This is a genomic window from Pseudoalteromonas sp. GutCa3 (assembly GCF_002836155.1).
Classification (GTDB): domain Bacteria; phylum Pseudomonadota; class Gammaproteobacteria; order Enterobacterales; family Alteromonadaceae; genus Pseudoalteromonas; species Pseudoalteromonas arctica.
Window position 1 is genome coordinate 1 of record NZ_PJBK01000068.1, and the last position, 57,671, is coordinate 57,671.

The window sequence follows — 57,671 nt, forward strand, 5'->3', positions numbered from 1 at the left end:
TAGTGACTATGTACATTTTGAAAAAATAAGGGCATTAAAAGCCTTAGATTATAAAAATAAAGCAGAACAAGAAACTAATATTGCAAAAACGTTATATCCTCAAAACAAATCTTGGGATAGCGCTATTTGGACTCCATCGAAATATTAATTTAAGAGTTATTTATGGCAAAAAAACAAAATAAGAAAGGGTCTGACATATTTCAATGGGTTGGAGTTAGTGCCAGAGGGAAAAAGTTAGAAGGTGAATTAAGTGGAGATAGTATTGCACTTGTTAAAGCACAGCTTCGTAAGCAAGGCATTACTCCCTCGAAGGTAAAGCGCAAAGCAAAACCTTTATTTGGTTTGCAAAGTGTTCAAAAAATTACACCAAAAGATATTGCGCTTATTACTCGCCAAATCGCGACAATGCTGATGGCTGGAGTGCCACTAATACAATCAATAGAAATGATTGGATCAGGCTCTACCAATAAAAGTATTGGTAAATTAATGGAAACAATTGGTGATGAAGTTAAGGCAGGCCAACCCTTATCTTCATCACTTAGAAAACACACCCGTTATTTTGACGATTTATATTGTGATTTAGTTGCATCAGGCGAGCAGTCAGGTGCGCTTGATAGAATATTTGATCGTGTCGCTATTTATAAAGAAAAATCTGAAGCATTAAAATCAAAAATCAAAAAAGCGATGTTTTACCCTATAGCTGTACTTGTTATTGCTCTTATAGTTACTTCTATTTTATTAATATTTGTAGTTCCACAATTTCAAGATATTTTTAATGGCTTCGGCGCTGAACTCCCTGCTTTTACTCTATTTGTAATTGGCATATCTGAATTTATGCAAGAATATTGGTGGATGATGCTGATAGCAATTGTTAGTGCAGGTTGGCTTTTTAAAGAAGCTAAACTAAAAAGCTTAAAGCTCAGAGATGCTACAGACAGAGCCATACTAAAACTCCCTGTTATTGGCATGATTTTAAATAAAGCGGCTGTTGCTCGCTATGCGCGAACTCTTTCGACTACGTTTGCCGCAGGTGTACCGCTTGTTGATGCACTTGATTCTGCTGCTGGTGCTTCAGGTAATGCTGTTTATCGTTATGCCATTTTAGACATAAAAGCTGAGGTTAGCTCTGGTAATCAGATGAACTGGGCAATGCGTAACTCAAAAATATTCCCTGATATGGTAATACAAATGGTCGCAATTGGTGAGGAGTCTGGCTCACTAGATGGCATGCTTGCTAAAGTAGCGACTATTTACGAGCAAGAAGTTGATGATGCAGTAGACGGCCTTTCAAGCCTACTTGAGCCACTTATTATGGCCGTACTAGGTGTACTTGTTGGTGGCTTAATTGTTGCTATGTACTTACCTATTTTCCAACTTGGTGCTGTTGTTTAATTACCAAAAATAACAATTTACAAGAAATAAAAGAGAGGCTTACTTTTTTGTTAAGGTATAGCTATTAATGTCTTCTCATTTACTCTCTTTTATTTCTCTTTGTGATAATAATTTCACTTAATTTTTAGAACAATTTTCAGGTAATATGATGCAAAGTATTATTGAAGTAATGCAAAGCCAAATGTGGTTTTATTTAATCACAGTTGGCTTAGTAAGTTTATGTATCGGTAGTTTTTTAAATGTGGTTATTTATCGCTTACCATTGATGATGCAGCGTGAGTGGCAAAGCGAATGCAGACTACTGTTAGAAGATGAACTTACAGGGAATAAATCTAAACAAGCCAATATCAATGAGCCTTTTAACTTAGTAAAACCCAATTCTACCTGCCCTAAATGTAAAACAGCCATAAAGCCTTGGCAGAATATTCCTATTATTAGTTGGTTAGCACTCAAAGGTAAATGCGCAAGTTGCAGTAACCCTATTTCGGCCCGTTATCCTGCTGTAGAGCTAATTACTGCCCTATTAAGTTTAATTGTTGCCTATAGCTTTGGTGCGACCGAGCAAGCTTTATTATATATTTTTGTAACGTGGATTTTAGTAGCACTGACCTTTATTGATATTGACCACATGCTGCTGCCAGATCAACTTACACTTCCGCTGGTATGGCTTGCACTTATTGCCTCTGTTATGGGTTACACAATTACACCAACCGATGCCATTATTGGTGCTGCTTGCGGTTATTTAAGCTTATGGAGTGTGTTTTGGCTATTTAAGTTATTAACCGGTAAAGAAGGCATGGGTTATGGCGACTTTAAACTACTCGCTGTATTTGGGGCATTACTTGGCTGGCAGTCATTACTCACTATTATTCTGCTTTCGAGCGTAGTGGGTGCCATTATAGGTATTGCGCTGTTGAGCATACAAGGTAAAGACAAAGCGACCCCTATCCCTTTTGGGCCTTATTTAGCGATAGCTGGCTGGATCACAATGCTTTGGGGCAACCAAATTCAAGGCGCTTATTTTAATTTAATTGGTTATTAAAATGAGTGAACAAATAACTAAAGTAAATAGCTGGGTATTAGGTTTAACAGGTGGTATTGGCTGTGGTAAAACAGCCGTAAGCAATATGTTTGAAGAGCTTGGTATTACAATAGTTGATGCCGATATAATTGCGCGTGAAGTGGTACTCCCAAATAGCAAAGGGCTAAGAGCGATTACCCAACACTTTGGTGAGGATATTTTATTGCCTGATGGCACATTAAATAGAGCAGAGCTGCGTGCAAAAATATTTACTAATAACAATGACAAAGAATGGCTTAATGCGTTGCTACACCCTCTTATACGGATAAAAATACTAAACGATTTAAATAATGCAACTAGCCCTTATGTTGTTTTAGTAGCGCCTTTATTATTTGAAAACAACCTTGATAAATATTGCGACCATACCCTACTTATTGACGTACCAACCTCAGTACAAATAGCGCGTACGGCAAAACGTGACAACACAAGTAGTGAGCAAGTTAAAAGTATTATTGCCTCGCAAATGTCACGCGCCGATAAACAGCAAAAAGCGGATGATATTTTAAATAATGACCGAAGTTTAAACCTAGTGCATATAGAACTTGTTGATCTTCATAAAAAGTACCTACAATATGTATTACACAACAAAACTAACTCACATTAACACTGTCCTAACTCACACAAACTCGTATTTTAGTTAGTAAAATCACAACAAAGAATGAAAGGTGATGTAATCACCTTCTTTTTTCTGATAAATTGCTTACTATTGAAGGAATAAAACAGGTGCGCAATGAATATTAACTCACCGTTATTGAGAAAATTTATAACCCTTGGCCGCATTGATGCCGACACGGTTAAAAACAAACAAAATGAATTTGCCTCAACAGCTGAGCTTATTTCTAAATGTGGAAAAATCGATAGTAAAGATTTAGCTGAACAATGTATTGATCTGTTTCGCGTACCTTATTTTGATTTAAAAGATTTTGACCCTACAAAAATCCCAGCCGATCTCGTAAAAGAAAAACTCATACGTAAACATCACATTTTGCCGCTTGTTCAAAAAGATCGAAAAGTTTATATAGCAGCATCAGACCCAACAGATTACGGCGCATTCGAAAACTTTGAGTTTAGTACCGGTCTTTCATGCGAAATTGTTGTTGTTGATTATATTCAACTCGATACCAAAATTGAGCAGTTGCTAGATGCCACTGGCAGCTTAAATCTAACTGATGACGAGTTTCAGGAATTTGCTGATTTAGACTCAGAAAGCCAAAGAGATACAGCACCACAAGATGACGATAAAGATGATGCGCCTATCATCGTATACATCAACAAAATTTTAATGGATGCCATTAAAAAAGGCGCCTCTGATTTACACTTTGAACCGTATGAACACAAGTACCGTATTCGCTTTCGTATTGATGGCATATTGCATGAAGTGGCAAGCCCACCTAATACATTAGCAACCAAGCTTTCTGCACGTATTAAAGTAATGTCGCGACTTGATATTGCCGAAAAACGTAAACCACAAGATGGTCGTATAAAACTAAAAATCACTGAACGCAAAAGTATCGACTTTCGTGTAAGTACCATGCCTACCTTGTGGGGCGAAAAAATAGTAATGCGTATCCTTGATTCATCAAGCGCTATGTTAGGCATTGATGTATTAGGCTATGAGCCTGAGCAGAAAAAGCTCTATATGGATGCACTTGCCCAACCTCAAGGGATGATACTAGTAACAGGGCCAACGGGTTCTGGTAAAACAGTATCGCTATACACAGGTTTAAATATATTAAATCAGCCAGAGCGAAATATTAGTACTGCGGAGGATCCGGTTGAGATTAACCTTGAAGGTGTAAACCAAGTACAAATTAACATTAAAGCCGATATGACTTTTGCCAATGCACTGCGTGCTTTTTTACGTCAAGATCCTGATGTAGTTATGGTAGGTGAAATACGTGACCTAGAAACCGCAGAAATATCAATAAAAGCGGCGCAAACAGGTCACTTGGTTTTATCAACATTGCATACAAACTCAGCACCGGAAACAATCACCCGTTTATTAAATATGGGTGTGCCGGCTTATAACGTAGCAAGTTCGATCAGCTTAATAATAGCCCAGCGTTTAGCTCGTCGTTTATGCCCTAAATGTAAAACGCCAGAACAACTTCCGAGTGAAGAACTGGCTCGCCAAGGATTTAGCGCCAAGCAAATTGAAGAAATGACGTTATATACGCCTAAAGGGTGTGATAGCTGTACCGATGGTTATAAAGGCCGAGTGGGTATTTACGAAGTAATGCAAATTACCCCTGAAATTGCCCAAATTATTATGCGCGGTGGTAACTCGCTTGAAATAGCTGACGTTTCACTTAAAGCCGGATTTAATAATTTACGTTTATCTGGTTTACGCAAAGCAGCCGATGGCCTTACATCCCTTGGTGAAATTAATCGTGTGACTAATTTTTAAAGGTCCATAGTAAAAGCTACAAGGTTCTGAACACTAAATTCAGAGCCTTACTTATACCTAGAGACTCATATCTAAGTAATGTAAAATGCAGAAAAAGATTGTAAAGAGTAAATTATGCCTACTATTGTAAACTGCCCAACCTGTAAAACTAAAGTTGAATGGTCAGAGCAAAGCCCATTTCGTCCTTTTTGCTCAAAACGCTGTCAGCTAATTGATTTAGGTGAATGGTCGTTTGAAAATAACAGAATTTCTGCACCAATCACGTCCGCAGAAGAGTTTAGCCAAGACATGATTGAAGATATTGAAGCTATGCTGGCTAAAAATGAAGATGACTTTTTTAAGTAATTTATCTTCATTATGCCCTAAATACGAAAACCAGCATTAAGCTGGTTTTTTAGTATTTACAAAAAGTATAATTAACTTTTTTGTTTACGGTGCTTTTTATTCATACGCTTTTGCATTTTAGCAAATTTCTCTTTTTGCTCAGCGTTAAGTACTTGCATTACTTGATGCTGCGTTTTTAGTTTAATTAAACCAAATTGCTCACCTTTTTCATGACGTTCATTTAATAGCTCTTTTGCTGCATTTTCGTCAAATGTTGCCGCCGAAAGTAACGCATCCATTTTAGCTTTGTGCGCTTCACGCATCGCTTTACGGGCTTCTTTATCGTCGCCACGCAACGCTTTCATCTGTGTTTTTTGCGCTTCAAAAATAGCTTTTAGCTTAGTTTGCTGCTCATCTGTTAAGCTTAATTTTTCAACGCCGCGCTCAGAAAGTAAAAAGCGAGCTTGAGAATGGCCTTGTTTATGTCCGTCGCCTTTAGCTAATACGCTACCAGCACCAAGCGTTGCTGTTGCTAAGCCACAGATAAGTACTAATTTTGAAAGTGTATTTAATTTAGTCATAATCATTACCTTAATATTGGGTTGGTTGTGGCTGCTAAGCCAGTGAGTTAACTATACCTAACTCAATGCAAAGTAACGCAAAGCAGTGTAAAGGTTGTGTAAAGATTCACCTTTGCACTATTTAGCGGGTAAAATAACGCTATAAACAACTCTAAGGGTTTGTAAATGAAACTATTAATGATTGATGACGACACTGGCCTTTGCGAGCTATTAAGTGAATATTTAACTGCCCAAGGTTTTGAAATACAAAGTGTACACGACGGTGAGCAGGGCCTTAAACTAGCACAAGCAAACGACTACGCCCTTATATTGCTAGATGTAATGCTACCAACGCTTGATGGTTTTGAAGTACTCAAACAACTTAGGCAAACAAAGCTCACCCCTGTAATAATGCTTACTGCAAAAGGTGAAGACTTTGACCGTATTTTTGGTTTAGAGCTAGGCGCTGACGATTATATTCCAAAGCCTTTTAATCATCGTGAATTACTAGCCCGCGTAAAAGCTATAACACGCCGTATAGAGCACATTAATAGCTTAAATGCAGCTACAACGAGTAAGTTACTCGTTAATGGTATTACTGTAAACCTTGCAGCTCGAGAGGCCTCAATAGACAGCTCTACACTAACCCTTACCGGTACAGAGTACGAAATACTCACGCTATTGTGTAAAAATGCAGGAGAAGTGGTCAGCAAAGAGCAAATTAGCGAAGAAGTGCTAGGCAGGCGCTTAGCTTCTTTTGATCGCTCTATCGATATGCATGTAAGTAATATCCGTAAAAAAATTGCGGAGCATATTCCAGGGGAGCGAATTAAAACAATGCGAGGTACAGGCTATGTCTTTATCCAAGGCGAATAAAAGCACTTACTTTGCTTGGTTAAAGCACCCTGGACACTACCTATTTTTTAAAATATTTATTTGGTTTTGGTTAACTATAATCGGCACCGTAGCAGCCCTTATATTTTTAAGTAATATTACCGCTATTAATGCGGTATCTAACGAGCCACTTTATGGGCCGATGAAAAAAAATCTGATATATACCGCTAAAAGCATTGAGCGCTCTGCAGTTAAACATAAACGCAGCCTAAGCGAAGTATTAGTACACCCTCGCCTATCAAAGCGAAAACTTTTATATTTAAGCGCAGCCCAAAGCGAGGACTCCCTAAGTAATAAAGAAGTGCCAGAGAGCATCGACTTAAGTTTGTTAAACTTTACTCAAAATATGTCACCGCAAATTATTTTCACTGAAAAATATCAAGCCTTTGGCCCTGTTAATATTAACGTGCCTGAAGGAAGCTTTTATCTTTATGAAATAGATATTAACCATCAACCCCCGCTAATAATGCGCTTTAAGCTTATGCCTAATTGGATGAAAATAGTCATCGCAATTGTTGCATCTCTTATTTTAAGCTTTGTATTTAGCCGTAATTTAATAGCCCCTATAAATAGCCTTAAAAAAGCGGCAATTAAACTATCATCGGGTAACCTAAGCGCAAGAGCCGACATTTCTGTAAACCGAAAAGATGAGCTAGGAATACTAGGGCGAGATTTTAACAGCATGGCTAATCAGTTAGAGCTTTTAATTAGTTCACAAAAACGCTTGTTAGCCGACATATCACATGAGTTACGATCGCCTCTTACACGTTTAAAAATGGCTACCGGGCTTGCACAAATGCAAGCTAACGACGCTAGCCAATCGTATTTATTACGCATAGAAAAAGAAGCAAACCAGCTTGATAAAATGATTGCCGACGTGCTGCAAGTTTCTCGCTTAGAAGCAAAAAGCCAAGCACTTTCACTGCAAAAGCAATCATTACAAATAATTGTAGATCACGTTATTAACGATGCGCAGTTTGAAGCAAAACAAAATAATAAGCAGCTAAATATAATGGGCGCTGTAGACGTAAATATTAATTGCGACGAAGGCCTTATTGCCAGCGCACTTGAAAACCTACTTCGCAACGCTATCAAATACGCAAATAAGACGATTAGCATTGCCCTAAAGCATACAGATGCCATTTATATAGAAATATGTGATGATGGCTCTGGTGTGCCCGATGACCAACTGGGCAAGCTTTGCGAGCCTTTTTTTAGGCAATCTGATGCGCGGGATCGCGTAAGTGGTGGCACGGGTTTAGGTCTTGCGATTGCTAAAAATGCTATTACTGCGCATGGCGGCAGTTTAGTATTATCAAATAAAGAACTAGGTGGCTTGTGTGCTAATATAACCTTGCCATTAATAAAAGAGTAAAGCATGTTTTATAGTAGTGAGCGTGAGCTTAAGAGTAATCAAATAACAATTAATAACTTTTATAAAAACACGCTAATTAAAGCTTATTTAGATACACCTAACGGGCAATTATTTTATGCTTATGCCATACCAGATAAAGCCAAAAATGCCATTGTAATAAGCTCTGGGCGCCTTGAAGGGTTAGATAAATATAAAGAGTTGTTATGGGAGCTGTATAACAATAATTTTGCCATATTCATAGCCGATCACCAAGGACAAGGCCGCTCTTATCGCCACCTACTAAATAAGCACAAAGGCCATGTTAATCAATTTAAAGATTACAGCGCAGACCTAAACTTATTTAATACACAAATAGTGGATACTCATTGGCAAGGTAAAAAGGTGTTAGTGAGTCATTCAATGGGCGGCGCCATAGCATTTGACTATCTTGCGCATTTTGAACACAACTTTAGTGGCGCGTTTTTATCAGCGCCTATGCTTGATATTTATACAAAAAACACACCAAAGCCTTTAGCTAAATTAATAGCAAGTACTGCAACCCTTTTGGGTCAAAAAGACAATTACGCACTAGGGCAAACCGATTACATACCCGATGAGTTTGCTACAAATGTATTAACCAGCAGCCCAGTGCGTTACGAGCTATTTAGGCAAACATATCAAGAAGAGCCATTACTACAGCTCGGCGGTGTTACTTACGGCTGGCTAAATGCGACGTTTGCATTTATAACTTCTGTGGATAACTTGAGCGTGACTATTCCACTTTATATTGCCAGTGCGCAAAACGACGAAGTGGTTGATAACAATGCCCAATATAAATTAGCAAACAGGCACGTAAACACGGTACTTAAAAGCTTTGAAGGCGCTAAACACGAGCTGTTTTTTGAACGTGATGAAATACGCCAGCCATTGCTTAAGAGCTTGTATCAGTTTTGTGAGTCGGTGACGGCTTAACAAGTACCGACAAAGGGTCGAGGTGGATCAGTATATCTACCTCAGACTCAAAGCGTTCTTTAAGCATTGCCTCTACTTCATCAGCTACGTTATGTGCGCGAATCAAACTTAAATGATCATCAAGCTCTAAGTGCATTTGGATAAACTTAACTTTTCCGCCTTGGCGCGTACGAATATCATGCACACCATGTACATCAGCATGGGCTCTGGCTATATCAAATATGCTTTGCTTTTCATCATCTGGCAGTTCTTTATCCATTAAATGATCGGCACTATCTCGTGCTATATCCCAGCTGTTATAAAGTAAGTAGCCCGCTACACCTATCGCAAAAACAGGATCGGCATACAACACACCATAATAAGCTAACAAAATAGCTAATAGCACAGCGGCATTTAATATTAAATCGCCTTTGTAATGTACTGAGTCGGCTTTTATAGCAATTGAATCGGTGTATTTAACTACTTTATTTTGCACAAATACAATGACGAGCGTACACGCAATAGCAAAAATACTTACCCACACACCTAATAAAGAATGGCTTAACTGTATAGGATTAAATAACCGCTCAATACCATGAAAAGCAAGTAGGCAACCTGAGCCTGCAATAAACGCAGCTTGCCCAAGTCCAGCTAGTGCTTCAGCTTTTCCGTGCCCAAACCTATGGTCATCATCTGCTGGGCGCAGTGCGTAACCCAAAACTAAAAAGCTCATAGCAGTGGCTGTTATATCCATTAACGAATCAGTTAACGAGCCAAGCATTGAGGCAGAGCCCGAAGCAAGCCACGCCCATGTTTTTGCGCCAATCATTAAACTAACCATTACCATGGTAACAATGCTTGAAGTTTTAACCCAAAATTCGTAGCTACGGTTATGCACGTTTTAATCCGATAATTAGGAGTACTCAATAGTGTGAGTATATCATTTTTTTAAAAGGTTTCGTGTATACTGCCCTTCGTCAAACTACAGATTATTTTATAAGGCTCATTATGCTGGATATTGTTTTATACCAACCTGAAATACCGCCTAACACTGGTAATATTATTCGCCTATGTGCCAATACCGGCTATGCATTACATTTAATTGAGCCGCTAGGTTTTGAGTGGGACGATAAGCGCGTGAAACGTGCAGGACTTGATTATCATGAATTTAGTCATGTTCAACGCCATGCCTCATTTGAAGATTACCTTGAGAAGTGCAAGCCTAAAAAAGTATATGCATGTACAACCAAAGGTAGTCAGTTTCACCATGAAGCAAGTTACGAAGCGGGTGACTGCTTGGTATTTGGCCCAGAGACTCGCGGCCTACCTGATGATATGATCCAAGCATTACCAAAAGAGCAGCGTGTGCGTATTCCTATGCAAGCCAATAGCCGCAGCATGAACTTATCAAACGCAGTAGCCGTGTTTGTTTACGAGTCGTGGCGCCAGTTGGGTTTTCCTAACGCGCAATAAACACCTTGTACCAAACAAAAAAAAACCGACATAACGTCGGTTTTTTAGTTTTAGTAACGCTTATAAAACTACTCAGAACGTTGCTCTCGGCCTAATAGCGCCATTGCAGCTTCTTTCATATCTTTATTTTCATAAAGCACTTTATAAATTTGCTCGGTAATCGGCATTTCTACACCGCTACGTTGTGCTAATAAATACACTTCTTTGGTATTTCTAAAGCCTTCCACTACTTGACCAATTGACTCAATAGCAGCATCGACGCTTTCACCTTTACCTAGTGCTAAACCAAATCGACGATTACGTGATTGGTTATCTGTACACGTTAGTATTAAATCGCCAAGGCCAGCCATTCCCATGAAGGTTTCTGGCTTAGCACCAAGAGCGCAACCTAAACGAGTAAGCTCTGCAAGGCCTCGGGTGATAAGTGCGGTACGCGCATTAGCGCCAAAACCAACACCGTCCGAAATACCGGCACCAATGGCAATTACATTCTTAACCGCACCACCGAGCTGTATACCAATAAAATCATCATTGTTATACACACGGAATGAGCGGCCACAGTGAAGTAAATCAGCGAGCTGCTGAGCAAATTCAGGCGACGTAGAAGACACTGAAATAGCTGTAGGTGAACCCATCGCCATTTCTTTTGCAAACGTAGGACCCGACAGTACCGCAAGTGGAATGTCATCACCCAATTCTTGCAAAGCCACTTCTTGTAACAAACGTCCAGTATTAGGCTCAAGTCCTTTAGTTGCCCACGCTACTTTAGCACCGTCTTGCAATGCAGGTTTGATCTGCGCAAGTGTGTCGCCAAAAGCATGGCTTGGCACAACAACAAGTACAATAGCGCTGCTAGCAACGGCATGTTGTAAGTTAGCTTCAAGAGTAAGAGTATCTGGAAAAGGAGCATCAGGTAAGTAACGTTGATTTTTCCGCTCAGCTGCAAGCGTGGCAACGTCGTCGCTATTTCTTCCCCAAAGTGTCACGTGGTGACCATTTCGGGCTAAACAAATAGCAAGGGCGGTGCCGTAAGACCCCGCCCCTAATACAGTAACAGCTGTAGTTGCTGTACTCATAAGTTATGCGTCTGCTGAAGCCTGGTCAGCTTGCGCAGTACGTTGTTGCATGTATTGTGCAAATAACGCATCAAAATTAACTGGCGCAAGGTTAAGCTGTGGGAAAGTACCACGGTTAACAAGGTTTGAAACAGCTTCACGTGCATATGGGAACAACACGTTAGGACAAAATGCACCTAGCATGTGCGCAAGTTGCACTTCTTCAACTTCAGCAATAGTAAAAATACCTGCTTGTTGAATTTCACATAAGAACGCAGTTTCTTCACCAAGAGAAGCGGTTACAGTCAGCGCTAAAACAACTTCAAATACACCTTCGTCTAGTTTATTAGAGCGTGTATCTAGGTCTAGCTTAACTTCTGGCGTCCATTCTTTTTGAAAAATGGCCGGAGAGTTTGGCGTTTCAAACGATACATCTTTAGTGTAAATACGTTGAATAGTAAATTGTGCGCCGGCTTCTGCAGCTGCTACGTTTTGATTTTCTTCGTTCATTGTTATTCCTAACTTGTTCGTTATTATAATTAAATTAAGCGTTTAGCTTAGCGTCAAGTTTACCTTGCGCTTCAATAGCCATCATGTCGTCGCAGCCACCGATATGTTCATCATTAATAAAAATTTGCGGTACTGTGCTTGCACCACCTGCTTTGGCAATCATTTCATCGCGTAGCTCAGGCTGTACACCAATATCATAATTTGTGTATTCAACGCCTTTGCTGTTTAAAAGCGAAAGAGCACGCTGACAAAATGGACAATACGCCTTGGTGTATAAAACAACATTACTCATAATAAATCCTCTATCGGCCTAGCTAAACTGATTAGCGACCTGTTGTAGTTGGTAAGCTGGCAGATTGCCACGCACCCATGCCACCTGCTAATAAGTAAACTCGTTCAAAACCAGCTTTACTCATAGCGGCTGCAGTACCTTGGGCAGTCATACCTGTAGTACATACAACTATAATGGGTTTAGTCTTGTACTTTTCAAGGCTTGAAAAGTCAGATTTTTTCGCATTCTCTGGGCTTAAGTGCTCAGCACCAGAAATACGCCCTGCATTAAACTCTTTTTGCGCACGTATATCGATTACTTGACCGTCATCACGGTTAATAAGTAACGTAAGCTGCTGAGGATTTATTTGACGAACAGCTGAAAACTTACTCTTTATCCAGCCACTAACAATAAGGAAAACAATACCAACCCAAGCAAGGCTTAAAATGGGATGATTTGTAATAAATTCAATATATTGATCCATTCTACTTCCACTATGAAATTATGTTTTAAACCTAGGGCGTGTTGGCCTTTGTGGATTGAAATTTGTTCAATCTAGGGGCGATTAAATCGCGGCGCGAGATTTGTAACCTAGTGGGCTAAGTAAAAACCGAGCAACAAAGAGGTAATAGTCCCTAGAAAGAACCCAACGGGCAGCGTATGTTTGGTATTTATGCTACGTTATCGCCTATTTATGGGGAGTAACCACACTTCATAGGCTCTGCCTTGCCTAAAAACCAAACATACTGCTGCAAATTCAACCACCAAAGTGCAACACGCCCTAATATTTTAAGGATTTTGTACTTTAGTCACGCAAGTATACCCAAACCAACCTAAAATGCGAGTTTAGGAGCACTTAGAGACGTTTAAAAAACGATAAAGCCCCCCATATATAGTTAACAAGAACTCTGGATAATAAATCTATCTCAAGCAGAGTTCAGGTTAGTCAATGAGGTATAAGTGAAAAAATTTAATATCTTGTTTTCAATGCTGATCCTAGCTTAAAAACACGGTATGCTAAAACCACGCTAATAAACCTTTTAGGTGCACAGTATCCATCAACAGATACTAATTTTCAGGAGCTATTATGACAGAGCATAAAAAACCACTGGTATTAATGATTTTAGACGGTTGGGGATACCGCGAAGATACGCAAAGTAATGCTATTCTTGCAGCTAACACACCGGTATTAGACAATTTATGGGCCACACGGCCACACACATTAATATCAGCTTCGGGTTTAGATGTTGGTCTTCCTGATGGTCAAATGGGTAACTCAGAAGTTGGCCATGTGAACTTAGGTGCTGGTCGCATTGTTTATCAAGATTTTACCCGTATCACTAAAGCAATTAACGATGGCGAATTTGATTCAACCCCAGCCTTAGTTGAAAACATAGATAAAGCGGTAAGTGCAGGAAAAGCAGTTCACATAATGGGTCTTTTAAGCCCAGGTGGTGTGCATAGCCATGAAGACCACATAGTTGCTAGCATAAAACTTGCTGCAAAACGTGGCGCTAAAGAAGTTTACTTTCATGGCTTTTTAGATGGCCGCGATACACCTCCACGTAGTGCTAAAGCGTCAATCGAACGTATTGAAGCGTTATTTAGCGAACTTAAATGCGGTCGTTTGGCGTCACTTATTGGCCGCTACTACGCAATGGACAGAGACAACCGTTGGAACCGCGTAGAAAAAGCTTACAACGTAATTGCATTAGCTGAAGGTGACTTTAATTTTGATAACGGCTTAGAGGCACTTAATGCAGCGTACGAGCGCGACGAAAACGACGAATTTGTGGCCGCTACAACCATTACACCAACAGGCGCCGCTCCTGCTTCAATAAACGATGGCGACACTCTAATTTTTGCCAACTTTAGAGCAGATAGAGCCCGCGAAATTACTCGCGCTTTTGTTGAGCCTGATTTTGATGGATTCGCAAGAAAAAGAACGCCAGAGCTTAGTGCATTTGTAATGATGACAGAGTATGCAGCCGATATAGATGCACCTATTGCCTTTGGTTCAACACCGTTAGTAAACGTACTTGGTGAGTGGTTTGAAAAAAATAACAAAACACAGCTTCGCATTTCAGAAACCGAAAAGTACGCACACGTTACGTTTTTCTTTAGTGGCGGGCGCGAAAGTGAATTTAAAGGCGAAACACGCGAGCTAATTCCTTCGCCGCAAGTTGCAACCTACGACTTACAACCTGAAATGAACTCAGAAATGCTAACCGACAAACTAGTAGCAGCAATTAAAAGCGGTAAATACGATGCTATTATTTGTAACTACCCTAACGGCGATATGGTTGGTCACTCTGGTGTATTTGAAGCTGCTGTTAAAGCTTGTGAAGCTGTAGATAGCTGTATCGGACGTGTTGTTGATGCACTTGAAGAGTTTGGTGGTGAAGCACTAATAACAGCTGATCATGGTAATGCCGAGCAAATGGCTGATCTTAAAACAGGCCAAGCGCATACTGCCCACACTAGTGAACCTGTACATTTTATTTATGTTGGTCGCGATGCAGAGCCTATGCAAGGTAAGGCATTAAGCGATGTAGCCCCTACAATGCTTCACTTAATGGGCATGGAGCAACCAAGCGAAATGACTGGTACGCCTATCATGATGTTGAAATAACACATGAATAGACGTATTAACCGGTTAATTAAGTGCGGTTTAATACTAACTTCATTAGTGACTGCATCTGCAGTTGCTAATGAAGATCGTACTAAAAAAGACTTATCAGAAGTTCAAAATGCACTTGATCAAAGCCAGGCTGAATATAACGCGCAAAGAAAAAAAATAGCGTCACTACAAAAAAACCTCAAAAGCCATGAACTCGATATAGCTAAAAATGCGAAAGCACTTAACATGGCAGAGCAATCAGTAAAAGAAACTAAAACACAGCAAAAAGAGTTGCAAAATAAAGCCGATGAGCTCGATAGAAAGCATACTCAATTTCAGAAAGTCTTAGCCGCGCAGCTCAAAAGTGCCTATATGGCCGGTGGCGACGATTACTCTAAAATGTTATTAAATCAAGAAGACACTGCTAAATTTGAGCGCACACTTAGTTATTACAACTACTTAAATAAAGCTCGTATTGAACAAATCGAAGATCTAAAAGATCTTCAACAGCAAATAGTACAAAACCAAAAAGAGCTTGTTAAAACACAAGAAAAACTAGAACTTTTATTTGATGAGCAAAAAAGACGCCAAACCGCTTTAGTTAATGCACAAAGTGAACGCCAAGCAAATCTTAAAAACTTACAAGCTCAGCTCAACAGTACTAAAAGCTCAATAAATTATTTAAAAGAAAACCAACAAACTTTGGTAGCAACGATTGAAGAACTAGAAAAAGAAAAAACACAAAAAATTGAATTACTGGGCCTAAATAAAAATAAAGGTAAATTAGACTGGCCGAGCAAAGGCAAGTTAGAGCACACTTTTGGCCAACGTAAACATGGTGGTATTGATTGGAAAGGCGTATTAATTGGTGCAAAAGAAGGCACTAATATTAATAGCGTACATAATGGTCAAGTTGTATTTGCCGATTGGCTAAAAGGCTATGGTTGGGTAATTGTTGTAGACCATGGTGAAGGTTTTATGAGCCTATATGGTCATGCCCAAACATTGCTAAGAGATGTAGGCGACATGGTACGCGAAGGCGAAACACTTGCTTTAGTTGGCCAAAGCGGCGGACAAGCTAGTTCTGGTCTATACTTTGAAATACGCCACAAAGGACGCGCAGTAAATCCTATCAAATGGTGCAAACGCATTTAATTAAATTAATCGCTGCACCGCTCTGGAGCAGCTGATGACAACTAAAAAAACTGTAGTAACTACCATTGTTCAAAAAAATACAGGCTTTTATATAAGTCTGTATTTACTCGTATTACTAACCTTAATTGCCTTTACTAGTAATGTACTAGCAAGCTCGATTAAAGATCTTAAAAGACAACAAATAGACGAAATACTCTTTAACATTCATGCCTACTACGTTGAAGATCTCACCTTACAAAATAGCCACCACATTAAATATAATAACCAGCAATTTGAGCGTTTATATTCAAAGCTCGACTCTTACTCTAAGTACTTAAATGAGCACGAACTAACCTCATTATTTGATAACACAAATGGCCGCTACACAGGTATTGGTATTGAGGTTAAAAATATCGACGAGAATATGACTATTGTTAATGTGGTCAATAACTCTCCCGCAAAAGCAGCGGGGATTTTACCAGACGATATTATTGTAAGTGTAAACAACCACGCAGTCCAAAATCGTACAATCGATGAAGTAGCAACACTAATAAGAGACAGTAAATTTTCAAATATAGACCTAATTATAAGTCGTGATAACAATAAAAACCCACTCACGTTTCATGTAGCACGCCGCCAAATAAACCTCGAAAGCGTAACAAGCGAACTTCTAGATTTTGGCACTGGTTATATAGCTATCAATAACTTCTCTAACCACACATTACATGAGGTTGCTCTGCAAGTTGCTGCCCTGCAAAGCCACTTTGGTTACCCACTTAAAGGCTTAGTAATTGATTTACGTGATAACCCAGGGGGTACATTACAAAGCGCAGTAGCGGTATCAGACCTATTTTTACAAAGTGGTACTATAGTGACGACCAAAGGACGCTTTTACGATGCAAACCAAGCTTTTTACGCTAAACGTGGCGACATTCTAAAAAATGCCCCCATTGTTGTACTTATAAATGAAAACTCAGCCTCTGCAGCCGAAATACTTGCAGCAGCACTTAAAGATAATAAACGAGCAACCGTTGTTGGCAGTCAGTCTTTTGGGAAGGGTTCTGTACAATCGCTCATTCCGCTAGGTGACGGCAGCACTGCATTAAAGCTCACCACAGCTAAATACTTTACGCCTCTAGGTAAATCGATTGATGGAATAGGAATAACCCCAGATGTGGCGGTTAATCAAACAAACCTTTCACAAAGTAATAAAGCCGTTATAATAAAAAATGAACACACTAACAGTAACGCGCAATTACTTACTGGTAACTTAGCCGACTTACAGTTAGTTAAAGCCAAACAATTACTCAGCATGCAGTAGCTTGTATAAGCTGTTAAACAAAGCTAAAAAGATAATAAAAACTATAAACGTGAAAATAACAAAATGGCTAATATTAGCTATTTGTTTTAGCTCAGCAACAATTAGCGCTAAACAAATAGCAATAGTGATAGACGATATAGGCTATCATCAACGGGACTTAGAGTTCCTTTCCTTACCAGGGCAATTGTCGTATTCAATTTTGCCCCATACTCCTTATTCGCAAATTTTTGCAACGCTTGCTAGTCAATCAAATAAAGAGTTATTACTTCATGTACCTATGCAGGCACTTAACGGTAAAGAACTCGGACCTGGCGCGCTTACTTTAAATATGAATAAAGAGCAGCTTCAGCAAACTCTAGGAACAGCTCTCGCTAGTTTACCGCAAGTTAAAGGCGTTAATAACCACATGGGCTCAGCGCTTACGCAGCAAAGCCAAGCTATGAAGTGGACAATGGAAGTGCTTAAAAAGCGCCATTTATATTTTTTAGATAGCCGCACAACCGATTTAAGCCAAGCACAAAATGCTGCTAACTTTTTAGGTGTTGCCAATATTAGTCGCCAAGTGTTCTTAGACAATATAACTACACCAGAACAACTACAGCTAAGGCTGGAAGAATTAAAACAACTAGCCATCACTCACAATTCCGCTATTGCAATTGCTCATCCCTACCCAGAAACCATCGAGTTTTTACGCCGTGCCTTACCCGAGTTAACTAAGCAAGGTTTTGAGCTTGTGCCGGTTTCGCAGCTGGTTGAGCGTAAATACATTCAGTTGGCGCAGGCTGAGGGTAAAGGGATTAGTGCTAGATGATATAAGCTTTAAATAATGCTATATCCGAATGATAAACTAATACCAATTCGCTTAATTAAGTGGTCTATTTTGAGGGCGGAAAAACGTGTTGATAGCTAGGCAAAAAATTCGCTATTTAGTTGTTCTAAATGAGAATCTTTTAACGCAGGTAGCGACACGTTTAGCCCCGCAAAATGATTAAGTATTATTGCGGATTGGTATAGCCATTCAATAATGCAGAGTATCGGTATTACTTGATTGGATATTTTATCGTTGGGTTTCGCTTCTCTCAAACCAACCTACGCGAAAGCAAAAAGCCCCGCATTTTAATGCAGGGCTTTTAAATTTGCTGCTTGAGCAATATTAGCTCATAGCACTTTGTAATTTTTTCATCGCTGTTTTTTCAAGCTGGCGAACACGTTCAGCAGATACACTGTACTTTTGTGCAAGCTCTTGAAGAGTCGCTTTATCATCCGACAACCAACGTGCGCTAACAATATCTTGTGAACGTTCGTCTAGTGTTTTAAGTGCGCTAAATAAACGAGTATGCGCTTGCTCTTTCCACTGCTCTTGTTCAACGTCGTCAGCTAAATCAGCTGCGCCATCTGTTAAATATTGTACTGGAGAGTACGTGCTTGTTGGTGCGTCGTCGTTATCGTCGCCCGTTAGGTCAAAGCCCATGTCTTGTCCGCTCATGCGCGATTCCATTTCACGTACTTCTTTTTCACTCACACCTAGCTCGCTAGCAACGGTACTAACCTCAGCTTGATTAAACCAACCTAAACGCTTTTTGTTTTTACGAAGATTAAAAAACAATTTACGTTGCGCTTTAGTGGTTGCAACTTTAACTATGCGCCAATTTTTAAGCACAAACTCGTGAATTTCGGCTTTAATCCAATGCACTGCAAACGATACTAAACGTACACCCACTGTAGGGTCAAAACGTTTAACCGCTTTCATCAGGCCTATATTACCTTCTTGAATAAGGTCAGCTTGTGGTAAGCCGTATCCCGAGTAGCCTTTAGCAATATGTGCTACAAAGCGTAAATGCGACATAATGAGTTGCTTGGCAGCACTAAGATCACCTTCTTCCTGAAGCTTTTTAGCAAGTTCTTGCTCTTGTTCAACTTTAAGCATAGGAATAGTGCTTACCGCTTGAAGGTAACCGTCCATGCTTGCGCTTTGTTGTCCGACTGTAAGTGCCATTGCGTATAAATCTTTACTCATTTTTCACCTCGGTGATAAACATTTGAAACTATCTTAGCACTCTTTCTTTAAGAGTGCTAACCCCAATTTAAAACTTTTTTAAAGTATAAATCAAGCAGTTTTTAGTATGTGTTTAGTCTACTACAAGCGACTGAATAAGTGATGAATTGAGGGGCTGCAGCAGGTTAACCTCGCTGCATCACCTTATTTACAACTCATTACTTCATGGGAGGATAGTACATAAATATGACAGTTTTAATAACAGGAGGTACAACCCAGTTCGGTACGATACGCATATCAAGCTGGGTTGGTTCACTTATAGTTTGCAGGATTGTTTATACTTTATCGGGTTCTATTTCTTTAATATATCGATTTACAGAAAGGTACGAGCCTACAAATCCTAAGCTTGTTGCAAGTAACACTAAAAAGCCGAGCTCATTAAGCGATAATCCAATTAACGAGAAGCTTGTTTGATACACCCCCGCTACACTGCTCACAGCGCTTGAAAGCCACCACATCATTAGTCCTACGCATATAAAGGCAAATAAACCACCTATTACACCATACCAAATACCGGTCCACAAAAATGGGGCATGTATAAAGGTGTTAGTTGCGCCGACTAGCTTCATTACTTGTATTTCTTCTTTTTTATCCATGATCGACAAACGGATGGTGTTACCAATAATAAGCGTCACTGAGGTAAGCAGTAATAATGCGATGGTTATTACACTTTCTTTCAGTAAATCTAGTAATGCATTTAAACGCTCTAGCCACGCTATATCGAGCTTACCAAAATCAACTTCACGTTCACTTTCTAATTTAGTTAGCAGTACTTTAGCGGCATTTGGGTGTCTATGACGTTTTGTAGGAGTAACAAGTACCACATCAGGTAATGGGTTTTTATCTAAGTACTCTAAAGCTTGCCCAAAGCCAGATACGTCTTTAAATTCTGTTAGTGCTTTTTGCTTTGATATAAATTCAACGCTTTCCACTTCTGGATAAAGTGCTAAACGCTTTACTAATGTTTGCGTTTCTTGCTCGTTCATACTTTCTTTTACAAACAACGATATTTCACTCGCTTCTTCAAAACCACTACTTACTTGCTGTACGTTTTTAACAACAAGATAAAGTGTTGCAGGTAACGTTAGGCTCAAACCAAGTACAGCAATAGTCATCATAGATGCAAGCGGCGTACGCCACATTTCACCTAAGCTATGAACACCTTGGCGGAAAATATTAATAATGAAAAAATAACCGCCAGCTAATACTGATTTTTTTTGCTTGTCGTTACTATTTTGACGACTTTTAAAAAGTAAACTCATAGTGCTCCCTCAGCGAGCGGATCTTGAAGCATGCGGCCATCTTTTAAGGTTAGACTGCGGTACTTCATACGTGCAACCAAACCTAAGTCATGCGTCGCTATAAGAACAGTGGTGCCGTGTTTATTAAAGTCCTCAAACAGCTTTAGGATTTCCATTGAAAGCTCAGGGTCTAGGTTACCTGTAGGCTCATCGGCTAACAGGATTGGCGGGGAGTTTACAATTGCTCTGGCAATACCAACACGTTGCTGCTCGCCTCCAGAGAGCATAGACGGATGACATTTTATTTTGTCTATCAGGCCTACTTTATCAAGCGCACCATGAACACGTTTAGCTATTTGCTTATGGTGAGTACCCTCAATAATAAGAGGCAGTGCCACGTTATCAAAAATAGTATAGCGCTCTAGTAAACGGTGGTTTTGAAAAATAATACCTATATCACGGCGAGCATAAGGAATTTGACGCGAGTTTACTTTATTTAAATCAACACCGTTGATAAATACACTGCCTGCCGATGGACGTTCCATTAAGCTAATTAACTTAAGCAACGTACTTTTACCCGCACCACTGTGGCCGGTTAAAAAGGCAAGTTCACCCGGTTTAACATGAAAATTAACTTTTTCGAGGGCGCGGTGCCCTCCAGGATAAGTCTTACTTACTTGCTGAAAATTTATCATCTTTTTATTATGCCAATTCAATTAGTTTACTAATAAAATTGGTATTCCTCGCAATTAAAAAGGGAGCAAGCTCCCTCTTTTGGTAAATTAAACGTCGTCCTCATCTTGGCTAAATAACGCATCAATAAAGTCATCGCTTTTAAAAGCGCGTAAATCATCAATACCTTCACCAACACCAATGTAACGAATTGGAATATTAAACTTATCTGCAACCGCAAAAATAACACCACCCTTTGCAGTTCCATCAAGTTTTGAAAGCGTAATACCAGTTAAACCAACGCATTGATTAAATAAGTTCACTTGGCTAATTGCATTTTGACCTGTGCCAGCATCAATGGTTAGCATCACTTCGTGCGGCGCATCAGGATCAATTTTTTTCATAACACGAGCTATTTTTTCAAGCTCCTGCATTAAGTTATCTTTATTTTGCAAGCGACCCGCTGTATCTGCAATTAACACATCTATATTACGTGCTTTTGCAGCTTGGAATGCATCAAAAACAACCGATGCACTATCTGCACCCGTATGCTGTGCAATAACAGGAATGCTGTTACGTTCACCCCAAACCTGAAGTTGCTCAACAGCAGCCGCTCTAAACGTATCACCAGCAGCCAGCATAACCGACTTACCTTCGCTTTGAAATTGCTTAGCCATCTTACCAATAGTCGTTGTTTTACCAACGCCATTTACGCCCACCATTAAAATAACAAATGGCTTTTTATCTTTGGTAATTACTAAAGGCTGTTCAGCCGTTTTTAGCATCGCCGCCATTTCTTGTTTCATTAACTCATAAAGCGCATCACCATCTTTTAACTGCTTACGGTTTGCAGCATCAGTTAAGCTATCAATCAACTTCATGGTGGTATCAACGCCTAAATCGGCGGTGAGCAGCTGTGTTTCAAGATCTTCAAATAATTCGTCATCTATTTTTTTACCACTAAAAATAGATGCAAAACCAGAACCTATATTAATGCGAGTTTTTAACAAGCCCTTTTTAAGACGAGAGAAAAACCCTTCTTTTTTCGGCTTTTCTGCTTTTTTAGCTTCTTCAATTGCAAGTTCTTCAGCAATGCGTTCTTGCTCTAAACGCTCATTTTCTGCTTTTTCAGCAGTAATGCGCTCTTGCTCTAAACGCTCGTTTTCTGCTTTTTCCGCTGCAATACGCTCTTGCTCTAAACGTTCATTTTCTGCTTTTTCAGCCGCAATGCGTTCTTGATCTAAACGCTCGTTCTGAGCTTTTTCAGCAGTAATGCGTTCTTGCTCTAAGCGCTCGTTTTCTGCTTTTTCAGCTGCAATGCATTCTTGCTCTAAACGCTCGTTTTCTGCTTTTTCAGCCGCAATGCGCTCTTGCTCTAAACGCTCGCTTTCTGCTTTTTCAGCAGCAATGCGCTCTTGCTCTAAACGTTCATTTTCTGCTTTTTCAGCCGCAATACGTTCTTGTTCTAAACGTTCATTTTCAACTTTGTCAGCAGCAATACGTTCTTGCTCTAAACGCATTTGCGCTTCTTGTTCTGCTAAACGTTTTGCTTGATCTTGTCTTTGTGCTTCAGCATCTACTTGTTCTTTTGCTAATAACTCAGCATTCGCTTGCTCTATTGCAAGCTTTTCAGCCTTTACAGCTTCATCCTTTTTTTCAAGGCGTATTTGCTCTAGTCGCTCAGCCTCTATTTTTTCTGCAGCCAATCGCTCTTGCTCTAACAGCATCTGCGTTTCTTGATCGGCTAAACGTTGTGCATATTCTTGTCTTTGCGCTTCTGCATCAGCTTGTTGTTTTGCAAGTAATTCAGCATTGGCCTGCTCAATGGCAATCTTTTCTGCGTTTTCAGCACGCTCTTGCTCTAAACGTTTTGCTTCAATTTGTTCAGAAGCAATACGCTCCAGCTCTAAGCGCTCTGTTTCGGCCTCTGCTTTTAAACGTTCAGCTTCAGCTTGCTCCTGTGCTAGCTTTTCTTGCTCTGAACGTTTAGCTTCAATTTTTTCAGCAGCAATACGCTCCTGCTCTAAGCGCTCTGTTTCGGCTTCTGCTTTTAAACGTTCAGCTTCAATTTGTTCAGCAGCAATACGCTCCTGCTCTAAGCGCTCTGCTTCGGCTTCTGCTTGTAAGCGTTCAGTTTCAGCCTGCTGTGCAAGTTTTTCTTGCTCTAGCTTCTGCGCTTCTTCTTGCGCTAATGCTTGTTGTTTATCAGCGGCTGCTTTTTGCTCTGCTTCTTTTTTATCTGACTTGCCAAAACCGAGCCACGACATGAATTTACTTTTTTTTGTCATACTTGCTAATAACCACTTATAAAAATCTGATAAACTAAAATTTGAAATAGCTTGGCAATGCCCAGCAATAGTTGCTAATAAATACAACCATTCAAAACGTAAGTGTTCAATAGTAACACTTTTAATACGGTTGAAAAATGAAGCTACACGTAATCACCCATAATATTATCTGAGCTAGATACCATATACCATTTTTTAGTGAGCTAAATGAGAAAAAAAACAACGCAAAATAAAGCTACTAACAAGCCCAGTGATGGCTTTATTAGAGTGATTAGTGGCCAATTTCGAGGCCGAAAACTCCCTGTTAAAAATGTAGAAGGCTTAAGACCTACTACCGATCGAATTAAAGAAACTGTATTTAATTGGCTAATGCAAGATACGCGTGACACAAATGTACTTGATTGTTTTGCAGGTTCTGGTGGGTTAGGATTTGAAGCGCTATCTCGATTTGCAAAAAACGCCACATTTATCGAGCTCGACTCGTCAGCTGCCAAGCAATTAGAACAAAACATTAGCACTTTAAAGCTCGACAACGCATACGTTAAACATACTAATTCACTCTCCTTTTTAGAGCAAAAAAACACAAACGAAGCGTTTAATCTTGTATTTGTTGACCCACCATTTCGTAAAGATTTAGCGCAAACAACCTGCGATTTATTAGAAAAAAACCAATGGTTAAGCGATGATGCATTAATTTATGTTGAAGTAGAAACAGAGTTAACCACCTTCAAGAACCCGAGCAACTGGTTGTTAATTAAAGAAAAAAAGGCAGGCCAAGTATTTTGCAAACTCTACCAGCGCCAAGCAAATTAATACTGTTTTACATGATGCGTTTCTGTTAATATTGTCCTTTACATGTGGTGTTGCTTCGGATTACAATACCGCACCATTTTTGAACCACTTGATCAATGTTTGATCAACTTGAGCAACGCTCATAATTTAGGTAGGTGAATTTTTAATGCCAGTAATTAAAGTAAGAGAGAACGAACCGTTTGACGTAGCACTTCGTCGCTTCAAGCGTTCATGTGAAAAAGCAGGAATCCTTTCAGAAGTTCGTCGTCGCGAGCACTATGAAAAACCAACAGCTGAGCGTAAGCGTAAAAAAGCTGCTGCAGTAAAACGTCACATGAAAAAACTTTCTCGTGATAACGCACGTCGCGTTAAATTATACTAATATATTAGGTCTTGTATAAATGAGCCTTTTAATAACGCTAAAAGATGCGCAAAAAGATGCGATGAGAGCTAAAGACAAATTACGTCTTAACCCTATTCGTATGGTACTTGCTGCAATCAAGCAACGTGAAATTGACGAGCGTATAGAACTAGACGACGCAGGTATTACCTCCGTTATAGTGAAGCTTGTTAAACAACGTCGTGACTCTTACACTCAGTACAAAGATGCTGGGCGTGATGATTTAGCTGATATTGAAGCCAATGAAATAGTGGCACTTGAAACTTTCTTACCTCAAAAATTGAGTGAAGACGAAATCATTGCTCTCATTGATGCGGCTATTGCTGATACTAACGCAGCAGGTATGCAAGACATGGGTAAAGTAATGGGTATAATCAAAAGCAAAGCCGAAGGTCGTGCCGATATGGGCAAAATCTCTGGTTTAATTAAGCAACGATTAACTGCCTAATACTCCCACATACATTAAAGTATGATTGAAGTGAACCGAGCCTTGCGCTCGGTTTCTTTGTTTTTAACTTTAATAAAAAGTACACCTACTAGGTTACTTTAAAATGAAATTTTTTATAGCTTCCCTATTTATTTTGTTATCATTTTGGTAAGTTAAAGCACGCTATACTTTGCATCAAGCTAGTATAAAAAAGTAAATTTCATATTCGTTATTCTTCTTATTATTTCAGGACTGTATTTTACTAATGGCTGGAAAGATCCCACGTAACTTTATAGACGATTTACTTGCCAGAACCGATATTGTCGACCTGATAGACTCAAAAGTAGGTCTAAAAAAAGCAGGTAAGGATTATCAAGCTTGTTGCCCATTCCATAACGAAAAATCGCCCTCATTTACCGTATCGCAAGACAAACAGTTCTATCATTGCTTTGGTTGTGGCGCTAATGGTAATGCTATTTCGTTTGTAATGGAGTATGAAAAGCTTGAGTTTGTAGATGCTATTGAAGAAATAGCAAGCATGCTTAACTTAGAAGTACCTCGAGAACAAGGCACAAACTCAGCACCAGAACGTACTGCTGCGCAAAAGCGCTCTGATTACGATTTAATGCTTCATACTGCGCGCTTTTATCAGCACCAATTAAAACACCACAGTAATTCTGCCGCCGTTATTGAATATGTAAAAGGCCGTGGTTTAAGTGGTGAAACAGTTAAAAAGTTTATGATTGGCTACGCCCCCAGCGAATGGGATGGATTATGTCTTCAGCTTGGCCGTAATAAAGAACAAAAAGAGCAATTAGTTGAATTAAAGCTAGCTTCAGAAAAAACACCAGGCAGACAATTTGATTTTTTCCGCGACCGATTAATGTTCCCTATTCGCGATAAACGCGGACGCGTTATTGCATTTGGTGGGCGTGTAATGCAAGCCGACCAAGGGCCAAAATATTTAAACTCGCCAGAGACCCGAATTTTTCATAAAGGCTTTGAGCTTTACGGACTTTATGAAGCAAAGCAAGCCCATAAAAAACTTGAGCATGTAATGGTTGTGGAAGGTTACATGGATGTTGTTGCCTTAGCCGAGCAAGGGATTGAATATGCCGTTGCATCACTAGGTACCGCAACAACAAGCGAGCACATGCATACGCTGTTTAGAACAACAGATAAAGTAATCTGTTGTTACGATGGCGACAGAGCTGGCCGTGATGCAGCTTGGAGGGCGCTTGAAAACGCACTTCCTTATTTAAATGATGGTAAAGCACTGCAATTTACTTTTTTACCCGATGGCGAAGACCCTGACTCTCTTGTACAAAAAGAAGGTAAGGAGCAATTCGAATTGCGCCTAAGCCAAGCAGATGACTTTACCAAAGTATTGTTTAATAAATTAAGCCAAGAAGTTGATTTAACACTCGACTCAGGAAAAGCTAAATTACTCAGTGCAGCACTTCCACTCATTGAAAAAATCCCAAGTGAATTTTATCAAGAAAACATTCTTGAACAGTTAGGGCGTTTAATCGGAAGAACACGTGAGCAATTAAATAACCGTTTAAAAACGCCAAAGCAACAGCATTCGATTGAACGTAAGTTTAAAATAACACCAATGCGTCAAGCGATTGGTATTTTAATTCAACATCCTAATTTGGCTAAAAATGTGCCATATTTGCCTGAACTCGCACAAATGAATATTGCTGGTATAGGGCTATTATTACGCTTACAAGAGCAAGCTTTAGAAAAAGAAAGCATTACCACAGCGCAACTACTCGAATTTTTTAGAGGAACTGAAGATTACGAGCCCTTAATCAAGCTTGCAACGTGGCAACACGACATAAATGAAGAGCGTTTAGAGACGGTTTTTAAAAATACTTTCAAGTTTATTGAAGATCAGTGTTTAAATTATCGACTCGAGACCCTATTAATAAAGGACAAGACTCAAGGCCTTAGTAGCGACGAAAGACTTGAGTGTCATTTGTTAATGACAGCGTTAAAAGCCACTAACAGCTAGTCAAAATTGATTTAAACTGTTATACTGTGCTATTCACTGCGTCACATTATTCTAGTTGGCTTTAATGCAAACTACATGATGGCGCCTGTTGTATCAACTTATCAGAGTGGAAGAAACAATCTCTATGGATCCAACTCCTCAGTCACAATTAAAACTTCTGATTCAAAAAGGTAAAGAGCAAGGCTACTTAACTTTTGCAGAAGTAAATGATCACCTTCCACAAGACATTATAGACTCAGATCAAGTAGAAGATATCATAAGCATGATTAATGATATGGGTATCAAGGTTAGCGAAAACGCGCCTGATGCTGATGAATTAATGATGCAAGAAACAACGACAGACGAAGACGCAGCTGAAGCTGCCGCTGCAGCCCTTGCGACTGTAGAAAAAGAAATCGGCCGTACAACGGATCCGGTTCGCATGTACATGCGTGAAATGGGTACTGTTGAACTTCTTACACGTGAAGGCGAAATTGTAATCGCTAAACGTATCGAAGAAGGCATTAACCAAGTACAGATTTCTGTTGCAGAGTACCCTGAAGCAATCACTTACCTGCTAGAGCAGTGGGATAAGTTTGAAGCTGAAGAAATGCGTTTAAGCGATATCATCGTTGGATTTATCGATCCTAATGAAGATACAGCGCCAATTTCAGCAACTAATATCGGTTCAGAATTAAGTGCTAAGCAACTTGATGACGATAAAGATGACAAAGATGATGCTGATAGCGATGACGAAGATGAAGAAGAAGTAGACACAGGGCCAGATCCTGAAGAAGCGCGCATTCATTTTGAAAATTTACGTGATTTATACAATAAAGCACGTGATACGTTTGAAGCTAAAGGTCGTTCGCATCCTGAATCACAAGCCGCCATTTTTGAAATTGGTGAGCTTTTCAGAACCTTTAAATTAATACCTAAACAGTTTGACCGCATGGTAAATAACATGCGTGAAATGATGGATCGTGTTCGCGTTCAAGAACGTCTAATCATGAAACAAGCTGTACAAATTGCTAAATTACCGAAGAAAACATTCGTTAAGCATTTTGCTAATAACGAAACTGACGCTTCATGGGTTGATTTAGAAATTTCAGGTAACGAAAAATACTCAGCTAAACTTGAAGAAGTTAAGCCAGAAATCATTCGTAGCATTAATAAACTATCTGTTATTGAACAAACAACAGGTTTAAGCATTGAGCGTATTAAAGACATTAACCGTCGAATGAGCATTGGTGAAGCGAAAGCACGCCGTGCGAAAAAAGAAATGGTTGAAGCTAACTTACGTCTTGTAATCTCAATTGCTAAAAAATATACAAACCGTGGCTTACAATTCTTGGATTTAATTCAGGAAGGTAACATTGGTCTGATGAAAGCAGTTGATAAGTTTGAATATCGCCGTGGTTATAAGTTCTCTACTTATGCTACGTGGTGGATACGTCAAGCAATCACTCGCTCTATTGCTGACCAAGCAAGAACAATCCGTATTCCAGTACATATGATTGAAACGATTAATAAACTTAACCGTATTTCTCGTCAAATGTTACAAGAAATGGGTCGTGAGCCAAATCCAGAAGAATTAGCAGAACGCATGATGATGCCTGAGGATAAAATCCGTAAGGTACTTAAGATTGCTAAAGAGCCAATTTCAATGGAAACACCAATCGGTGATGATGAAGATTCTCACTTAGGTGACTTTATCGAAGATACAACTATTGATTCGCCAATCGATTCGGCAACAATGGAGTCTCTTCGTGGCGCAACTAACGATGTACTTGCAGGCCTAACAGCCCGTGAAGCTAAAGTACTACGTATGCGTTTTGGTATTGATATGAATACCGACCACACCTTAGAAGAAGTAGGTAAACAGTTTGACGTAACACGTGAACGTATTCGTCAAATAGAAGCGAAAGCGCTGCGTAAATTACGCCACCCTTCTCGCTCAGATTTACTGAAAAGCTTTTTAGACGCTAAATAATTTAGCGCTACTATATAAACTAAAAAGGCCGCTATAGCGGCCTTTTTTCTATTTGAAGGAAATAATCATGGCTTGGATCCAAATTCGTATTAACGCCAATGCTGCAACAGCAGATGCAGTAAGTGACCTATTAATGGAAGCGGGTAGTGCTTCAGTAACCTTTATTGACGCAAAAGACACCCCTATTTACGAACCCAAAATTGGCACCGTTGTATTTTGGGCTGATACAACAGTAATTGGCTTGTTTGAAGCTAATCACGATATGAATGCAGTCGTTGCGTTATTGAAACGCCATGATGAACTAAAAGACAATTTAGTATACAAAATAGAGCAGCTTGAGGATAAAGACTGGGAACGTGAATGGATGGATAACTTTCACCCTATTCAATTTGGTGAAAGGCTATGGATTTGTCCAAGCTGGCGCGACATTCCAGATCCTGATGCAGTAAATGTACTGCTTGACCCTGGCCTTGCTTTTGGTACGGGCACACATGCAACAACGGCCTTATGTCTTAAGTGGTTAGAAAGCCAAGATCTAACAGGTAAAACGGTTGTTGATTTTGGTTGTGGCTCAGGCATTTTAGGTATTGCAGCTATAAAACTAGGCGCAGAGCGCATGATTGGGATTGATATTGATCCTCAAGCGCTTGAGGCAAGCTTAGATAATGCTAACCGTAATGGCGTTGCAGACAAACTTGAAGTATACCTTCCAGAAAACCAACCTGAGTTTACCGCCGACATAGTAGTGGCAAATATATTAGCCCAGCCACTTCGCGAATTGCACAGTGTAATTTTAGGTTTATTAAAGCCTGGTGGAAAAATTGCCATGTCGGGTATTTTAGAAGAACAAGCACAATCAGTTGCTGATATTTATGCACCGTTTATTGAACTAGATGATATTGCCGTTGAAGGTGATTGGACTCGAGTAAGTGGCACTAAAAAAGCGTAATAAACTGCACAACCAAATTTAGAGCATTAACTCAAAACCTGCATGTAAAGCCTGTATTTAACAGGCTTTACTATTTTTTTACATATTAAAAGTTTTCTGATTATTGTGTAAAAAATAAAACTTGTATAAATTTCAAACAAATCAACCTACTTGTCATGTGGTTATCAAATGTCAATACGAAAAGGGCAAAAAAAAGTTACTTTTGTTCAATTTATAGCCTTTGATTTTTGTGAAAAAAACCGTAAACTTAGCGCCCCTTGAAAAGAGGCCTATTGAATATAGTGCGTATCGGTAAATACCAACTTGAGAATAATGTAATTGTCGCGCCAATGGCTGGCATTACAGACAGACCATTTAGACAACTTTGCCGTCGTTTAGGCGCAGGGCTAGCTGTTTCTGAAATGCTATCGTCTAATCCTAAGGTTTGGAAAACGGAAAAGTCGATGAACCGTATGGATCACAGCGGTGAGTCGGGTATACGCGCTGTGCAAATTGCAGGAGCAGATCCTGAGCTTATGGCGCAGGCCGCACAATTCAATGTTGCTAACGGTGCACAGATCATAGATATCAATATGGGGTGCCCAGCAAAAAAAGTGAACAAGAAACTCGCAGGCTCTGCCTTATTACAGTTTCCTGAACTTGTGGAAGAGATTATTGATGCAGTCGTTAATGCTGTTGATATACCTGTGACACTTAAAATCCGTACAGGATGGGATCCGGATAACCGTAATGGTGTAGAGATTGCGAGAATAGCTGAACGTTATGGCATTGCATCACTTGCTGTACATGGGCGTACGCGCGCATGTATGTACAAAGGTGATGCTGAGTATGCCACGATTAGGGATATAAAACGTTCAGTGTCGATCCCTGTTGTTGCCAATGGTGATATTACATCACCAGAAAAAGCAAAACAGGTTTTAGACTATACGGGTGCAGATGCCATTATGATTGGCCGAGCCGCCCAAGGTCGCCCTTGGATATTTAGGGAGATAGACCACTATTTGCGAACTGGGGAACACTTACAGCCGCCTGCTATTGCAGAGGTGCGCAGTATTTTAATGGAGCATTTAACAAACCTCCATCTGTTTTACGGTGAGCCAATGGGAGCGCGAATTGCTCGCAAACATGTATCTTGGTATTTGCAAACCCATGACAGTGATGGTCAGTTTAGGCGAGTATTTAATGCGCTCGACAACCCACAAGCACAGGTCGTCGCATTAGAGCAATACTTTAAAACACTAGCAGCTAACTAAGAAAGAAAGAGACTTAATAATGTTCGAACAAAACGTGACTTCTCCATTTATCACTAACCCTCATGTTCAGTCACACGAGAAACCGCAGCCATTGCGTGATGCAGTAAAAAAAGCTGTTCACCACTATTTAAAGCAGCTTAACGGTCAAGATGTGCAAGACGTTTACGACCTTGTTCTTTCAGAGCTAGAAGCGCCATTACTTGAAGAAGTGATGACATATACACGTGGTAACCAAACTCGTGCAGCAATTTTACTAGGTATCAACCGTGGTACTTTACGTAAAAAGCTTAAAAAATACGGCATGAACTAATATGCTGGCTGTGATTTATCACAGCTAATTATTAAAAAAGCACCCTAGGGTGCTTTTTTTATGCCCGTAGTTTAATAGCCGAGTTGCAAAATGCTCACCCTCATCGGCGCTTTATAAGTCGTTTTTTGAGTTGTAATCAGTTAAAATGCCCGCTTCTAAGCTAGCTCATTAACTGAGGAAATCAAACTACAATGGATACTCATCGTCCCATTCGTCGCGCACTATTAAGTGTGTCTGATAAAACCGGTATTGTTGAATTTGCCCGCGCACTAGAAGCGCAAGGCGTTGATATATTATCAACTGGCGGCACATGTAAACTACTTGCTGATAACGGCATAAAAGTGACTGAAGTATCAGATCACACAGGCCACCCTGAAATCATGGATGGTCGCGTAAAAACTCTTCACCCAAAAATTCACGGCGGCATATTAGCCCGTCGCGGACAAGATGAAAGCGTAATGGCAGATAACAACATTTCTGCTATCGACATAGTTGTAGTTAACTTATACCCCTTTGCGAATACAGTCGCTCAAGAAAACTGCAGCCTTGAAGATGCTATTGAAAATATTGATATTGGCGGCCCTACAATGGTTCGTGCAGCCGCTAAAAACCACAAAGACGTAACAATCGTGGTAAACGCGAGTGACTACGACCGTGTTATTAGTGAAATGCAAAACAATAATGGCTCTACTACGTATAAAACACGTTTTGACTTAGCGATTGCTGCTTACGAGCACACTGCCGCATACGATGGCATGATTGCTAACTACTTCGGTAAAATGGTTCCTGATTACACCGAGGAAGCTGCTGTAGAGACTAAATTCCCACGTACTATCAATATGCAGTTCACTAAAAAGCAAGATATGCGTTACGGTGAAAACTCACATCAAGATGCTGCTTTTTATGTTGAAAGTGACATTGCTGAAGCATCAGTTGCAACAGCAACTCAATTGCAAGGTAAGGCCCTTTCGTTTAACAACATTGCAGATACCGATGCAGCACTTGAATGTGTTAAAGAATTTGACGTACCTGCGTGCGTAATTGTAAAACATGCTAACCCGTGTGGTGTTTCAATTGGGGACAATATTCTACAAGCATACGAGCGCGCTTTTAAAACAGACCCTACATCAGCATTTGGTGGCATTATTGCCTTTAACCGAGAGCTAGATGCAGCAACTGCACAAGCAATTGTTGATCGTCAGTTTGTTGAAGTAATTATCGCACCTAGTATTTCGAGCGACGCTGCAAAAATTGTTGAAGCTAAAAAGAACGTTCGTTTATTAGAATGTGGACAGTGGACAGGTAAAGCAGCTGGCCAAGATATTAAACGCGTTAACGGCGGTATTTTAGTTCAAGACCGCGATTTAGGCATGGTAACGCAAGGCGACTTAAAAGTTGTTTCTAAGCGCCAACCTACAGAGCAAGAACTTAAAGATTTACTATTTTGTTGGAAAGTAGCTAAGTTTGTTAAATCAAACGCAATTGTTTATGCCCGTGACGGTATGACCATTGGTGTAGGCGCAGGCCAAATGAGCCGCGTATACTCAGCTAAAATTGCAGGCATAAAAGCTGCCGACGAAAACCTTGAAGTTAAAGGTTCAGTTATGGCGTCTGATGCATTCTTCCCATTCCGTGATGGAATTGACGCAGCAGCAGCCGCTGGTATTACTGCGGTAATTCAGCCAGGTGGCTCAATGCGTGATGAAGAAGTGATTGCAGCTGCTGATGAAGCTGGCATGGCAATGGTACTTACTGGTATGCGCCATTTCCGCCACTAATCACACAAAGGGTTAAACGTTGGTTTAACCCTTTTTGTTTGCTATAAATTCACGTATTCTGATTATTCAATAACCTATTTAAAATTATAATGTGAAGGAACAAACAATGAAATTTGCGCTAAAATCGCTACTTGTAGCCACACTAACGATGACATCGACTATGGCGCTTAGCCATAACCACGAATCGAGCCTTGAGCATGCACTTCAATCAAGCGAACGTAGCACTAAAAACAGCGTTCGTGACGAATATCGTCACCCGGCTCAAACACTTGCATTTTTTGGCTTTAAACCAACTATGACAGTTGTTGAAATTGCGCCAGGCGGTGGTTGGTATAGTGAAATTTTAGCGCCAGCACTAAAAGAGCAAGGTACTTATTATGCCGCGCACTTTCCTGCTGATTCATCAGTTGGCTACTACCAACGCTCTCTTGCGGGCTTTAAACAAAAAGTAGCTGAAGATGAGCGCTTTAGTAGCGTTAAAATTACTGAGTTTGCACCTGTAACACATTTAGATATTGCGCCAGCCGGCAGTGCCGATATGGTTTTAACTTTCCGTAATGTGCATAACTGGTATATGGGCAAAGATAAAAGCGGTGCATTAAGTGCTTTTCAAGCTTTTTATAAAGCCCTTAAACCAGGTGGTACATTAGGTTTAGTTGAACACCGTTTAGCTGAAGAACGTGCTGACGAAGATCAAAAAACATCAGGTTATATGAAGCAGAGCTACGTAGTAGACCTTGCTAAACAAGCTGGGTTTGAATTGGTAGCAAGCAGTGAAATAAATGCAAATCCAAAAGATACAGCCGATCACCCTAAAGGTGTATGGACGCTACCACCAAGCTTAAGACTCGGCGAACAAGATGCTGACAAATATAAAGCCATTGGTGAAAGCGACCGCATGACGCTGAAATTTAAGAAACCGCTTTAAATAGGAATTTTCGCCATGAATGTTTTAGTCATTGGCAGCGGCGGCCGCGAACACGCACTTGCGTTTAAAGCCGCTCAAAACACCAAAGTAAATACTGTATTTGTAGCCCCTGGTAATGCAGGTACTGCACTTGAACCAAAACTTGAAAACGTAGCAATAAACGTTGACGACTTAGAGGGTTTACTTAGTTTTTCACAGCAAAACAATGTAGAGCTTACTATTGTAGGTCCAGAAATACCGTTAGTACTGGGTGTTGTTGATAAGTTTCGTGAACATAACATGGCTATTTTTGGCCCAACGGCAGGCGCAGCTCAGCTTGAAGGCTCTAAATCGTTTACTAAAGATTTTTTAGCGCGCCACAATATCCCATCAGGCGATTATCAAACGTTTGAACAAATTGACCCAGCCCTAGCTTATTTAAAAGAAAAAGGCGCGCCAATTGTTGTAAAAGCAGATGGTTTAGCTGCAGGTAAAGGCGTAATTGTAGCCATGACAGAAGCCGATGCCGAAGATGCTATTCGCGATATGCTTGCGGGTAATGCTTTTGGCGATGCGGGAAGTCGTGTTGTTATCGAAGAGTTTTTAGACGGTGAAGAAGCGTCTTTCATTGTAATGGTTGATGGCAAAAACGTATTACCATTTGCTACCAGTCAGGACCATAAACGCGCTTACAATGGCGATGCCGGTCCTAACACGGGTGGCATGGGTGCATACTCACCTGCGCCAGTTGTTACGGATGAAATCCACCAGCGTATTATGAACGAAGTGATCTACCCTACGGTAGAAGGCATGGCAAGCGAAGGCCATCCGTACACCGGCTTTTTATACGCAGGTTTGATGATTGACGAAACAGGTACCCCTAAAGTAATTGAGTACAACTGTCGCTTTGGCGACCCTGAAACTCAACCAATGATGCTACGTTTACAATCAGACCTAGTTGAATTGATTGAAGCTGCTAACCGTGTAGAACTTGATAAAACAACGATTAAGTTTGACCCACGCGCAGCCGTTGGTGTTGTACTTGCAGCTAAAGGTTACCCTGGTGATTACCCTAAAGGTGATGCAATTTCGGGGCTAAAAGTTGATTACCCTGCGGGTGAAAAAGTGTTTCATGCGGGTACTAAGAAAAGTGGCAATGACGTTGTAACCGCAGGCGGTCGCGTATTATGCGCAACAGCACTTGGTAACACCGTTACGCAAGCGCAGCAGCGCGCCTATGAGCTTGTTAAACAAATTAGCTGGGATGGTATGGAATATCGTACTGATATAGCTTACCGTGCTATTGCACGCGAGCAATAGCCTGTAATACCTATTCATTGGTATAACCAGTTAATTTAACTAAAAAAGCGCAGTTTCCCTGCGCTTTTTTAGTGCTACACTAATTAAAAGGTTTTTTAAAAGTACACAAACGTTGGAACTAAGAACTTTACGTTATCATGCAATTGCTGTTGCCATACTGATCTTTATATTTTTTATAATCAGTACATTGGCATCAAACCTTGTCGTGCCTACACGATATACAATTGATAAGACGGCTCCAATGTACCTCGATTACGCCTACTATATTGACGAAACTAAAACTAAAAAATTCGATACCATTATTAACCAACCTGAATTACTTACTCATCAACCATTTTCAGATGTTCCATGGAGTTTTAGCCAGCAAAACTATTGGTTGTTTCTTGATTTAGAAAATAAAAGCCTTAATAAGCAAAATGTTGTGGCACATTTTGACAACCCTATGGTCGATCACCTTACGGTTTATCGCCTCGACAAAAATAACAAACTAATTGAAACATACAAACTCGGCGATAAAGAAGAAGCCCTCTCTTTGTTTGAATACAGCGTACCGCATATTCGTTTTTTAGTAGAAAGAAAATCGTCACAGCGCCTAGTAATGAAAATAGACACAGTCGGCATAAGTAAAACACCTGTAAACTTATATCGTGATAAAGAGTTTATTGACTTAGTGCGCTCTCAAACTGGGATCTGGGGTATTTTTGTAGGCGTGCTATTGATGGCTGCGCTTTATAACTTGGTGCTTTATTTTGGCATAAAAGACCGTGTTTATTTAATTTATATTGGCTATATCATTAGTGCGTTAACCTTATTGGGTGCAGTGCTTGGTTTTGGATTTTATTTATGGCCAGTGCAATGGCAGTTATATATTCACGAAAAAGTCATATTTTTTAACTACGCAATATCATTTTTCACTCTCGCCTTTTGTACTATGTTTTTACGCTATCACAAGGACAATTGCTGGCGATACAAAATGAGCGTAAAACTGCTTTTGTTTATGTCAGTAATGGCTATAGCTAGTCTATTTATTCCTGAGTACATTGCAGCCCCGTTGTTTTTTTGTGTAATGGCACTTTTATACGTTGTTTGTATTATTTTAATTTATAACAAGCTACGTAGCGGCTTTAGGTGGGCTAAGTTTTATGTACTTTCGTGGATACCGCTGATATTTGGTGCGGTAATACAGCCTATGGAGCTCACCGGCTTTTTGGCTTATAGCTTTACCTCCCGCCATGCCTTTTTAATGGCTATTTTGTGCGAAGTTATTTTAATGGCAATGGCGTTAGCTGACCGAGTAAGGTATCAGCGCGAACGTGCGCTTTACCATGCCACGCACACACAACAAACAAAGTTACTTAATAGCTCCAAGCTAAAACAAGCATTTATGGCGCTACAAAGCCAAAACCGCTCAACAACTTTATGTTTAATAAAAATACGTCACTTTAATTCGCTCAATACAATTATTACCTCTTCTCAGGGCTACACACTTATAAAGCATGTAGCCAAAGAGCTTGAATTAGAACTCAGCCATGAACGCGAATTTACAAACCTCGAAACAGATTTAAACACCAGCCCACGCTTAGCCGATTTAAGCAGTGGCGTATTTGCCTGTATTTCTACTAAAACACAAAACCAAGAAATGCTAGAAGCACTACTGACTAAAATAATTAGCAGCCTACCAAAACAATATGAAATTAAAGGGCTAAACCTGCAGCTTAGTTACAGTATAGGTATTAGTAGTGCAGGTAAGAGTAACGACTTTGAATATTGGTTAAAGCGTGGTTATTTAGCGCTTAAAAAAGCAAAAGGTAGCGTTAATCAAGTTGGGTCATCGTCAAATGGTAATAATCTAATGATGGACGTTGCTCTAGCCGCTAAGCTGCAACAAGCCATCAAAACAAATCAACTGGCACTTTATTACCAACCTCAAATAAACTTATTAAGTAACCACGTAAGTGGTGCTGAAGCTTTATTACGTTGGCCCGACCCAACTTACAGCAACTTATCAATTGAAGAACTAATAATACTTGCTGAGCACACAGGCATTATTAACGAGCTAACACTGTGGGTAATAGAGCAAGCCTGTAAAGACATAGTCAAGCTAACAAAAAATGGCTATAACGAGCACACAATTAGCGTAAATTTAAGCGCTAAAAACTTAACTATAAATAACTTAGCCGAAAAAGTAGAAAATATTTTAATTAAATACCAAGTGCCGGCACAGTTACTTAAATTTGAACTAACCGAATCGGCCTTCGTAGATAGCCAGGATGCACTTATAAAGTTAGTTGATGAGCTAACCGCATTAGGTATTAAAGTAGTACTGGATGACTTTGGGACAGGCTATGCGTCACTTAGCTACTTAGTCAATTATCACTTTAGTGAACTTAAAATAGATAAGTCATTTGTTTTTGATTTACCTAATAACCCTACTCACCAGGTTATTGTACAAACAGCCATTGATATGGCGCATAACCTCAATTTATCAATAACAATTGAGGGGGTAGAAACCCAAGAAATCCATCACTTGCTCAAAGATATGAATGCTGATTGCGCCCAAGGTTATTTATACGCAAAAGCACTGCCTTACACCGACTATTTACACTTCTTAAAAAGCCAATATAGCTTAAAAATGTTAGACTCCTCTTTTTAACATCTTTAGGGGCCAAGTAAAGATGCAAGGCACACTGCGTAAATTAAAATCGAGCTTAACCGAACCAGTACAATATCACTTACCTGTAGGTGAACACCTAGTAGACTTAAATGCATTTATAGGTAAGGAGCTTACGCTTACCTTTAGTGGCACTATTTTATGTTCTAACTGCGGTAAAAAAACCAAAAAAAGCTATTCTCAAGGTCACTGTTTTGTATGCATGCGCAAGCTCGCTAGTTGCGATATGTGTATTATGAAACCAGAAACCTGCCACTACGATCAAGGTACTTGCCGAGAGCCACAGTGGGGCGAAGAAAACTGCATGATCCCGCACTATGTATATCTCGCTAACACCTCTGGGTTAAAAGTAGGTATTACCCGCCACACACAAATACCGACTCGTTGGGTTGATCAAGGCGCGACTCAAGCATTACCTATTTTTAAAGTGCAAACTCGCCTGCAATCAGGTTTAGTGGAAGTTGCATTGGCTGAATTTATTGCCGATAAAACTAATTGGCGCAATATGCTAAAAGGTCAAAACGAAGCAATTGACTTAAAAGCAGCTGCAGCCGACCTGATCCCACAAATTAGTGAAAAGCTAAACGAGCTCAGTGAATTATTTGGCGCAACAGCAATAGAACAACTTGATGAAGATGTGGTTGATTTAAACTTTCCAGTAACCGAATACCCAACAAAAATCAGCTCATTTAACTTTGATAAAGACCCTGTTGTAAGTGGTGTTTTACAAGGTATTAAAGGCCAATACTTAATTTTTGAAAAAGGCGTTATTAATATTCGTAAATTTACGTCTTATGAAGTAACCGTAGGCTAACGGGCTATGTTAAACAGCTACCCACAGTTATTGGTTATTTATAATGAGCTTGAGATAGCCCATAACCAACAAGAACAACAAGAGTGCTTACACAGCGTTATGCAAAGTGAACTAAGCGATGTGCGAGTACTTAATAAGCAAGGTGACTACCTTAATTTACAAGGCACTGCTTGCCCTGAATTGAATGGCGAGCAACTAGCACAGCTTGTTACAGCTTACTTATTAAATGAAGGACAATGCTGCCTTGGTAAAATCAAAACCCTAAGCACAGCGCAGGCGTTTGATTTATTAGGGCTATAAACACTCTCTTTATTTAGATATCAGTAAGCACTTTTATATGCGCTACAGCACTGCGACCTAAAGCTGATAGCGCATAGCCACCTTCTAAATACGAAATAACACCTTTGCAGCCGCCCTCTTTAGCAACACCACATAGTTGCTCGGTAAGCCAAATGTAGTCATCCTCTACAAATTTTAAGCTCGCCATATCATCTTCTAAGTGTGCATCAAACCCTGCGCTTATAAAAAGTAATTCAGGCTTAAATGCTTTTAATTTTGGTAACCATTGCCCAGTAAATACCTCTTTTAGGTCATCGCCATTGCTGGCAATTGGCAAAGGAGAATTAACTATATGGCTATTATTTTTAACCGCTGTATTTGGGTAAAACGGATACTGAAATAACGAACAAAGCAGTACGTTTTCGTCATCAATAAAAATGTCTTGCGTGCCATTCCCATGGTGTACATCAAAGTCAGCAATCGCAATCCGCTTAATCCCTTTGCTTTGAGCGTACTTAACGGCAATAGCTAAGTTATTAAACACACAAAACCCAGATGATGAATCTTTATTAGCATGATGCCCTGGCGGGCGTACTAAGCAAAAAGCAGCATCGAGTTTATCGGCAAGTATTTCATCAACAGCTAACAACCCGGCACCTACTGCCCGCTCAATCGCTTTAAACGAATCGGGGCACAACCACGTATCGCCATCTAAATTAGCGAGTCCTTCGGTTGGTAGTGTAGTTTCTACGTGTTTAACTAAAGCTTCATCGTGAGCAAGTAAATAATGTTCACGCTCGGCCTTAGGTGCCTGCAGGTGTGTTAAGCCAACATCTACACCGCTGGCTAATAACCTGTCGGTAATTGCATCTAAGCGCTCTGGGCACTCAGGATGGTCGTCTATCATTTTATGTTTACGGCAATGAGGGTGTGAAATAACTGCAGTACGCATAAAATGCTCCTAGCCAAAGTAAATTGAGTGTTTAATATAACAAAGCCACCTAATGGTGGCTTTGCGACTTTGGTGTATATCGACACTTTAAATATCGATACCTTGAATATCAATATTATTAGCTATTTTGCTTTTAAATGCAGGTTTCTAAAATCAAAACTAAAGTCGGTAACTTGTGTTGATACTGCACGCATTTTAGCGCTGTTTACACGGTTTTGTGAGCTCATTTCAAAACGAATAAACGCATCCGCCTCAAGTAGCTTTTCATCCCACTTAACTATAAATGTATTTCCAGTGTAATGCTCAAGTGTGCCCTTTAAGCGCTTAGTATGCGTAAAATCAATATGCAATTTACTATCAAGTTGTTCAATAATTACATCGCCATACCAATCATCGTGTAGTGTACCGGTGTAATTAATGTTTGGTAATTGTGGTTGGTAGTCAGCGGGGGCTTCTGGTTTTGCATTAGCGTACGCCTGTTGTTTACCTTCAAAATGACTTTTAGCTAAATCCTCTACCCAGTCTTTATCTTCGAGCTCAAGTGCATCTTCAAGTACTTCATGGGTTACTGCCGAAAGTGCACCAAAAGCTTGTTGATTAGATAAAATAACAATACCGAGTTTTTTCTCAGGCAATAAAGTAACTTGCGATACCATTCCTAAAATACCACCGCCATGACCTAGCTTTTTAAAGCCGTGGTAGTCTTCAATACTCCAACCTAACCCATAACCCCTAAACTGCTGATGATACGATTCAAACGCACTTTTAGACGCCATAGACGTAATATGAGGGTGCCACATTTGCGCTTGTTGCTTTTCGCTAAACAGCTGCTCGCCACTTGGCATTTTACCGCCCGCTAATTGCGTACGAAGCCATTGGCTCATGTCGCTTACACTTGAAGCAATGGCACCTGCGCCTCTAAAATCTTCTAAGTAATTCACAAAAAATGGATGAAGCGTGCCATCCATAGGAATATGACCTGTCGCCCAGTTTTTATTACTTTTTGGAATACGTGAAAATCCCGCGCGTGAGTTATCCATGTGCAGCGGCTGTAATATATTTTTTTCGATGTAATCGTTCCAGCTGATACCCGACACACGTGCAACCACCTCACCAGCGGTAACAAACATCAAGTTGTTATAAGCATACTTACTACGAAAACTGCTCGCTGGTTTTAAATACTGTAATCCCGCTAAAATTTCATCAACTGACTTATCGGTACTTGGCCAAATCATTAAATCGCCCTGCCCAAGCCCTAGCCCACTGCGGTGACTTAATAAATCACGAATACGCATTTCGCGTGTTACGTATGAGTCGTATAATCTAAACTCTGGTAAATGATCAATTACGCGGTCATCCCAGCTTAACTTCCCCTCATCAACCAACTTGGCAAGCGCTGCTGTTGTAAACGCTTTCGTGTTTGAAGCAATACCAAACAAGGTGTCTTTGTTTACTTTTTTGTTGGTATCGAGATTAGTTACACCAAAGCCTTTAGCAAATATTACTTTATCGTTTTCAACAATGGCGACTGCCATACCGGGTACGTCAAAACGCGCCATTGACGCTTTAATAACATCGTCAATTTTGTTGGTATCAATTTGTGCCCAGCTACTAAACGAAGTGCCTGCTAGTAGTGCAATTGCGGCAAGTTTGGTTAATTTCATATCAATCCTATTTTATTATTTTTGATGAACTGCAAATTCAATTGCTGCGCGCTCTTGATTGGTATCGCTTTTTTGTGCGCGATTTAATATCGCATCACTGTATTCTTTTGGTACGCCCGCTTCAAGTGATCCGCGATGAACGTGTTTTATGTACCAATCGTATGGGAGTACATCGCTGTCGTGGGTATTAGCTATATAACAATGTGCAGTTACAGTCTCACCCGTTAAAAGCGTTGGGGCTATATCTACGCAGTCGTAACCTATGCCCTCAATACCATCTAAAATAACTTTTTCATCTTCATTAAGCTCATAAATAACGCCGTAAACCAGCGCGCCTTCTTTATCGCTTGGGCAAATACTGCATTTGCCAGAGCCATCTTTAAATAGCATATCAAAAGTTAGCTCGTAACCTTTAAGTACAGCTGTTCCTACACGCTTTACATTAGGTAAGCGCGCTAACAAACGATTAGATGACATATTAGAGCCAAACGAAAAATTATATAACGGCATTTTATCTCCTGTACTTTTTAAATAAGTTAAATAACAACACGTACTGCAAGGGCAATTAAAATAACGCCAATTCCACGGTCAAACCAATAACCGCGTTGTTGGAAAAAACCCCTTACATTATTTCTAGAAAGTATTATTGAAAGCATTGAAAACCACGCCCAAGTAGCCAATGCCATGTACACACCGTAACCGACCTGTACGCTAGTCGGTGTTGTTGGGCTAATCACGAGTGTAAATAACGACATAAAAAATAACGTGGCTTTTGGGTTTAATGCATTTATGAAAAAGCCGCGCCTAAAAGCAAGCCAAACGGATTCTTCTTGGACGGTTTTGTTTTCAACATCTTTTGCAGCCTCGCCTTCATTACTTGCTGGAGGTTTTGCAGCTCTGAGTGCTTGTACGCCTAAATAAGCTAAATATGCACCGGCAAGATACTTAAGCGCCATAAATAAACTAGGCGATTGCGTTAAAATAAGCGCAACACCTAAAACGCAATAGGCAACGTGCAGTAAAATAGCAGCGCCAACACCGGCGCTTGTCCACAATGCATTGCGCCTTCCTTGTTGCACACTTTGCTTAAGTACTACGGCAAAGTCAGGCCCTGGGCTTGCTACTGCAAAAAAATGAGCAATAACAATCAGTAAAAATTCATCTAAGTATTCCACGCAGATCCTTGCTAGTTTGGCGAATAAGCTAATAACAGCGGGTTAGCCGAGTTATTTACCAATGCTTTAATTTCTTTTTGTGCTTTTTTAAACTGACCACGTAAATGCGGCTTTAAATGCTTTTTAGACACTTTATCGTTTTTAAAGTAGCTAATCAGGGCATGCATAAATACCGTATGTGTTTCACTTAACTTAGCTTCACGGTTAGCGTATGGATTATAACAAGAGCCACAACCGCCTTTAAACTGATACACCGTGTTGCTCATCATCACACCAAACCCTAAAAAACAGGCAAGTGCATCGGCAGCTTGTGGTAAATACTCCCTACCGCCTGGCGGTAGCACCCCAACGTGATGAATAAGTATGGTGGCCAGAGTACCCGCATAACTAGCCACTAAATCTTGTGGCTGATTAATCTGATTAGGATTAAAAGAGATACTGACCTTATGGCTTGGCGGCACAATTAGATGGCTGCCTTCGCCACGTATTTCATCACTAAATTCAAAGTGCGGAAAAACTTGCGGTTGTAACTGCTGAGGTGCGACTAATTGAATAGGCCATGCGTTCATACCCGCGTAATTAGTAACGCGGGTAAAAACATTACTCGCCATTTCCTCAATGCTCGATACCGAATCAGGGAAAAAAGTGGCCGTTGGCAGTATTATTTGAGTGTGCTTTGTAAAAAATTCAGCATCAAAGTTTTCTACAGCCCAAATAAATGTATCAATAAGCCATTGCTGCTCTTGATCTTCCAATAAAGGTGCCGATTTAAATAAAGCTAACATAAGGTGCTCTTATAAGTTTTAGTGCTAGTTTAGTTTTTTTGTGTAAGCGCCCAATCCCACGCTTGAGTATTGTATAGCGGCACTGTTGATAGTGCATGGTGGTGGCTACCACTGGATTCTTTAGTTGAATACGATAAGTACAATAAAGTACGATTCTCAGCATCGTAAATACGGCGCACTTTTAGTGATTTAAATAATATACTTTTAGATGATTTGAATATCACTTCACCTGATTTACTGCGGTCTATTTTTTGTAGCTGCTGCGCTGTAATAGGACCTGTTTGGCGACATGCTATAGACATATCAGACGGATCAGAAAAGTCCAAATTAGCCTCTATATGACTAATATGACAAGTAACGCCTTCAAGGATTGGATCTTGCTGCGAATTAACCACAACATCTTTAGTTGTAAATAATCCCAGACTTACCGATGCAACATCGTCAGAGCAAGCACTTAATGTAACAACTGCACCTGTAAGTAAAGCTAAACGTTTAAATTTTTGTGGTAATTTCATACTTATCCTCAATTAATATATAAGTAACTTAGCACCTACGTTACTAAGCGAAGGTTCACCTGTTTGTTTTTATACTAACATCAAAAATAAATACGACTAAATTAGTTTAAAGTAAAGATTTTAGATAGCTCAGGGTTTAGCGAACCCTGTTGTATTTGATACAATTAACTCTCGCTCATGCAGTAACTCATAATAGGAAACGCCTAAATGCCGCACATTATTATTGAACACTCAGAAGACCTCCCTGTTTTACCACAAGTACTGGTAGAAAAAATTCACACTACCGCTTTCGAAAGTAACTTATTTGAATTAGAAACCATCAAAACACGTGCCATTGCTTATCAGCAATATCAACTTGGCGCAGGAAAATCAGGGTTTATACATATCGCGGTACATATTTTAGCGGGACGCTCAATTGAGCAAAAACAAATGTTAAGCGAACTGCTACTTTCATGCTTAAAAACATACTGCAGAGCATCAGACAGTTTAAGCGTAAATATTTACGATATTGAGCATGAGATATACCGTAAAAATTAGTTAACTCTTGTAGTTTTGAGCAATAGAAGTAAACACTAGCAAGTAAAAAGCCCCAATAGGGGCTTTTTTTGTATTCTGAAATCAGATGCAGCTCATTATTATTTACAAGACAGAGCATGAATAGCGTCCGATCTAACGCTGGAATTTAATAGTGCATTCGCACTCTTTCAAATTTAAGAAAGCTTAGCTTAATCTATGGATTAACTTTATTTAAATTATACTTATTATTAGGGGTAAATAAAGAATAATAAATTACACGATATTAAGTTCATGTAGCTTTAAATAATTTGAGTAGGTATTTTTTGGAAAGTTTGCAAAAGTGGTGGCCCCTCCCAGACTCGAACTGGGGACCTAACGATTATGAGTCGTGTGCTCTAACCAACTGAGCTAAGGGGCCAACTTTTATATAACTGCTAGGCAGTTAATTTTTGAAGCGTTCAGTCACAGAGCGACTAAAGCGGGTTGCAGTATAAAAACTTTTTAGGTGCTTGTCACTACCAAACACCTTTATTTTAACAATCAGTAAGCTAACTGCTTAAATAGTAATCTTTTAGGTGGGTATAAGCATAAAATGTAAGATATTTCCCATGATATTCTCTGCGTTAAATTATAAAAACCCTCCTCCCACATATAGTCTTTTATTTTTAACGCTCTACTTTTTAAGTAAAGCTAACATATATGTGTAGGCATACAAGGCTGTAAAAAATATGCTTGGGGCTACTGTAAGTGCCAAATTAGGTGTCTGATTAATTACATTCACCATAATCACTAAGCTCGATTGAATAGTAATCGGAATAATAGGCGCAAAAAGTACACCTGCTATTTTTTTGTTACCTAAATACGAGGCGCTAGAGTTAATTACATTATTGAAGCTTTGTCGTATTGCTACGTTTTGTGGTGTTTTAGAATGAAACATACAAATAATTGGAGTTACAAACGCAAGCGTTACATAACTAAACTTATACTTGTTGACGACCTTTTCTAAAATAAAAGTAAAAAACAGCGTTACAAATCCACTATACAAACCTTGTACTAATGCAGCTTGAAGCGTGACCGATTTAGCAATATCTGCCGAACTGTTTGCCCAGTAGGCCCAGCTAAAATAAAAAACGAATGACACAACGCCTGACAGTATAAGTCGAATATTCAATTAGCTACCTGAATATGCGTAAAAGCTTGGTGTAATGATAACACTAGAAGTGATGGTAATATTGTCACTAAATAATAGAGTAATTAATCGCGTATTGTAGATATATAAACAAACTAATGTTAAAGATTTCCTAACTGGCATCAATACAGAGTCAGAACACTGCAGTTAGTTAGAAAGCTTAATTGAAGTAAGCAATGGTTTGGCTGAGGGAATTTTGGGAGTGAGTTACAAGAAATAAATCACTTAGTTTGAGTAAATTAAAAATTAGATTTTGATAAAAAATATTTAATTTAAAAACTAATATTGTGAGCCGAACAGTACTGTGGCAATTGTATCATTAGGCCTCAGTAGTCGGCTTACACAATATATAATCTGTCATTATTTTTTCGCAATAATGTAGATTGCATGTATTAAACCTGGGAAATAACCTAGCAGTGTTAATAAAATATTTAACCAAAAATGCATACCTAAGCCAACTTGCAAAAACACACCTAATGGCGGTAATAAAACCGAAAGTATTATACGAATAATATCCATGACTAAACTCCATTTAAATTAAGCATTAAAAAGGCGTAAAGCCCAGTGTTAGTGGGCCTTAACTATACTGTATTATTCAGCAACAATAGCTAGTTTATCAACTACGTCACGAACATCTTCAGCATTTTTAGCAATTTTAACTGCTAGTTGTTTTTCAGCTTCAGACTCTACTGAACCGTTCAGAGTTACAATACCATTGTCGGTATCAACATCGATGTCTGTACCACCAACTTCTGAGTCAAACAGGAAGCGAGTTGTGATTACAGTGGTGATTTTAGCGTCCGTTAGGTCGTTATCATCATCGTCCATCATGTCATTGCTTTTATCTTTGGTATCCATGCTTTTAACAACAGTAAGGCTGTTATCAACATCAGATACACCATCTAGGCTAAGTACAAGTTCTTCTGCTAGCTCTTTATCAAGCTCGCTATTAACTTTACCTGTAAGTACTACTTTGCCATTTTTTACATCAGTGTTAATGTCAAAGTTGTTTAGATTAGTGTTCATAAGTAGAACTGTTTCTGCCTTACCATCAATCCAAGCATCTTTACTTTCGTTTTCCCAGCTGTTTGCTTGGGCACCCATAGCCGTAGTACCAAGAACTAGAGCTGCGATAATAGACTTGTTAAATGTTTTCATAATCTTTCTCCTTTTGATTAAAGACACTTTAACTAATGCGAGCTTTGGGCCAACTTTATTTATACTTATATTTCAATAGGTTGAGTTTATTTTGGAGTGAGGCATTATCTATAGTTGTGTAACTATTTACAGGCTACTCGGTAAAACTTTCTCAAATAGTGAAAATAGCTAGATAATTGCATTTTTGGTTAATCTATCGTTAATATAACAAAATAAAAAACATCATTATAAATTAACCTACTGATAATTAAGGTAATTATATTTGGTGCGTGCTTTGCATATAAACATCAAGAGCAGTATCAATAGTAAATATAATAAGGAATGCCCCATGTCTGTAAAAGTTGAAGACCGCCCAATAGAGCAAGTACGCGAACAAGTGATTGATCAATTAATTTATAATTACAGTCATGGGGTTATTTCTGTTGATGCATTTGAGAGACGACTCGATAGCGCGATGGATGCACCTAATAACGACGCTCTTTTAGCCTTAGTAGAAGACTTAACACTTAATACCGATCAGCAATATAAAGCAGAAAAACAATCGCAATTTAAACCACATTATAGTGCACAGCAAAACAGTGATGATGATTTTACATTACGCAGTATTTTAGGCTCTAACGAACGAAGCGGTCAGTGGGTCGTGCCAAAAAATATATATTTAAGTAACTTTATGGGATCGGTGGCACTTGATTTTACTGATGCCATTTTTGCGCATCAAAATGTAACTATTCACGTTAACTGTATCTTTGGTAGCGATGAGATTTACGTACCAGAGCATGTAAATGTAGTGTCTAAAATGTTTTGTATTTTAAGTAGTCTTGAAAATAAATCTGTGTCGCTTAACAAACGCCAAGGTCCTACTATTCATATTGAAGGAAAGGCAGTTATGGGATCGGTTGAAGTAAAAATAAAGCGCACAATTAAAGAAAAATTTATGAGCTTTGCAAATGAGCTAAAAACCCAGTTTGGCACGGGTAATAATAACCGCTCACTATAATTGAGTAGCAGCACTTTAGCGTGCTGCTTGGTATTTTATTATAAATCGTTATTTCGCTCGCTTGGTATGTCACTTAAATACTCTACAAATTCCACCTCAAACCCGGCGGGATCAATAAAGTAGACATTCTTTCTGAAAGGATTCTCGCTACCTTGCTTGCTTACTGTAAAACCCACTTTATTTAAGCGCATTACTACTGCGCTTAAATTATTAGTTACATAAGCAAAGTGTGCAAAACCAATTTGATGGCCCGATAAGTTTCTGTTTTCACCCTCACCATGATCGCTTATCGCAATGTAATGCATGTCATCTCCAAAGTGTACCCAGCGTCTTGGTTTTCCATGCCAATCGCCTCTGCCCTCACTTCTAATCGACCAATGTGGAAATACAGCGCGATAAAATTTAAGCATGCTATCTATATCACTCGCGACTAAGTTTACGTGCTCTAAATACATAATGTTGTCCTATCAATTAAGTTAGGATTACGATAAAACCTCAAGCTAACTTTAGGTAAAGTGTTATTTAAAATTAATTCAATTTAATTAACACACAAAGAAACATAATGACTTATTAATTGCTCATTATTATTTTTTTAAAATATAGACACTTTTCAATCTTGTATAAAAAACAAACATAAGTATTTGGGGTTTATTGTTTACTTTATGTCAAAAGTCGCTAAAATACGCCGGCTGAAATATATAAACGTTCTTTTACAACCCAAAGGTAATACCATGCATCCAATGTTAAACATTGCGGTTCGCGCTGCGCGCAACGCAGGCAAAATTTTACTTCGCGCAAGTGAAGATTTATCAAAAGTTGAAGTGCAACAAAAAGGCGCTAACGACTTAGTAACTAACATTGATAAAGAAGCCGAAGCCGTAATTCGTGACACTATTTTACAGTCTTACCCTACTCACTCTATTGTTGGTGAAGAATTAGGTGAGCATAAAGGCAAGGATGATGATTACCAATGGATTGTAGATCCTATCGATGGAACAACTAACTTCATCAAAGGTATCCCTCATTACGCGGTTTCTATCGCACTTAAAGTTAAAGGTCGTTTAGACCAAGCTGTTATTTATGATCCAATTCGTGGTGAGCTTTTCACTGCATCTCGCGGTCAAGGCACTCAGTTAAACAGCAAACGTCTACGTGTTAGCAAAACTACGGTTCTTGCAGGCACTGTACTTGCTACTGGTTTCCCTTTCAAAAACAAAAACCACATGGATGCATACACTGAAGCGTTTAAAGCATTATTTGTACACACTGCAGACATTCGCCGCGCAGGTTGTTCTGCTTTAGATATGGCATACGTTGCAGCTGGCCGTGTTGATGGATTTTTTGAAATTGGTTTAAAACCTTGGAACTCTGCTGCAGGCGAACTTATGGTTAAAGAAGCGGGCGGTATGGTTGTAGATTTCGCTGGTGGTAATAACTATAACCACAGCGGCAATATTATCTGTGGTTCACCAAAATTGACTCAAGCAATTATTCGTGAAATTCGTCCAGTATTAACTGAGTCGTTACTTCGCTAATTTGATGCTATTAATAGCATGCTAAAAAGGAGCTCAGGCTCCTTTTTTTGTGCCTAAAAATAAGGGTTATCGAGCTTAATCTCTATCGTTTTGCCTTTTGTATAAGGTAGTGTATTTAAATCCTTTGCGAAGTATTCATTAAATAATACGTCAAATTCACCATTTTTTTGCATTATCTCAAGCCCTTTTTTAATTGCCACTGCAAGCTCTGGCTTACTATTTGATACAAAATAATAAAACCCTGTTGGATAACTCATATATAAATTAGGTACTATCACTAAGTTACTTTGTTTATTTGCCGCTAGCTCTGAATTAACCTCGATAAATGAACGTGGGAAGTAATCAATACGCCCTGCACTTGTTAAGGCAAACATAGCCTGATAATTTGCAAACGGCCTTATATGCAGGCCATTAAACGCCATTATTTTTGTATCAGGCCAATCATGACCTTGCACCGCAGAAAGCCTACCTAACTGCTCTAAGCTAGTAATACCTTTAAATCTAGCAATGCTGTTCTTACTTGTTAATAGTGCCCTTTTACCTATGTAGCCTTTAAACAATGGGATTTTAATCGCAATAGCTAAAGACTCTCTTTCGGGGCTGCTCATACTCCAGTATAAATCTAAATTTTTTGTATCTAGTGCTATTAAAGTACGTTGTTGATGAGGATGAATTAAAACGGGGTTAATCTCTGCAGGGTATTGTGCGCTCACCAATGCTTTTTCTAATAGCTCGTTAAGGTAGTCGTCACGAGCATATTGCACACGCTGCTCCTGCGCTACATTTACGATATTTACGTCACTTGCTAAAGCGCTGCATATAAACAAACTTACTACGTTAACTAAATACTTTAATGGCAACATAATTATCACCTTAGTTATTATCGGTAGTTTTAACAGTTATTATTGATAGTTTAAATTATCGCGTTATTTAAGCTAAATAGCTTCGAGCGCCTAAATGTAAGATGACGATATTATGTAACTGTACTTATTAATAACCGCGCTATAAATACTTATTTTAAATACATAGTACGACGTTACACTCATGGCGTGCTCTACAAAGTTAGCACTGTTTATTCATACTTGCACAGTAAAGCTAAAACAATCGTGCGCATAAATATATTACAGGCAATAAAAAACCGCTCAATGAGCGGTTTTTTAAAGTAGTTACAAAACCATTACGGCATTGCGTCTAGGTCTGCACCTTCTTTTTCAATTACTTCTGGTATTAAGTCTTCTTTGCTTACGCCCATTGCTATAGCAACAGAACTCGCAACATAAATCGAAGAATAAGTACCAATAAACACACCAAACAGCAATGCAGTTGCAAAGCCATGAATGGTTTGTCCGCCCCATGCAAACAAAGCAATCAATACTAAAATAGTCGTGATTGAGGTTACAAGTGTACGGTTAAGTGTTTGCGTAAGTGAAATATCAATAATTTCTACAGTATCGTCAATGCGCACTTTACGGAAGTTTTCACGAATACGGTCAGATACAACAATCGTATCGTTAAGTGAATAACCTATTACCGCAAGAATTGCCGCTAGTATAGTTAAATCAAACTCTAAACCTAATATCGAAAATAAACCCACAGTAATAATAACATCGTGTAGTAGTGCACCTACCGCACCCACAGCAAAGCGCCATTCAAAACGAAATGCAACGTAGATTAAGATACAAATAAGTGCAGTTAACATGGCAAGGCCACCCTGCTCTTTTAAGTCTTCACCTACACTTGGGCCCACAAACTCAATTCGGCGCATTACTACGCTGTCATCAGCTTTTTTAAGCGCATCGATTACTTGGTTACCAATTACTTCAGCTTTAACATCACTACCGCGCGGTGCTAAACGAACTAAAATCTCTTGGCTTGAACCAAATAGTTGTACTGATGCATCAGCAAAACCATTATCAGCTAGCGCAGCACGTACTTTTTTAAGGTCTGCTGGCTGTGAAAAACCAACTTCTACCGCAGTACCGCCGGTAAAATCTAAACCAAAATTTAGACCTTTAACAAAAACTGATGCAAACGACGCTAAAATTAATAACGTCGAAAAACCCATAGCCACTTTACGAAGAGACATGAAACGAAGGGTTCTACTACCCAAACTTAAAATTTGCATGTCAGCTCCTTAAATCGAAAGTTTATCAATGCGTTTACCACCAACAAATAAGTTGATTACCGCACGGGTACCAACAATGGCTGTAAACATTGAAGTTAAAATACCAATCGCAAGTGTCACTGCAAAGCCCGCAATCGGACCTGTGCCTACTGCAAACAGTATAATGGCAGCGATTAACGTGGTGATGTTAGCATCAAATATAGTGCTAAATGCGCTATCGTAACCGAAATGAATCGCTTGTTGAGGGCTGCGGCCATCGGCCAGCTCTTCACGAATACGTTCAAAAATAAGTACGTTAGCATCAACTGCCATACCTACGGTTAATACAATACCTGCAATACCAGGTAGCGTAAGTGTCGCGCCTGGAATTAAAGACATAACACCAACAATCAGTACTAAGTTAGCCGCAAGCGCAAGGTTTGCAACCATACCAAAGCCTTTGTAGTACACAAGCATAAACACAAGTACAAACGCAAAACCAAGTGCAACCGCAGTCATACCCGCTTCAATATTTTCTTGACCTAAACTTGGACCTACAGTGCGCTCTTCAACAATTTGAATTGGTGCTACAAGCGCACCTGCACGAAGTAGCAAACTTAAGTTATGTGCTTCAGCTGGGTTATCGATACCTGTAATACGGAACGAGCGATCAAGACGTGCTTGAATTGTTGCTACGTTAATAACTTCTTCAACCTTAATAGGCGGAAGCGCTTTACCGTCTGCATCTTTTTTACCTGATGGCTTGTACTCAATAAATACCGTTGCCATACGCTTACCAATAGCACGCTTGGTAAAGGCATTCATTTTTGCCCCACCTTTGCTATCTAGCGTAATACTCACTTGCGGGCGTTGGTATTCATCAGCGCCAGATTGCGCGCCAGTTATATGGCTGCCTTCTAGAATAATACGCTTTTTAAGTACAACAGGGTAACCGTCGCGGCTCATGATCATTTCAGTACCCGCAGGGATACGACCTTGAGCAGCAGCGCTAATATCAGCGTTTTCGTCTACTTCACGAAATTCAAGTGTTGCTGTTGCGCCTAAAATTTCTTTAGCGCGTGCTGTGTCTTGAATACCAGGTAGTTGAACAATAATACGCTCAGCGCCTTGGCGTTGTACGTTAGGTTCTGCAACACCAATTTGGTTGATACGGTTACGAATAATCGTTTCATTTTGCTTGATAGCGTAGTCACGAATTTCTTTGAGTTTTTGCTCACTCATTGTCGCAAAAAATGCTTTATCGTTACTGCTGTCATCAATGTAGACATTTAGCGGGTAGCGAGTTTCTAAGAAGCTCTCTGCTGCATTTTTGTCTTCTTCAGTACGCATTTCTACACGCATACGATCGGAGCCTGCTACGCGGCGAACACTACGGTAACGTAGTTTTTCTTCGCGCAGGTCGCTACGAAAATCTTGTTCCATTTGCTCAAGCTGGTTATCAACCGCTGTTGCCATGTCGATTTCCATGGTGAAATGTACGCCACCACTTAAATCAAGACCTAGCTTCATAGGGTTACCACCAACCGCTTTTAACCAAGCTGGTTGAGCAGGTGCCATATTAATAGCAGAAATGTAATCGTCGCTCAGCGAATCACGCAGTAAATCATGCGCTTTAAGCTGTTCTTCAACATTTTTTAAACGAACTAAAATTTGCCCATCTTCAAGTATTGTCGATTTAGCGGTTACATTATTTTTTTCAAGGATTGCGTTTACTTTGTCTACAACACTGAGATCGACATCAGCGCCTTTAGCACCTGAAACTTGTATAGCCGGATCGCGACCATACAAGTTTGGAGAGGCATATAAAAGGCCAATGGCTACCACAGCTAAAACAAGTAAATACTTCCAAACTGGAAACTTGTTTAACACGGGGTCGTCCTTATTATTTTTATAGCGACTTCATTGTGCCTTTTGGCAATACTGCAGATACTGCAGATTTTTGTACTGTTACTTCTGCTTGCTCGTTTAAAGAGATAACGATGAAATCTTTCTCTTCAGAAATCTTCACAATTTTACCCACTAAACCGCCTTGGGTAAGTACTTCATCGCCTTTAGCCATCATACTCATTAAGCTTTTGTGCTCTTTAACGCGCTTAGCTTGCGGGCGGTAGATTAAAAAGTAAAAAACCAAACCGAAAATAGCTAACATTATTAGCATTTCCCAACCACCGCTTGCTGCAGGTTGACCAGCTGCTGCGTGTGCATTTGAAATAAATAAACTCATGATACTTCCTCTTTAATTTTAAAGTTTAATTTTTTATATCTACTAGCTCTGGCACGTCTTGGCCTCGGCGAGCATAAAAATCTTGTACAAATTCTTCTAATTTACCTTCGCTAATTGCATTACGTAAACCTTCCATAACACGTTGATAGTAACGTAAGTTATGAATTGTGTTTAGTCGCGCACCTAAAATTTCGTTACATTTATCAAGGTGATGCAAATAAGCTCGTGAATAGTTTCCACACGTATGGCAATCACACTCAGGATCAAGTGGCCCTGTGTCTGTTTTATGTACTGCGTTACGTATTTTAACTACACCCGTGGTAATGAATAAATGGCCGTTACGCGCATTACGTGTTGGCATAACACAGTCAAACATATCAATACCACGGCGAACAGACTCAACTAAATCCTCTGGCTTGCCTACACCCATAAGGTAGCGTGGTTTGTCTTCTGGCATTTTAAACGCACAATGATCAAGAATATTCATCATTTCGTTTTTAGGCTCGCCTACTGATAGACCACCTAATGCATAGCCATCAAAGCCAATTTCTTCTAAGCCTGCTTGCGATTGTGCACGTAATTCGGGGTACATACCACCTTGAATAATACCAAACAAAGCAGATGGATTGTCGCCATGCCCTTCTTTTGAGCGCTTAGCCCAACGAAGAGATAACTCCATAGAATCTTTAGCTTCTTTTTCAGTTGCTGGATATGGCGTACACTCGTCAAAAATCATAACGATGTCTGAGCCTAAGTCGCGCTGTACTTCCATCGACTTTTCAGGCGACATCATAATTTCATCACCATTTACTGGAGATTGAAATAACACGCCTTCTTCAGTGATTTTACGCATTGCGCCTAAGCTAAATACTTGAAAACCGCCTGAGTCAGTTAAAATTGGGAAATCCCAATTCATAAAGTCGTGTAAATCACCATGTTGCTTAATGATTTCAGTACCTGGACGAAGCATTAAATGAAAGGTATTACCTAAACATATTTGCGCACCAGTGGCTTTTACTTCATCTGGCGTCATACCTTTTACAGTACCGTAAGTACCAACAGGCATAAATGCAGGTGTTTCTATTACACCACGGTCAAAAATTAAGCGGCCGCGGCGCGCTTTTCCGTCAGTACAATCTAATTCAAATTTCATATCATCCTCAATGTCAGAAAAACAGTCCAACAAGCTATAATTTAACCGCTCGATTCTACCCTTTTTGCCTCATTAATACTATTAGCTGCGATAAATTCAGTTTTGCTTATTATGCTAAACAAAAACCCCAGCTTCGTTGCTGGGGTTTTTAGTATTTTTTACTGAGTATTAAATAATAAATGGTTACTTACGTGTTAAAAACATCGCATCACCGTAACTAAAAAATCGGTATTTTTGTTCAATTGCCGTATTGTATGCACCCATAATATTGTCTTGTCCGCTAAAAGCGCTGACTAGCATTATAAGCGTTGATTCTGGTAAGTGAAAATTAGTGACCATGGCGTCAACAACATTAAATTGATAACCCGGAAAAATAAATATATCGGTATCACCAAAATACGTATCTAACTTGCCGCCGTGAACTTTAGCTGCCGACTCTAATGAGCGTACTGATGTTGTGCCTACCGCAATTACACGCCCACCATTTGCTTTAGTTTGCGCAACAGCTGCAACTACATCATCGGGCACTTCTATGTACTCTGAGTGCATTACATGCTCATCAACACTATCAACTCGTACCGGCTGAAAAGTACCAGCGCCGACGTGTAGCGTAACAAAAGCCATGTTTACACCTTTATCTTTTAGTGCCGTCATTAACTTATCGTCAAAATGTAAGCCCGCTGTTGGCGCAGCAACTGCACCTGGCTTTTCTCCATAAACAGTTTGGTAACGCTCGCGATCAGCTTCGGTATCAGGTCGGTCAATATAAGGAGGCAGTGGCATATGACCAATATCATTAAGTATATCTAGCACATTTTGGCTATGATCAAACTCAAGCTCAAATAATGTATCGTGGCGTGCAACCATTATTGCTTTAGCTTTGCCTTCAAGAATAACTTCGTTACCAACCTTAAGCGACTTGCTCGCGCGTACGTGCGCAAGTACGCGATGTTCATCTAGCACTCGCTCTACAAGCACTTCAACTTTGCCGCCAGAGGCTTTTTGACCAAACATACGTGCAGGAATAACGCGTGTATTGTTAAAGACTAACAAATCGCCTTCGTTTACTAAATCAAGTATGTCGCTAAACACTTTATGTTCTAGAGTTCCGCTTGGGCCATCTAAAGTAAGTAAACGGCTGCTAGTTCTGTCCGCTTTAGGAAAACGAGCAATTAATTCATCAGGTAAGTCAAAGCTAAAGTCAGCCACGCGCATAATTAGTAATCCACATCATTTAAAATCGCGCCAAGTGTATATGTATCGGATATTAAGCTCAAGAAATCAGCCAAACTTATAATATCTTGTTTGCGTGTTTATCATTAAATTTTCTTGTTCTTATGGTTAAATGTCACTATTCTTGTTCGGCTGAATTATTATAAGTTACATTAGGGGTGTTCAACACGTGCCAAACCAGCTTAAATTGCTAATATTAAACGCAAGTAGTGCTGAACGCCGCGCGATTAAAGGCACTTTAGATAGCTTAAATGTATTTACCTTTATTGATGCGCAAGATAGCCAACAAGCTTTAAAGCTTTTAAAACAACACCCTGTTGATATTATAATAACGGGCATTAATGTTGGTAAAATTGACGGCTGGCGCTTTTCGAGGATGATCCGCTCAGGATTATTAAAAACACCAAAAAACACCCCAATTTTACTTATTCCGCCAATTTACTGTGAGCGTATTGCCGAAACAACAGCCAGAAGCTACGGAATAGATGCTGTACTGCCGTTTGAACATAAAGACATGCTTCCTCAAGTGCTTGCGAATGTTTTATCTACGCACTTAGAAAAAAGTAGCCGACTAAATTTATTGCTATTAGAGCCGCTTCAAAATACGGCCGACAAAATTAGTGAACAGTTAAAGTTAAACTTTGCTATTACTCACGTTACCTCAGCCAAAGCAGCACTAAACGCTTACAACCAACAGCAGTTTTCAATTGTGCTACTCGATGCCACTACATCAAGTGCAGAGAGCTCGAGTGTACTCGTTGAAGAAATCCTACAGCACAATTCTAAACAAGCTATTGTTACGATTATAGAAAGTGATGATGCTGATTACGCTGAGCAGCTTTTGCTGTCTGGTGTTACCGATTTTATTAGAGCCCCATACGACCCTTCATTTTTAAATAAAGTGTGTGACCACGCCGCACGACGTGAAGATTTTATGGTGAGTTATGCTGAGTTTGC

At 39.6% G+C, this 57,671-nt stretch carries 57 protein-coding genes and 1 tRNA gene (1 of these 58 running past the window's edge); 31 read left to right on the forward strand and 27 right to left on the reverse strand.

The genetic code is table 11. The annotated features are described in order from the left end of the window. Nucleotides 1-162 precede the first annotated feature (162 nt). The 5 genes from CXF64_RS11365 to yacG all read left to right on the forward strand — a co-directional run bounded on the left by CXF64_RS11365 (nt 163) and on the right by yacG (nt 5,225). On the forward strand, nt 163-1,392 hold the full coding sequence (locus CXF64_RS11365) for a type II secretion system F family protein (RefSeq protein WP_101217068.1): 1,230 nt from the start codon (nt 163-165) through the stop codon (nt 1,390-1,392). 148 nt (nt 1,393-1,540) lie between these two features. Continuing rightward, the gene (locus tag CXF64_RS11370) at nt 1,541-2,434 is read left to right on the forward strand and encodes a prepilin peptidase (RefSeq protein ID WP_101217069.1); all 894 of its coding nucleotides are present in this window, start codon (nt 1,541-1,543) and stop codon (nt 2,432-2,434) included. Nucleotide 2,435: 1 nt separating this feature from the next. Further along, nucleotides 2,436-3,077 carry a dephospho-CoA kinase gene (gene coaE, locus CXF64_RS11375; protein WP_101217070.1) on the forward strand — a complete coding sequence of 214 codons (642 nt, stop codon included), beginning with the start codon at nt 2,436-2,438 and terminating at the stop codon, nt 3,075-3,077. A gap of 126 nt (nt 3,078-3,203) precedes the next feature. Then, on the forward strand, nt 3,204-4,880 hold the full coding sequence (gene pilB / locus CXF64_RS11380; RefSeq protein WP_101217071.1) for a type IV-A pilus assembly ATPase PilB: 1,677 nt from the start codon (nt 3,204-3,206) through the stop codon (nt 4,878-4,880). Nucleotides 4,881-4,994: 114 nt separating this feature from the next. After that, a complete protein-coding gene (gene yacG / locus CXF64_RS11385) occupies nt 4,995-5,225 on the forward strand; it encodes a DNA gyrase inhibitor YacG (protein WP_007586146.1) in 231 nt (76 codons plus the stop codon). 71 nt (nt 5,226-5,296) lie between these two features. On the opposite strand, the gene CXF64_RS11390 is transcribed toward yacG, so the two are convergent. After that, on the reverse strand, nt 5,297-5,785 hold the full coding sequence (locus CXF64_RS11390; RefSeq protein ID WP_101217072.1) for a periplasmic heavy metal sensor: 489 nt from the start codon (nt 5,783-5,785) through the stop codon (nt 5,297-5,299). Nucleotides 5,786-5,950: 165 nt separating this feature from the next. Between CXF64_RS11390 and CXF64_RS11395 the strand changes: the two genes are divergently transcribed. From CXF64_RS11395 to CXF64_RS11405, 3 genes are read left to right on the forward strand one after another with little or no spacing between them, the layout of a single operon-like run. Further along, nucleotides 5,951-6,640, forward strand: a complete 690-nt coding sequence (locus CXF64_RS11395; RefSeq protein ID WP_024600142.1) for a response regulator — start codon at nt 5,951-5,953, stop codon at nt 6,638-6,640. Beyond that, on the forward strand, nt 6,618-8,033 hold the full coding sequence (locus CXF64_RS11400) for an ATP-binding protein (protein WP_101217073.1): 1,416 nt from the start codon (nt 6,618-6,620) through the stop codon (nt 8,031-8,033). Before CXF64_RS11395 ends, CXF64_RS11400 begins: the two co-directional genes overlap by 23 nt. Nucleotides 8,034-8,036: 3 nt before the next feature. After that, the gene (locus CXF64_RS11405) at nt 8,037-8,984 is read left to right on the forward strand and encodes an alpha/beta fold hydrolase (RefSeq protein WP_007586153.1); all 948 of its coding nucleotides are present in this window, start codon (nt 8,037-8,039) and stop codon (nt 8,982-8,984) included. Here CXF64_RS11405 and CXF64_RS11410 read toward each other — a convergent pair. Beyond that, the gene (locus CXF64_RS11410; RefSeq protein ID WP_101217109.1) at nt 8,944-9,810 is read right to left on the reverse strand and encodes a cation diffusion facilitator family transporter; all 867 of its coding nucleotides are present in this window, start codon (nt 9,808-9,810) and stop codon (nt 8,944-8,946) included. The genes CXF64_RS11405 and CXF64_RS11410 overlap by 41 nt on opposite strands. A 161-nt stretch (nt 9,811-9,971) precedes the next feature. Between CXF64_RS11410 and trmL the strand changes: the two genes are divergently transcribed. Further along, the gene (gene trmL / locus CXF64_RS11415) at nt 9,972-10,436 is read left to right on the forward strand and encodes a tRNA (uridine(34)/cytosine(34)/5-carboxymethylaminomethyluridine(34)-2'-O)-methyltransferase TrmL (RefSeq protein WP_101217074.1); all 465 of its coding nucleotides are present in this window, start codon (nt 9,972-9,974) and stop codon (nt 10,434-10,436) included. Nucleotides 10,437-10,504: 68 nt separating this feature from the next. Here the strand turns inward: trmL and gpsA are convergent, their stop codons facing one another. From gpsA to CXF64_RS11435, 4 genes are read right to left on the reverse strand one after another with little or no spacing between them, the layout of a single operon-like run. Then, nucleotides 10,505-11,512, reverse strand: coding sequence for an NAD(P)H-dependent glycerol-3-phosphate dehydrogenase (gpsA, locus tag CXF64_RS11420; RefSeq protein WP_007582822.1), 1,008 nt, complete (start codon nt 11,510-11,512; stop codon nt 10,505-10,507). Between the two features lie 3 nt (nt 11,513-11,515). Then, nucleotides 11,516-12,001 carry a protein-export chaperone SecB gene (gene secB, locus CXF64_RS11425; protein ID WP_010553360.1) on the reverse strand — a complete coding sequence of 162 codons (486 nt, stop codon included), beginning with the start codon at nt 11,999-12,001 and terminating at the stop codon, nt 11,516-11,518. Between the two features lie 34 nt (nt 12,002-12,035). Beyond that, nucleotides 12,036-12,293, reverse strand: coding sequence for a glutaredoxin 3 (gene grxC / locus CXF64_RS11430; protein ID WP_002957783.1), 258 nt, complete (start codon nt 12,291-12,293; stop codon nt 12,036-12,038). Nucleotides 12,294-12,324: 31 nt separating this feature from the next. Continuing rightward, nucleotides 12,325-12,756, reverse strand: a complete 432-nt coding sequence (locus tag CXF64_RS11435) for a rhodanese-like domain-containing protein (protein WP_007376037.1) — start codon at nt 12,754-12,756, stop codon at nt 12,325-12,327. 603 nt (nt 12,757-13,359) lie between these two features. Between CXF64_RS11435 and gpmM the strand changes: the two genes are divergently transcribed. Genes gpmM through CXF64_RS11455 form a run of 4 tightly spaced genes read left to right on the forward strand, consistent with a single transcriptional unit; the run spans nt 13,360 to nt 18,158 of the window. Beyond that, nucleotides 13,360-14,904 carry a 2,3-bisphosphoglycerate-independent phosphoglycerate mutase gene (gpmM, locus tag CXF64_RS11440; RefSeq protein ID WP_101217075.1) on the forward strand — a complete coding sequence of 515 codons (1,545 nt, stop codon included), beginning with the start codon at nt 13,360-13,362 and terminating at the stop codon, nt 14,902-14,904. A 3-nt stretch (nt 14,905-14,907) separates the two neighbouring features. Further along, on the forward strand, nt 14,908-16,047 hold the full coding sequence (locus CXF64_RS11445; protein ID WP_101217076.1) for a murein hydrolase activator EnvC family protein: 1,140 nt from the start codon (nt 14,908-14,910) through the stop codon (nt 16,045-16,047). A gap of 34 nt (nt 16,048-16,081) precedes the next feature. Then, nucleotides 16,082-17,347 carry a S41 family peptidase gene (locus CXF64_RS11450; RefSeq protein WP_101217077.1) on the forward strand — a complete coding sequence of 422 codons (1,266 nt, stop codon included), beginning with the start codon at nt 16,082-16,084 and terminating at the stop codon, nt 17,345-17,347. 49 nt (nt 17,348-17,396) lie between these two features. Then, nucleotides 17,397-18,158 carry a divergent polysaccharide deacetylase family protein gene (locus CXF64_RS11455; RefSeq protein ID WP_165783616.1) on the forward strand — a complete coding sequence of 254 codons (762 nt, stop codon included), beginning with the start codon at nt 17,397-17,399 and terminating at the stop codon, nt 18,156-18,158. A gap of 342 nt (nt 18,159-18,500) precedes the next feature. Here the strand turns inward: CXF64_RS11455 and rpoH are convergent, their stop codons facing one another. The 4 genes from rpoH to ftsY all read right to left on the reverse strand — a co-directional run bounded on the left by rpoH (nt 18,501) and on the right by ftsY (nt 23,604). Next, nucleotides 18,501-19,364: an RNA polymerase sigma factor RpoH gene (gene rpoH, locus CXF64_RS11460; RefSeq protein WP_007582838.1), complete on the reverse strand. Its 864-nt coding sequence runs from the start codon at nt 19,362-19,364 to the stop codon at nt 18,501-18,503. A 314-nt stretch (nt 19,365-19,678) separates the two neighbouring features. Beyond that, entirely contained in the window at nt 19,679-20,665 is a 987-nt protein-coding gene (gene ftsX, locus CXF64_RS11465; RefSeq protein WP_007582840.1) for a permease-like cell division protein FtsX, read from the reverse strand. Further along, nucleotides 20,662-21,339, reverse strand: a complete 678-nt coding sequence (gene ftsE, locus CXF64_RS11470) for a cell division ATP-binding protein FtsE (protein WP_007582842.1) — start codon at nt 21,337-21,339, stop codon at nt 20,662-20,664. The genes ftsX and ftsE overlap by 4 nt, the downstream gene beginning before the upstream one ends. 87 nt (nt 21,340-21,426) lie before the next feature. Next, nucleotides 21,427-23,604: a signal recognition particle-docking protein FtsY gene (gene ftsY, locus CXF64_RS11475; protein ID WP_101217111.1), complete on the reverse strand. Its 2,178-nt coding sequence runs from the start codon at nt 23,602-23,604 to the stop codon at nt 21,427-21,429. A 207-nt stretch (nt 23,605-23,811) separates the two neighbouring features. On the opposite strand from ftsY, the gene rsmD reads away from it, so the two are divergent. The 14 genes from rsmD (at nt 23,812) to CXF64_RS11545 (ending at nt 39,514) form a co-directional block, all read left to right on the forward strand. After that, on the forward strand, nt 23,812-24,417 hold the full coding sequence (gene rsmD / locus CXF64_RS11480; RefSeq protein WP_007586536.1) for a 16S rRNA (guanine(966)-N(2))-methyltransferase RsmD: 606 nt from the start codon (nt 23,812-23,814) through the stop codon (nt 24,415-24,417). Nucleotides 24,418-24,562: 145 nt separating this feature from the next. Continuing rightward, nucleotides 24,563-24,778 carry a 30S ribosomal protein S21 gene (gene rpsU / locus CXF64_RS11485; RefSeq protein WP_002957797.1) on the forward strand — a complete coding sequence of 72 codons (216 nt, stop codon included), beginning with the start codon at nt 24,563-24,565 and terminating at the stop codon, nt 24,776-24,778. Nucleotides 24,779-24,797: 19 nt separating this feature from the next. Further along, nucleotides 24,798-25,244 carry a GatB/YqeY domain-containing protein gene (locus CXF64_RS11490; RefSeq protein ID WP_101217078.1) on the forward strand — a complete coding sequence of 149 codons (447 nt, stop codon included), beginning with the start codon at nt 24,798-24,800 and terminating at the stop codon, nt 25,242-25,244. Nucleotides 25,245-25,488: 244 nt separating this feature from the next. Continuing rightward, nucleotides 25,489-27,240 carry a DNA primase gene (gene dnaG / locus CXF64_RS11495; RefSeq protein ID WP_007586534.1) on the forward strand — a complete coding sequence of 584 codons (1,752 nt, stop codon included), beginning with the start codon at nt 25,489-25,491 and terminating at the stop codon, nt 27,238-27,240. 124 nt (nt 27,241-27,364) lie between these two features. Further along, the gene (gene rpoD / locus CXF64_RS11500) at nt 27,365-29,212 is read left to right on the forward strand and encodes an RNA polymerase sigma factor RpoD (protein ID WP_007586533.1); all 1,848 of its coding nucleotides are present in this window, start codon (nt 27,365-27,367) and stop codon (nt 29,210-29,212) included. 67 nt (nt 29,213-29,279) lie between these two features. Beyond that, a complete protein-coding gene (prmA, locus tag CXF64_RS11505; RefSeq protein WP_024590609.1) occupies nt 29,280-30,161 on the forward strand; it encodes a 50S ribosomal protein L11 methyltransferase in 882 nt (293 codons plus the stop codon). Between the two features lie 281 nt (nt 30,162-30,442). Then, complete coding sequence (gene dusB, locus CXF64_RS11510; protein WP_010553368.1) at nt 30,443-31,414, forward strand: tRNA dihydrouridine synthase DusB; 972 nt, start codon at nt 30,443-30,445, stop codon at nt 31,412-31,414. A gap of 19 nt (nt 31,415-31,433) precedes the next feature. Continuing rightward, a complete protein-coding gene (fis, locus tag CXF64_RS11515) occupies nt 31,434-31,724 on the forward strand; it encodes a DNA-binding transcriptional regulator Fis (RefSeq protein ID WP_002957804.1) in 291 nt (96 codons plus the stop codon). 191 nt (nt 31,725-31,915) lie between these two features. Beyond that, nucleotides 31,916-33,502, forward strand: a complete 1,587-nt coding sequence (gene purH, locus CXF64_RS11520) for a bifunctional phosphoribosylaminoimidazolecarboxamide formyltransferase/IMP cyclohydrolase (protein WP_007586526.1) — start codon at nt 31,916-31,918, stop codon at nt 33,500-33,502. Nucleotides 33,503-33,608: 106 nt separating this feature from the next. Beyond that, complete coding sequence (locus CXF64_RS11525; protein WP_101217079.1) at nt 33,609-34,430, forward strand: class I SAM-dependent methyltransferase; 822 nt, start codon at nt 33,609-33,611, stop codon at nt 34,428-34,430. Between the two features lie 15 nt (nt 34,431-34,445). Beyond that, nucleotides 34,446-35,729, forward strand: a complete 1,284-nt coding sequence (gene purD, locus CXF64_RS11530; RefSeq protein ID WP_101217080.1) for a phosphoribosylamine--glycine ligase — start codon at nt 34,446-34,448, stop codon at nt 35,727-35,729. Nucleotides 35,730-35,841: 112 nt separating this feature from the next. Next, nucleotides 35,842-38,382, forward strand: a complete 2,541-nt coding sequence (locus CXF64_RS11535; protein WP_101217081.1) for an EAL domain-containing protein — start codon at nt 35,842-35,844, stop codon at nt 38,380-38,382. 22 nt (nt 38,383-38,404) lie between these two features. Continuing rightward, nucleotides 38,405-39,214 (forward strand): DUF2797 domain-containing protein, encoded by an 810-nt coding sequence (locus CXF64_RS11540; RefSeq protein ID WP_101217082.1) that lies wholly within the window; start codon nt 38,405-38,407, stop codon nt 39,212-39,214. Between the two features lie 6 nt (nt 39,215-39,220). Continuing rightward, nucleotides 39,221-39,514 carry a hypothetical protein gene (locus CXF64_RS11545; protein ID WP_010553373.1) on the forward strand — a complete coding sequence of 98 codons (294 nt, stop codon included), beginning with the start codon at nt 39,221-39,223 and terminating at the stop codon, nt 39,512-39,514. A 13-nt stretch (nt 39,515-39,527) separates the two neighbouring features. Here the strand turns inward: CXF64_RS11545 and CXF64_RS11550 are convergent, their stop codons facing one another. From CXF64_RS11550 to CXF64_RS11575, 6 genes are all read right to left on the reverse strand, one after another. Next, nucleotides 39,528-40,445, reverse strand: a complete 918-nt coding sequence (locus tag CXF64_RS11550) for a histone deacetylase family protein (protein WP_101217083.1) — start codon at nt 40,443-40,445, stop codon at nt 39,528-39,530. A 122-nt stretch (nt 40,446-40,567) separates the two neighbouring features. Further along, a complete protein-coding gene (locus CXF64_RS11555; protein ID WP_101217084.1) occupies nt 40,568-42,109 on the reverse strand; it encodes a serine hydrolase in 1,542 nt (513 codons plus the stop codon). 15 nt (nt 42,110-42,124) lie between these two features. Beyond that, a complete protein-coding gene (locus CXF64_RS11560; RefSeq protein WP_101217085.1) occupies nt 42,125-42,619 on the reverse strand; it encodes a gamma-glutamylcyclotransferase family protein in 495 nt (164 codons plus the stop codon). Nucleotides 42,620-42,645: 26 nt separating this feature from the next. Beyond that, nucleotides 42,646-43,284: a LysE family translocator gene (locus CXF64_RS11565; RefSeq protein ID WP_101217086.1), complete on the reverse strand. Its 639-nt coding sequence runs from the start codon at nt 43,282-43,284 to the stop codon at nt 42,646-42,648. An 11-nt stretch (nt 43,285-43,295) separates the two neighbouring features. Continuing rightward, on the reverse strand, nt 43,296-44,069 hold the full coding sequence (locus CXF64_RS11570; protein WP_007586497.1) for a hypothetical protein: 774 nt from the start codon (nt 44,067-44,069) through the stop codon (nt 43,296-43,298). 29 nt (nt 44,070-44,098) lie between these two features. Beyond that, on the reverse strand, nt 44,099-44,584 hold the full coding sequence (locus CXF64_RS11575; protein WP_010553378.1) for a CreA family protein: 486 nt from the start codon (nt 44,582-44,584) through the stop codon (nt 44,099-44,101). A 207-nt stretch (nt 44,585-44,791) separates the two neighbouring features. Here CXF64_RS11575 and CXF64_RS11580 point away from each other — a divergent pair, with 207 nt between their 5' ends. Further along, complete coding sequence (locus CXF64_RS11580) at nt 44,792-45,121, forward strand: 5-carboxymethyl-2-hydroxymuconate Delta-isomerase (RefSeq protein ID WP_002957818.1); 330 nt, start codon at nt 44,792-44,794, stop codon at nt 45,119-45,121. A 320-nt stretch (nt 45,122-45,441) separates the two neighbouring features. On the opposite strand, the gene CXF64_RS11585 is transcribed toward CXF64_RS11580, so the two are convergent. From CXF64_RS11585 to CXF64_RS11600, 4 genes are all read right to left on the reverse strand, one after another. After that, nucleotides 45,442-45,518: transfer RNA gene (locus CXF64_RS11585), tRNA-Ile, on the reverse strand. A 255-nt stretch (nt 45,519-45,773) separates the two neighbouring features. Beyond that, complete coding sequence (locus CXF64_RS11590; protein ID WP_101217087.1) at nt 45,774-46,271, reverse strand: hypothetical protein; 498 nt, start codon at nt 46,269-46,271, stop codon at nt 45,774-45,776. A 378-nt stretch (nt 46,272-46,649) separates the two neighbouring features. Continuing rightward, entirely contained in the window at nt 46,650-46,808 is a 159-nt protein-coding gene (locus CXF64_RS11595; RefSeq protein ID WP_002957822.1) for a YqaE/Pmp3 family membrane protein, read from the reverse strand. 72 nt (nt 46,809-46,880) lie between these two features. Continuing rightward, nucleotides 46,881-47,447 carry a BON domain-containing protein gene (locus CXF64_RS11600; RefSeq protein WP_007586486.1) on the reverse strand — a complete coding sequence of 189 codons (567 nt, stop codon included), beginning with the start codon at nt 47,445-47,447 and terminating at the stop codon, nt 46,881-46,883. Between the two features lie 328 nt (nt 47,448-47,775). Between CXF64_RS11600 and CXF64_RS11605 the strand changes: the two genes are divergently transcribed. After that, nucleotides 47,776-48,444: a LiaF domain-containing protein gene (locus tag CXF64_RS11605; RefSeq protein ID WP_101217088.1), complete on the forward strand. Its 669-nt coding sequence runs from the start codon at nt 47,776-47,778 to the stop codon at nt 48,442-48,444. A gap of 38 nt (nt 48,445-48,482) precedes the next feature. Here the strand turns inward: CXF64_RS11605 and CXF64_RS11610 are convergent, their stop codons facing one another. Continuing rightward, nucleotides 48,483-48,899, reverse strand: coding sequence for a VOC family protein (locus CXF64_RS11610; RefSeq protein ID WP_101217089.1), 417 nt, complete (start codon nt 48,897-48,899; stop codon nt 48,483-48,485). A 276-nt stretch (nt 48,900-49,175) separates the two neighbouring features. On the opposite strand from CXF64_RS11610, the gene suhB reads away from it, so the two are divergent. After that, nucleotides 49,176-49,979 carry an inositol-1-monophosphatase gene (gene suhB, locus CXF64_RS11615; protein ID WP_002957826.1) on the forward strand — a complete coding sequence of 268 codons (804 nt, stop codon included), beginning with the start codon at nt 49,176-49,178 and terminating at the stop codon, nt 49,977-49,979. 53 nt (nt 49,980-50,032) lie between these two features. Here the strand turns inward: suhB and CXF64_RS11620 are convergent, their stop codons facing one another. The 6 genes from CXF64_RS11620 to queA form a co-directional block, all read right to left on the reverse strand. Further along, entirely contained in the window at nt 50,033-50,842 is an 810-nt protein-coding gene (locus CXF64_RS11620; RefSeq protein ID WP_101217090.1) for a substrate-binding periplasmic protein, read from the reverse strand. A 314-nt stretch (nt 50,843-51,156) separates the two neighbouring features. Continuing rightward, nucleotides 51,157-52,104 carry a protein translocase subunit SecF gene (gene secF, locus CXF64_RS11625; RefSeq protein WP_007586474.1) on the reverse strand — a complete coding sequence of 316 codons (948 nt, stop codon included), beginning with the start codon at nt 52,102-52,104 and terminating at the stop codon, nt 51,157-51,159. A gap of 9 nt (nt 52,105-52,113) precedes the next feature. After that, the gene (gene secD, locus CXF64_RS11630; RefSeq protein ID WP_007586473.1) at nt 52,114-53,973 is read right to left on the reverse strand and encodes a protein translocase subunit SecD; all 1,860 of its coding nucleotides are present in this window, start codon (nt 53,971-53,973) and stop codon (nt 52,114-52,116) included. Between the two features lie 19 nt (nt 53,974-53,992). Beyond that, nucleotides 53,993-54,328, reverse strand: coding sequence for a preprotein translocase subunit YajC (gene yajC, locus CXF64_RS11635; protein ID WP_007586472.1), 336 nt, complete (start codon nt 54,326-54,328; stop codon nt 53,993-53,995). A 25-nt stretch (nt 54,329-54,353) separates the two neighbouring features. Continuing rightward, nucleotides 54,354-55,481 carry a tRNA guanosine(34) transglycosylase Tgt gene (tgt, locus tag CXF64_RS11640; RefSeq protein ID WP_007586471.1) on the reverse strand — a complete coding sequence of 376 codons (1,128 nt, stop codon included), beginning with the start codon at nt 55,479-55,481 and terminating at the stop codon, nt 54,354-54,356. A 183-nt stretch (nt 55,482-55,664) separates the two neighbouring features. Then, nucleotides 55,665-56,696, reverse strand: coding sequence for a tRNA preQ1(34) S-adenosylmethionine ribosyltransferase-isomerase QueA (queA, locus tag CXF64_RS11645; protein WP_101217091.1), 1,032 nt, complete (start codon nt 56,694-56,696; stop codon nt 55,665-55,667). 187 nt (nt 56,697-56,883) lie between these two features. On the opposite strand from queA, the gene CXF64_RS11650 reads away from it, so the two are divergent. Next, nucleotides 56,884-57,671, forward strand: partial view of a two-component system response regulator gene (locus CXF64_RS11650; protein WP_101217092.1) — the beginning only. Its footprint extends 1,744 nt past the window's final position; only the first 788 of its 2,532 coding nucleotides appear in the window; it begins with the start codon at nt 56,884-56,886; its stop codon lies beyond the right edge, outside the window.

What these genes read in the sequence shown, in the direction of transcription:
- CXF64_RS11400 (WP_101217073.1), top strand. Translation starts at nt 6,618, where the DNA reads ATGTCTTTATCCAAGGCGAATAAAAGCACTTACTTTGCTTGGTTAAAG.
- rpoH (WP_007582838.1), bottom strand. Translation starts at nt 19,364, where the DNA reads ATGAGTAAAGATTTATACGCAATGGCACTTACAGTCGGACAACAAAGC.
- trmL (WP_101217074.1), top strand. Translation starts at nt 9,972, where the DNA reads ATGCTGGATATTGTTTTATACCAACCTGAAATACCGCCTAACACTGGT.
- CXF64_RS11365 (WP_101217068.1), top strand. Translation starts at nt 163, where the DNA reads ATGGCAAAAAAACAAAATAAGAAAGGGTCTGACATATTTCAATGGGTT.
- dnaG (WP_007586534.1), top strand. Translation starts at nt 25,489, where the DNA reads ATGGCTGGAAAGATCCCACGTAACTTTATAGACGATTTACTTGCCAGA.
- CXF64_RS11610 (WP_101217089.1), bottom strand. Translation starts at nt 48,899, where the DNA reads ATGTATTTAGAGCACGTAAACTTAGTCGCGAGTGATATAGATAGCATG.
- CXF64_RS11555 (WP_101217084.1), bottom strand. Translation starts at nt 42,109, where the DNA reads ATGAAATTAACCAAACTTGCCGCAATTGCACTACTAGCAGGCACTTCG.
- rpsU (WP_002957797.1), top strand. Translation starts at nt 24,563, where the DNA reads ATGCCAGTAATTAAAGTAAGAGAGAACGAACCGTTTGACGTAGCACTT.
- CXF64_RS11445 (WP_101217076.1), top strand. Translation starts at nt 14,908, where the DNA reads ATGAATAGACGTATTAACCGGTTAATTAAGTGCGGTTTAATACTAACT.
- CXF64_RS11395 (WP_024600142.1), top strand. Translation starts at nt 5,951, where the DNA reads ATGAAACTATTAATGATTGATGACGACACTGGCCTTTGCGAGCTATTA.
- CXF64_RS11370 (WP_101217069.1), top strand. Translation starts at nt 1,541, where the DNA reads ATGCAAAGTATTATTGAAGTAATGCAAAGCCAAATGTGGTTTTATTTA.
- CXF64_RS11575 (WP_010553378.1), bottom strand. Translation starts at nt 44,584, where the DNA reads ATGAAATTACCACAAAAATTTAAACGTTTAGCTTTACTTACAGGTGCA.
- ftsX (WP_007582840.1), bottom strand. Translation starts at nt 20,665, where the DNA reads ATGAGTTTACTTTTTAAAAGTCGTCAAAATAGTAACGACAAGCAAAAA.
- CXF64_RS11605 (WP_101217088.1), top strand. Translation starts at nt 47,776, where the DNA reads ATGTCTGTAAAAGTTGAAGACCGCCCAATAGAGCAAGTACGCGAACAA.
- CXF64_RS11600 (WP_007586486.1), bottom strand. Translation starts at nt 47,447, where the DNA reads ATGAAAACATTTAACAAGTCTATTATCGCAGCTCTAGTTCTTGGTACT.
- CXF64_RS11560 (WP_101217085.1), bottom strand. Translation starts at nt 42,619, where the DNA reads ATGCCGTTATATAATTTTTCGTTTGGCTCTAATATGTCATCTAATCGT.
- secB (WP_010553360.1), bottom strand. Translation starts at nt 12,001, where the DNA reads ATGAACGAAGAAAATCAAAACGTAGCAGCTGCAGAAGCCGGCGCACAA.
- rpoD (WP_007586533.1), top strand. Translation starts at nt 27,365, where the DNA reads ATGGATCCAACTCCTCAGTCACAATTAAAACTTCTGATTCAAAAAGGT.
- CXF64_RS11405 (WP_007586153.1), top strand. Translation starts at nt 8,037, where the DNA reads ATGTTTTATAGTAGTGAGCGTGAGCTTAAGAGTAATCAAATAACAATT.
- CXF64_RS11570 (WP_007586497.1), bottom strand. Translation starts at nt 44,069, where the DNA reads ATGTTAGCTTTATTTAAATCGGCACCTTTATTGGAAGATCAAGAGCAG.
- tgt (WP_007586471.1), bottom strand. Translation starts at nt 55,481, where the DNA reads ATGAAATTTGAATTAGATTGTACTGACGGAAAAGCGCGCCGCGGCCGC.
- CXF64_RS11390 (WP_101217072.1), bottom strand. Translation starts at nt 5,785, where the DNA reads ATGACTAAATTAAATACACTTTCAAAATTAGTACTTATCTGTGGCTTA.
- ftsE (WP_007582842.1), bottom strand. Translation starts at nt 21,339, where the DNA reads ATGATAAATTTTCAGCAAGTAAGTAAGACTTATCCTGGAGGGCACCGC.
- CXF64_RS11580 (WP_002957818.1), top strand. Translation starts at nt 44,792, where the DNA reads ATGCCGCACATTATTATTGAACACTCAGAAGACCTCCCTGTTTTACCA.
- purH (WP_007586526.1), top strand. Translation starts at nt 31,916, where the DNA reads ATGGATACTCATCGTCCCATTCGTCGCGCACTATTAAGTGTGTCTGAT.
- CXF64_RS11595 (WP_002957822.1), bottom strand. Translation starts at nt 46,808, where the DNA reads ATGGATATTATTCGTATAATACTTTCGGTTTTATTACCGCCATTAGGT.
- CXF64_RS11435 (WP_007376037.1), bottom strand. Translation starts at nt 12,756, where the DNA reads ATGGATCAATATATTGAATTTATTACAAATCATCCCATTTTAAGCCTT.
- coaE (WP_101217070.1), top strand. Translation starts at nt 2,436, where the DNA reads ATGAGTGAACAAATAACTAAAGTAAATAGCTGGGTATTAGGTTTAACA.
- CXF64_RS11545 (WP_010553373.1), top strand. Translation starts at nt 39,221, where the DNA reads ATGTTAAACAGCTACCCACAGTTATTGGTTATTTATAATGAGCTTGAG.
- CXF64_RS11490 (WP_101217078.1), top strand. Translation starts at nt 24,798, where the DNA reads ATGAGCCTTTTAATAACGCTAAAAGATGCGCAAAAAGATGCGATGAGA.
- CXF64_RS11410 (WP_101217109.1), bottom strand. Translation starts at nt 9,810, where the DNA reads ATGGTAATGGTTAGTTTAATGATTGGCGCAAAAACATGGGCGTGGCTT.
- CXF64_RS11525 (WP_101217079.1), top strand. Translation starts at nt 33,609, where the DNA reads ATGAAATTTGCGCTAAAATCGCTACTTGTAGCCACACTAACGATGACA.
- yacG (WP_007586146.1), top strand. Translation starts at nt 4,995, where the DNA reads ATGCCTACTATTGTAAACTGCCCAACCTGTAAAACTAAAGTTGAATGG.
- ftsY (WP_101217111.1), bottom strand. Translation starts at nt 23,604, where the DNA reads ATGACAAAAAAAAGTAAATTCATGTCGTGGCTCGGTTTTGGCAAGTCA.
- CXF64_RS11450 (WP_101217077.1), top strand. Translation starts at nt 16,082, where the DNA reads ATGACAACTAAAAAAACTGTAGTAACTACCATTGTTCAAAAAAATACA.
- gpsA (WP_007582822.1), bottom strand. Translation starts at nt 11,512, where the DNA reads ATGAGTACAGCAACTACAGCTGTTACTGTATTAGGGGCGGGGTCTTAC.
- fis (WP_002957804.1), top strand. Translation starts at nt 31,434, where the DNA reads ATGTTCGAACAAAACGTGACTTCTCCATTTATCACTAACCCTCATGTT.
- CXF64_RS11620 (WP_101217090.1), bottom strand. Translation starts at nt 50,842, where the DNA reads ATGTTGCCATTAAAGTATTTAGTTAACGTAGTAAGTTTGTTTATATGC.
- secF (WP_007586474.1), bottom strand. Translation starts at nt 52,104, where the DNA reads ATGCAAATTTTAAGTTTGGGTAGTAGAACCCTTCGTTTCATGTCTCTT.
- suhB (WP_002957826.1), top strand. Translation starts at nt 49,176, where the DNA reads ATGCATCCAATGTTAAACATTGCGGTTCGCGCTGCGCGCAACGCAGGC.
- queA (WP_101217091.1), bottom strand. Translation starts at nt 56,696, where the DNA reads ATGCGCGTGGCTGACTTTAGCTTTGACTTACCTGATGAATTAATTGCT.
- rsmD (WP_007586536.1), top strand. Translation starts at nt 23,812, where the DNA reads ATGAGAAAAAAAACAACGCAAAATAAAGCTACTAACAAGCCCAGTGAT.
- purD (WP_101217080.1), top strand. Translation starts at nt 34,446, where the DNA reads ATGAATGTTTTAGTCATTGGCAGCGGCGGCCGCGAACACGCACTTGCG.
- pilB (WP_101217071.1), top strand. Translation starts at nt 3,204, where the DNA reads ATGAATATTAACTCACCGTTATTGAGAAAATTTATAACCCTTGGCCGC.
- yajC (WP_007586472.1), bottom strand. Translation starts at nt 54,328, where the DNA reads ATGAGTTTATTTATTTCAAATGCACACGCAGCAGCTGGTCAACCTGCA.
- grxC (WP_002957783.1), bottom strand. Translation starts at nt 12,293, where the DNA reads ATGAGTAATGTTGTTTTATACACCAAGGCGTATTGTCCATTTTGTCAG.
- prmA (WP_024590609.1), top strand. Translation starts at nt 29,280, where the DNA reads ATGGCTTGGATCCAAATTCGTATTAACGCCAATGCTGCAACAGCAGAT.
- gpmM (WP_101217075.1), top strand. Translation starts at nt 13,360, where the DNA reads ATGACAGAGCATAAAAAACCACTGGTATTAATGATTTTAGACGGTTGG.
- CXF64_RS11540 (WP_101217082.1), top strand. Translation starts at nt 38,405, where the DNA reads ATGCAAGGCACACTGCGTAAATTAAAATCGAGCTTAACCGAACCAGTA.
- CXF64_RS11550 (WP_101217083.1), bottom strand. Translation starts at nt 40,445, where the DNA reads ATGCGTACTGCAGTTATTTCACACCCTCATTGCCGTAAACATAAAATG.